Consider the following 57,671-nt stretch of genomic DNA (forward strand, 5'->3'; position numbering starts at 1 on the left):
ATGTATTGGGTTTTTATACCTAATTCACATAAAAAAGCTGAATCCTTTGATAGGATCCAGCTTTTGATGCTTATTTTAAAGTTTCAGTGACTGATGCTGAGCCATGATCGTTACATGCAGCGTCTTTCTTCTCAGGGATATAATGGAGTGAAAACCCGACAAGGCTAAAAAAGGCACTTAACACCAGTGTTGGGTTTTTAAATAGGTTCGTACTAGCAATGATCATATCTCCCTTTTGCAAGAGTATTCCTAGTATTTGACCGAATACCAACAACGTTCCTGACGTTAGGAATAGGACAAGCAGCACTTTAAATAAGAATTCCATCAATACTCTCATCTGTTTCTCCTTTCTATACGGGAAGTATCTCCATTCCAATGAGCCAGCCAATGCCAACGATCGGAAGCATATAATAGAGGATCAGTGGGATAAAGGTTTTTTCTGGTCTGGCCCCTGCAAGACCAGAAGCGATAAATATGGATCCTGATGCAGGCGGGGAAGCGCCTTCAGTTGATGAAAAAGCAAGAATGGCAACTACAGCCACAACTGGGTCCACTCCAACTGAGATTAAAGCTGAAAATGAGACAAGCCCAACTGCTGTTAATGTCGCTGTTGAAGATAGAGGGCCAGCCACCAGTGTGACAAGAACACCCACAATGAGCACCATGAGCCATTTCGGAATGGCAAGTACTGATGTGATTTGCGTCAAATCATCTGCGAGCCCTAATTCTGCAAGTACTTGACTAGCAGCCACTGCAAACAGCATCAAAGCGCCAATCGTTGTGAATTTAGGAATGGCTGATTTGAAAAATTGAGACCAATCTAAAGCAGACGCCTTGCTTCTTCCAATTGTTAGACTAATTAATATCATGAGAATCGGAATCCACGTAATTAAAGAAATTTGATCCATTGCCTCCGGTCCGATGTTTGGATTACTTTTTAAGTAGTTTGCCAACGGACCAATGGTGATCATGATAGGAATCAAGGCACCGAAAAAAATAAAGATCGACTTCCACCCTTGTTTTACCGCTTCCCAGAAAGGAAGAATATCATCTGGCGGCATGGCCTGAATTTTATTCTTTTTCACCAGGAGATACACCAAAATAAATCGGTATACGACTTGATACAGTCCTCCTATTAGAAGGGCAATATATAAATCTCCCTCAGATACAAGGGCGGCAACTGGGGCAAACCCAAGCATGATAAACATGGAAGAGTTCGGAGGCAGTGCCGCTCCAAGTCCGCCATTCCCTGCTAGAATCGTGGCCGTATGGGTCCGGCTCCACCCGGATTTAATCATCCAAGAGGCGGTGATAGAGCCAGTCGCAGCTGTGTTTGCAGAATTTGAACCTGAAAGAGCGCCTAACACTGCTGAACCTAACGTACTCATATAAGCTGCTCCACCAGGAAGTTTCCCTACAACAGAATTCAAGATTCGTAAGAGTGCATGAATTAATTCCAACTTTTCGATTAAATAGGCCATAAATACAAATGCGACAGCTGCATAAAGCACCTCATATGTGGATGCAAATATTAAACCATCCCAGAAAAGTCTTAACGCATCCATTCCGCCAAATAATGTGGTCGCAATAAATCCTAATAGCATGGCTTCTCCCATATTCCGCTTCACGACGACATTCCATATAATGATGACAGCTATGAACACAATCAACGCAATAAAACCCATATCGTTTCTTCGCCTCCCCTTCATTAAATAAAACGCTTACAAATTATTCCCCTTGCTGCATCACGTCAATGACTTCTTCCCAGCTAGCAGGTTTTACCCCGTCAAATCGTTCAGCAAAGTGAAAGTCTGCTAATCTCTCAAGCTTCTGTTGTGCTGCCCGAGACATACTGGCATCAATCTCTGCTTCATCCAGCATTTCAATAGAGCCAAGCAGCTCAACCGCCCGTCTTTTTGCATGCAATGCACTCCCTGTCACAAGACGGTTCATGGTCTCTTCAAAACTTTTACTATCGATTGTATCGCTTAGTGAAGAAATCACTTGATGTTCCATATTATATTTTTTGGAAATTTCCAAAAATTCAATCAATAGACCGACAATCCCCTTCATATAAATGCTTCTGATTAGCTTTAGTGCCGAAGCATCTCCTGGCTGGTCACTAATTTTTGTGATATTCATGCCATAAGCATTCATGACTTTCATGAATTGGTCAATTCCACTGCCGCTTGCCGTGATCGGAACCTTGTGTTTGTTGACTGGAAGAGACCCTAGCATGGCGGCATCGACAAATAGCGCTTCTTGCTTTTCAATTTCGTTTGCTACTTGTTTTTTGATGTCTGGTGTTGATGCCGATACATCTACATATAATTGATTCTTTTTCAAACTTCCCGCTACAGATTGTGCCACTTCTAAGGTTTTATTCGCTGGTACAGCTGCAATCACAAGATCAGATTTCTCAATGAGTTCGCTAATACTGCTCGTTAATTGAACGCCTGTTTGCGATGCTTTTTCTTTCAACGAGCCAGCTAATTTCTCATTTTGTAATAGGACATCATACGCATAAAATTGATTTAATCCTTCTGTTTTCAATCCCGTTGACAGCTCATATGCCGCTTCACCATATCCGATAAAGCCTATTTTCATCACCGATTCCCCTATTCCTGAATTTTTTTCATTCTGCTTTCCAGCCATGCCGGTGCTAAGAGACTGATGTCTTGCTTTCCTTCGTCCACATACTGTTGAATCGTTTTTAATCTCTGATGTTCATACGCTTGTTTCTCTTCCGCTAGTGTCAGCAGGTGTTCCGCCTTTTCCTTTGGAACGATGACGACTCCATCATCGTCAGCAATGACTAAATCGCCTGGGGCTACTTTGACACCGCCGCACGAGATGGTTTGATTCAATTCCCCAGGACCATCTTTATAAGGTCCGTTTGGCATAAATCCCTTACTGTAGATTGGCAAAGCCAGCTCCTCTAAAGCGAGTTTGTCGCGAACAAGCCCGTCAATCACGATTCCTTCTATTCCTACAGCCTTTGCTGAATGTGCCATCAATTCCCCTAAATAGGCATGACCCTTATGGTCTTTCCCGTCAACAATCAGTACATCTCCTTCTTTAGCAGAGTAGATCGCTTGATGAAGAAATAAATTATCCCCTGGCCGTAAGCTAACAGTAAAAGCTGTGCCGACTACATTCATGCCTTTCGCAACTGGTTTGATTTGATGATCCATCGCGCCAGTGCACCCCATTACGTCTGACAGCAAGGTCGAGTTAAGCTTTTTTGCCCTAGCGATAAGATCATTTGACACGAAATGAACAGTACTCATTGTTTCCATCATCCCCTTTGAGTTATATTCATTACACTTATTTTTATTAAAGTAATATTTATTACTTTTGTGATATGATCATACCACCTCGTTTTCAATTAGTAAAGCGCTTTCAAAAAATAAAAAATGAGTTCCACACGACTAATGTGTTGTGTGGTAACTCATTTTCGTTAACATATGATTGATTTGATCTAAACGTGGTTTTGTTCTTTCAGGATCATTCATCGCTAAGGCACTTAAAATGTAATCGACGATAAAGATAGCAGATACGACAGAGTTATGAGAGCCGACACTTGCTGAGGAACATGGTAATACATATTGTGCATATTTGGTTAGTGGAGAGCTGTAACTGTCTGTGATTAAAAGCACTTCCACCTCATAAGACTTCGCTGCTTCCATCAAATCTTTCATACGCTTTGCATAGCGCGGATAGCTGACAGCTATAATGAAATCACCCGAGTTGAAATGAACCAAATCATCCACCCAGTCACTTTGATCTGCATCAATGTATTGGCAATTCCCCAATAACCGATTGATTCCGAGTGACAGATACTCACCAACAGGTCTTCCACTTCGAACACTTGTACACAAAACGTGGCGTGCGCTGGCTATTTTCCCAACAATCTGCTGAAAGGTTTCTTCCGTGATATTGTCCAGTGCGTACTGGATATTTTGAAATTGCAGTTCTACATGGTCATGCAAGAGCTTATTCTTATTTGAATGCTTGAGATTCGCTTCAAGTCTCGTTTGAGGGTCGGCTTTATGCTTCATAGCTGATTGAAGCTCTTTTTGGAACTCAGAAAAACCGGAATACCCCACAGCAGCAGAGAATCGCATGATCGTTGCTGTACTCGTCCCGACTTTTGACGCCAATTTATCGACAGTTAAAAAAGCGACTTCCATTGGATTTTGTACGATATAATCTGCAATTCTCCTCTGCGCATCGGTTAAAAGTGCGACCTTATGCTGAAGTTTATATATTAAATCCTCCATTATAGCACCTGCCTATCCTATCGGCTTTATCTACGATTCGTGTTTTCTTTTCACTCTTTATTGTACACATTTGGACAAAATAAAAAAACAGCCAGCACGAATCTATCGTACTGACTGCTCTAGTCGAGATGCTATTTTATAGTGCTTGAGCTGCTGTGATAAGCGCAAGATTGTAAACGTCTTCGGCATTACAGCCTCTTGAAAGATCGTTTACTGGCTGATTTAGACCTTGTAGGATTGGACCTACAGCTTCAAAGTTACCTAAGCGCTGGGCAATTTTGTAGCCAATGTTTCCAGCCTCAAGGCTCGGGAAAACAAATACGCTAGCATCGCCTTTGATGACGGAATCTGGTGCTTTTTTCGCTGCCACTGAAGGAACGAAAGCTGCATCGAATTGGAACTCTCCATCAAGAACAAGCTCAGGTGCTTTTTCTTTTGCAATGCGAACCGCTTCAGATACTTTGTCTGTTTCGTCTGATTTTGCTGAACCTTTTGTAGAGAAGCTAAGCATTGCTACACGTGGTTCGATGTCAAACATTTTTGCTGTGTTTGCACTTTCGATCGCAATTTCAGCAAGATCTTGGCTGTCTGGTGCAATATTGATCGCACAATCAGCAAACACATATTGCTCTTCGCCGCGAGCCATAATGAAAACGCCAGAAGTTTTCTTTACGCCTTCTTTTGTTTTAATGATTTGAAGTGCTGGGCGCACTGTGTCAGCAGTTGAGTGTGCTGCTCCGCTTACAAGGCCGTCTGCAAGACCTTTATACACAAGCATTGTACCGAAGTAGTTTTCATCAAGTAATGCTTTTCTCGCTTGCTCTTCTGTCGCTTTGCCTTTACGTCTTTCGACGAAAGCTTGTACAAGATCTTCAAAACCTTCATATGTATGAGGATCATACACGTCAACACCATCAAGTGTAAGACCTAATTCTTTTGCTTTTGCTTCTACTTCTTCTTTCTTACCTACAACAATTGGCTGCAATACTTTGCCATCTGCTAGTTTTTGAACGGCTGTTAGAATGCGTTCGTCCATTCCCTCAGGAAAAACGATCTTAACTCCTTTACCTGCAACCTTTTCCTGAACTGTTGAAAAAATATCTGCCACTTCAATACCCTCCTTGATTTTACAAAAAAAGCGTTCTCTTTTAAGCATACTCTTCTTCTACATAAATTCAAACTACCAACTTACATTATAGCGCTTACAATTTAAATTCTTATTTTTCAAACTAATTAAATCAATTTCTAGAAAAGCGTTTTCGTCGTTCAAGTTTTGATCACATCTTCATTTGGACAAACTATGTTATAGTTGGAACAGATGGAAAACTGTTAATAGGAGTGAAAGAAATGAGCGAACAACATACAACAAATGAAGCAGCTCAAACACTAGATGGCTGGTATGCGCTGCATGATTTTAGAACGATCGACTGGACGGCTTGGAAGCTGCTGACAAGCGATGAGCGTCAAGCCATCATTCATGAGTTCACAGGTCTATTAGAAAAATGGAAAACAGCCGAGCACCATCAGGCTGGAAGCCAAACAATCTATAGTATTGTCGGCCAAAAAGCAGATATTATGCTCATGATTTTACGTCCGACCATGGAAGAACTGGGTGAAATTGAACTTGAATTCAACAAGACACGACTAGCAGAGTTTACGATTCCAGCTTATTCTTACGTGTCAGTGGTTGAACTCAGCAACTACTTGGCAGGAGGCGGAGATGGCGGAGACCCTTACGAGAACCCACATGTACGTGCGCGCCTCTATCCAGAGCTTCCTTCTTCTCAATATGTCTGTTTCTATCCAATGGATAAAAGACGTTCTGGCAATGACAACTGGTACATGCTTTCAATGGATGAGCGTAAATCCCTTATGAGAAGCCATGGCTTAATTGGCAGAAGCTATGCTGGGAAAGTAAAACAGATCATTACAGGTTCTGTTGGCTTTGATGATTATGAGTGGGGCGTCACTCTTTTCTCTGATGATGTGCTTCAATTTAAAAAATTGGTTTACGAAATGCGATTTGATGAAGTGAGTGCACGTTACGGCGAATTTGGTTCCTTCTTTGTTGGAAACCGATTAGCAAACGAGCAGCTAGCGTCTTATTTCCATGTATGATAAACTCTTAAGGCTTCGGATCTCTCCGGAGCCTTTTTATGTATTTGTTTAGAAAGGTGATCTCATCATGAAAAACTTCCCCATCGCTATTTTTGCGTTAACGCTCGGTGCGTTTTCAATTGGCATGACTGAATTTGTGATCATGGGACTTTTGCCAAATGTCGCAAATGATCTTCATGTATCTATTTCTGCTTCAGGTCAGCTGATTACCGGATATGCACTCGGTGTCGCAGTTGGCGGCCCTATTTTAACGTTATCAACTGGAAAAATGTCGAGAAAACGTCTCCTCATCCTATTAATGATTCTTTTCGTGGCGGGAAATGCTGTCGCCGCTGTATCGACTTCTTATGGTCTCTTGATGGCTGCACGTATTTTAACGTCATTTGCCCATGGTACCTTCTTTGGTGTCGGCGCCATTATGGCTGCACGGCTTGTTCCTAAGGAGCGAAGCGCAAGTGCGATCAGCTTCATGTTTACAGGACTGACAGTAGCCAATGTACTGGGTGTGCCATTTGGCACCTTTATCGGAAATCAATTCGGCTGGCGCATGTCATTTCTCGTTATTGCCGTCATTGGTCTCATTTCCTTAATCGGTATTATCAGTTTAGTACCAAATCAATCGAAAGAAGAAGTATTAGATATTCGAAATGAAATATCGGTGTTGAAAAAGCCGCAGGTCCTCGTCTCCTTTGCGATGACGATATTCGGTTTTGCGGGTGTGTTTACCGCCTTTACGTATATCAGCCCGATCCTGCTGCAAGTGACTGGCTTTCAGGAAAACGGGGTCACCCTCATTCTTGTCCTCTTTGGGCTTGGGGTCACCGTTGGGAATTTAGTCGGTGGAAAACTTGCGGACTGGAAGCTGATGCCGAGTATTATCGTCACATTGATCTTGCTGATGGCTGTCCTGTTGTTATTCACATATACATCTGCCTTTAAAGTGCCTGCCGTGCTGACGATTTTTGTTTGGGGAATTATTTCATTTATTCTCGTTCCTACCTTGCAATACCGCACGATGAACATGGCACATGAAGCCCCGACACTCGCATCAACGCTCAGTCATTCTGCCTTTAATATTGGAAATGCAGGCGGTGCAGCGCTAGGCGGTCTTGCTATCGAAATCACACATTTACAGCTTGTCCCGCTCTTTGCGGCAGGTGTGACATTCATTGGATTGATCATTACGATCATGAGCTATCAGTCAGATAAACGAATCAAAAGGACCTGAGGGCAGGTCCTTTTTCTATTTCACCACGGTCATTTCTGGCTCTTCTATTTGTTTCACACGTTCCTGAATGGGATGGGTAAAGGAATGCTCTGATAAGACAATATGGGAGACCGTTTTTGTAAAGCCAGACACATCTTGAATAAACGCTTCAATTTCTTCAAGAGAAGAAACAGACAGCTTAATGAAAAAACAGGACTGTCCTGCCACTCGATAAGCAAAGAACGCACGTGGATGCTGGTTCATAAATGTCACAAAACGCTGATACTCCCCATTTAATACGGTGACTTCCAGTAAACAGTCTATCATCAGACCCAGCTTTTTATAATTGACTTGAACAGAATACCCTTCGATAATCCCTGCATCCTCTAGTTTTCGCACTCTTTCTGCTACTGCAGGCGCCGATAAATTCACTCGTTTGGACAATTCCCTCATTGATAAGCGGGCATCTTCTCTCAATTCGTTTAAAATATGCACATCCACATCGGTGATTTTCATTCGTTACGCTCCTATCCCAAAATCGTTCCATTTGAAAAGTATTTTATGATGATACTTATGATACGAAATGTAAAATAAAACTAAATAATGGTAGAATTTATTTTAACGGAATTGAATGAAAAAGCAAGTATGGAGGGATCACTTGATGAAAGAATCTTTAGACAGCCAGGCTTCTAAAACATTTCCCATCACACTTGCCATTGCACTCACACTTGGCGTTTTTGCGGCGGGATCGGAGGAACTGGTGATTTCACCACTGCTGCCTGATTTATCAAACTCCTTTCAGCACTCTCTTGATGTTCTGGCTCTTTCCATCAGCATTTATGGGTTAGCTGTGCTGGTTGGAGCTCCACTGCTCGTTCCTTTAGGAGACCGATATTCAAGAGAGCTGTGTTTGATAATTGGGCTGTCCTTCTTTTTAATCGGAACAGTGATGTGTGCTGCTGCCCCAAATTTGGCCGTGTTTTTTGCAGGCCGTGCTATTTCTGGGCTGGCAACTGGTGTATTTGTGCCAACAGCCTATGCTCTTGTGGGCGACCGGGTTCCATACGAATATCGCGGCAAAGTGATGGGACTCATTGTATCGAGCTGGTCTCTTTCTCTTGTCCTTGGTGTGCCCATTGGCGCCTTTATCGGCCAGAGTTTAAACTGGCGCTGGACGTTTTGGATCTTCGCTATGATGAGTCTCATTGTCCTGCTACTCGTCATCCTTGAATCAAGAAAACAAGTCAGAGCAGCTGATCCGAAGGCACCTCAAGCTAGAGAGAAAACAGGCGCTTTATGGGGAGCTTTGAAAATCGATCGTGTGCCTGCCTATTTGACTGTGACGTTTTGCAATATGCTTGGATTTTACGGCATGTACTCGTTTTTAGGTGCTTATTTGCAAAGTCTGTTTGATGGCGGACAATCAACAGCTGGACTTCTTATTATGGCTTATGGCGTCGGCTTTTCTATGAGTATGTTTACTGGAAAATTAGCAGACTGGTTCGGTAAAACCCGTTCCCTTGTCTTTGTGCTGGGTGGAATTGCGCTTGTTCTAGCCTTGCTTCCTTATGCGCCATTCTCGTGGATGTTGCTGATTTTCGCCCTATTTATTTGGGGGGCTATGCAAAGCTTATCTGTCACGCTTCTAAGCACCGTTCTAAGCGACTGCTCTCAAACCCATCGCGGCAAAGTGATGGCTTTTTACAGCCTGGCCTCCAACCTTGCTGTTATGCTCGGTTCCGCACTGATGGGACCCGTTTATGTCCATTTCGGATATCATACGGTAGGTCTTGTCTGTGCATTAATCACACTCGTTGGTTTTATCATCAGCTTCGGCAGCTATAAAAGAGAACGCGCCTTACAGAAAAAACAGCCAACTACACTTGAAACGTAAGCACATTTCACTGCACATCTCGATATGTGCAGTTTTTTAGATCAATTTTTAATATAATCGCAAAATACATTTTTTATAAAATTTGTTGACAATTGCCAATTTTAAATTTTATAATCTAGTAAAAATTTGAAAAAGATTGGATGGTAAACATGATCCTAAAGAATGATGATGTGTTTCATTTCAAAGAAGAGCCTAGCCCTTCACCCAAGATGTTTACAGTCAACACACTAGGCCCTAAGGGGACAAGCAGTGAATACGCAGCAAAACATTTCATCTCTCAATCCACCACTACACTCGGCACTCATACGAAACTATCCCTTTATGACACATTCGAAACTTGCATTGAACATACTCTCTCTCAACCACTTCAATTTACTCTCGTTCCACACGCATATGAAGGCATCAAACACTTCTACATGAGACCAGATCTACAGCTTTTACAAATTTTCAGATGTGACACGCCCATGTATGGTTTGGCTGTCAGACCTGATTTCCCATTCAATGAACAAATGCTCCACCATTTAAAAATTGTCTCACATCCTGCACCTGTCAATTTAATTCAATATTTCATTCACCAAAATGCTGAATTTGAACTTGTTAATTCTACAAGTACTGCCGCGCAGAAAGTAAGGGACGGCGAATTTGATTTTGCTTTAACGAATGAGGTGGCAAGAGCCACATATGGCCTCATCTTCATTCGAACGTTTAAAAGTATACCCATGAGTTGGTCCATATTCGGAAAAGGAGAGATATAAGATGCAAACTGAACAAAAGACGCAAGAACGATATTTTCCTCAAGCGAAAAAATTAGAATGGGATAATGGCGTTATCCAATATTCCACTGTAAGAGGCGGTACGGAAGTGTTAATTTCATACGTCCCTCCCCACACAATCATTGAACCTCACGAACATCCCGAAGCACAAATCGGCATTGTATTAAAAGGCGAGCTTCAAATGACTGTCGGCCAATCGACTCAACTGCTCACCCCATTAGAATCAGCCTATATCGCACCACCGTTTGTCCCTCACGGCGCTTCAAATCTGACAGATGAAGAAGTGATCGCCATTGATATTAAGAGATTAAAGGATGACGAAGAATATACAGCTCCCCCCACTTATTTCTTAGACATTTTCAAAACACGGGATTTACTCCCTGGCATGGAAGTGACTTTTTTTGTGGAAGATTGGATGGAGCTGATGATTGCCAATATCCCTGGAAACGGCGGAGAAATGCCTTTTCATAAACATAGAAATGAACAAATCGGCATTTGCATCAGCGGAGGGTATGATATGACGATCGAAGGCTTTACAGAAAAGATGGAATTTGGCACCACCTATTTCTGTGACCCAAGGGAAGATCATGGGGCCATCAATCCAAAGCCAGAAGCATCAAAGTCTATTAATCTCTTCTTCCCTCCCCGCTATAATCGCTTGAAGCCAAAGGCATCTAAGGTGAAGAAATGAAGCTGGATGGAAAAGTTGTCCTCATTACAGGAGGTGCGTCGGGGATTGGGCTTGCTGCCGTCAAGCTCTTCCTCGAGAATGGAGCAAAAGTAGCTGTCGCTGACATCAATGCAAGCAGCGGCAACCAACTCATTGAATCATTGCCGCATGAGCACCTTGCATTTTTTAAAACAGATATTACGAAGGAGTCTGACTGTCACCAAACCGTTCAGAACGTGCTGAGCCGATTCGGTGCCATTGATGTCCTCATTAACAATGCAGGCATCGAAATTGTCTCACCTATTCATGAGATGGCACTGGAGGATTGGCATCGTATTCTTCAGGTCAACCTGACCGGCGTCTTTCTCATGAGTAAGCATACATTGCCGCATATGCTTGAAAAGAAGAGTGGAAGTATTATCAATACCGGATCTGTCGGAGGTCTTGTGGGCTGGCCTGACATTCCGGCATACAATGCAACAAAAGGCGGTGTCATTCAGCTCACCAAATCAATGGCCATCGACTATGCCGCTCATCAAATCAGGGTAAATTGTATTGCCCCTGGCATCATTGATACGCCACTAAATGAAAAGTCCTTTTTAGACAATCACACAGAAAGTCTCGAGATCGTCAAAAAAGAAAAAGCAAAGGTGAATCCTATGCTGCGGCTTGGAAAACCTGAAGAAATTGCTGGCGTGATGCTGTTTCTCGCCTCTGACCTATCCAGCTATATGACTGGAAGTGTCGTCACTGCAGATGGCGGTTACACCGCTAGATAAAAGGAGTGCTTTCATTGAGTAAAAAAACTGTACTTGTCATTGCTGACTTAGGAGGGTGCCCGCCTCATATGTTTTATGAAAGCGTGGCGGCATCATACCATATCGTTTCTTATATCCCAAGACCCTTTGCGATTACAAAGGGACATGCCGAGCTAATCGAAAAATACTCCATTGCGGTCATCAAAGACCGTGATTATTTTGAGACACACCCTTCTTTTGAACACCCTGATTCTATTTACTGGGCACATGATGATTATCCAAAATCAGAAGAAGAGGTTGTGGAAGACTTCATTCAAGTGGCTTCCTTTTTCAAAGCAGATGCAATCACGACCAATAATGAATTATTCATTGCACCGATGGCAAAGGCCGCTGAACGTCTTGGGCTACGAGGTGCCGGTGTCAAGGCAGCCGAAATGGCGCGTGATAAAAGCCAAATGAGGGCTGCATTCAATGCCTCTGGCGTCAAAGCGGTGAAAACTCAGCCTGTCACGACTTTATCTGATTTCCAACAAGCCATTGAGTCTATCGGAACACCGCTCATTTTAAAGCCTACATATTTAGCCAGTTCTATTGGCGTCACCTTGTTTCATGACAAAGCCGGAAGTGATGACTTGTTTTTACAAGTACAATCGTATTTGGAAACCATACCAGTCCCAGACGCTGTCACGTATGAAGCACCGTTTGTCGCTGAAACGTATTTAGAGGGTGCTTACGAAGATTGGTATCAAGATGAAGGTTATGCTGATTATGTCAGTGTAGAAGGGCTGGTCGTAGAGGGCGAATATCTCCCTTTTGTCATACATGATAAAACCCCTCAAATCGGTTTTACAGAAACGGCTCATATCACTCCGACGATCTTAGACAATGAAGCAAAGCAAATCATCATTGAAGCAGCAAGGAAGGCAAATGAAGGGCTAGGTCTTGAACATTGTGCAACCCATACAGAAATCAAACTCATGAAAAATCGAGAAACTGGACTGATCGAATCAGCGGCTCGATTCGCTGGCTGGAATATGATCCCGAATATTAAAAAGGTCTTTGGCGTCGATATGGCCAAGCTATTGATTGATGTATTAGTTGATGGAAAAAAGGCTGTACTGCCAAAACAGCTGCTTTCTGGACATACATTCTATGTAGCGGACTGCCACCTGTACCCTCAGCATTTTAAAGAGAGTGGGCACATACCACCTGAATCCACACATATCACCATTGATCATGTGTCTATTCCGCAGGAAGCATTCGTTGGAGATACTGCGATTGTCAGTCAATCATTCCCTGCCAAAGGGACTATGGTGGATCTTGCTTTATTTGAAGCTTTTAATGGAATCGTATCTCTTGAATTAAAAGGATCATCCTCACAAGACGTTGCCGCGTCCATCCGCAACATTCAGAAACAGGCAACGATTCAGTTAATGGATGAATTAGTGAAGGGATAGAAAGAGAGGCTGCTGTGGTGAAAATGTTAGCATCTAAAATGATTGAACGGCTGCCTGAACAGAAATTCGGCACCGTCTTTGAAAAAATTGCTCAAAAGACAAAAAACGGAGCAAACATCATGAATCTAGGTCAGGGAAACCCTGATCTACCAACTCCTCCCCATATCGTGAGTGCCCTAGAGGAGTCAGCGGGTGTTTTGCCATTTCAACAATATGCCCCTTTTAGAGGCTTTGACTTTTTCAAACAAGCCATTGCAGATTTTTATAGATCGGAATTCGGTGCTGAGATTGATCCGCAGAAGGAAATTGCTCTTTTCACTGGCGGAAAAACGGGGCTGTATGTCATGAGTCAGTGTCTGCTTGATCCAGGAGATATCGCACTCGTTCCCGATCCAGGATACCCTGAATATCATTCAGGCATTTTGATGGCGGACGCCAAGCCATACAGTATCAAACTTGAAGAGAAAAATGGCTATTTACCAGATCTCTCCTCAATTGATCCTGACATAGTCAAAAAAGCAAAAGTACTGTTCTTGAATTATCCGAATAACCCCACGGGTGCTGTTGCAAATGAGGCATTCTTTGAAGAGGCTGCTGCCTTTGCGGCCACTCACGAGCTGTATGTTATTCATGATTTCGCCTATGGTTCATTTCATTATGAACAAACACCCGTGAGCTTCATGAATACTCCTCTCGGGAAAAGTGTAGGAGTGGAATTATATTCTCTATCAAAGACTTTTAATATGGCAGGATGGAGAGTCGCTTTTGCTGTTGGAAATGAGGAGATCATCCAAGCCATCAACACCTTCCAAGACCACGTGTTTGTCAGTATGTATGGCGGATTTCAACATGCAGCGACTGCTGCCTTGCAAAGTGATGACCGTCATATTCAATCATTAAAGGCGATATACCTTGAACGAATCAATTTCTTCATCCGGCAAGCGGCGAGAAAGCTTGGCTGGACAATCGAACGTCCACCCGGCGCCTTTTATTTATGGGCTCCGATTCCTGATGACTTTGAACATTCTCATGCCTTTGCTGACTATTTACTCGAACATGCCGATGTTGTCGTCACGCCCGGAGGAGTATTTGGAGCCAATGGAAGCCGTCATGTACGCATTTCAATGGTTGCCCCGATTGAGGAGCTTGCTCTCTTTATCGATCGCCTGTCCATCCTCCCCATTCGATTTCATCAAAAAACCCGCCTATAGCGGGTTTTTTTCAGTTTATATACTTTTCATCGTTCCACCGTCTACGGAGATTTGTTGACCTGTGATATAAGAAGCTTCCTCTGATGCCATAAAAGCTGCCAATGACGCCATCTCACTCGCTGAGCCCACTCTTTGCATTGGGATACCTGATGCGACAGCTTGTACAGCCTGCTCTCGTGACACTCCCTGCTTCGTCATCATATTGCCGATAAATTGTTCATACCGATCGGTTGCAATAAAACCTGGATTTAAACAATTTACCGTAATTCTAGACGACGCAAGCTGTGTGGCTGCATTTTTACTGGCATTAATAATCGCTGCATTCATCATACTATTCGTAAACATTTGTTCACCAGGTTCCTTCCACAGATTCCCGACAATTTGAATGATCCGTCCATATTCATGTCTTTTCATCAATGCGGCTGCACGCTTCATTGTATCGACGTAGGCGATGGCTTTTTGGGAGAAAGCAGCCAGCATCTGGTCAGGTTCACACGAATCAAATGTATCTGGCTTTCCTCCTGGAATGTTATTGATCAGCACATCGAGTCTGCCAAACTCCTTTTCTATTTTCTCAAAGGCTTCCGATCTCACTGCTTCAAGCGACATATCTCCACAGAATAGAGACAGCGGTTCCTTTGTTTCTGTCATATCTTGAATGTGCTGTTTCGTCTGTTCAAGTGAGGCCATATTTCTAGAGTTGATGATCACCTTCATATCGCTCTGAGCGGCAAGTTTTATTGCGATTGCCTTTCCAATGCCTGTACTTGCCCCTGTTACAAATGCAATTCTTTTAGACAAACTCATCCACATCCCTTTTCATCAATATACATAAAATGACACATACAGAATGTATTTCAACAAAAAAAGACCTTTCTCCTGCGAAAGGCCTCTCTTCTCTATTTAAATGTCGTTTCCCAATTAAATCCGATCGCCTCATCATTCCACGCAATTCTCTTCTCATCTGGGTTTTTTGGGTCGTACGATTCTGTTGTAAAATACACAATCTGCAGCGGCGTCTCCCCTAATACGCGGTAGCCATGGGCAACTCCCTTTGGGATGAGGAGCAGCATCGGATTATCTTCTCCCATATAATACACATCGGTTTGATCCTTTGTCGGAGAATCTTCTCTCAAATCGTATAAAACGACCTGTGCATGACCTGCTGGGAAAAACCAAACATCGTCTTGTTTTTCATGATAATGAAAGGCTTTGATGACTCCTGGGAAACTTTTCGACCACGACGCCTGCCCAAAGCGCTTCAGCATCGGTTCGTCATCTCGAATAAGCTCTGCGAAAAAGCCGCGATCATCACAATGTTTCATGAGTTTTTTCGTTTGTACACCATCAATCATGCTGCTCGAATCTCCCTTCTTTCTGCAAGTATTCGTGAAGTGCATCCTTCCAATGTCTTGGCTTCCAGCCTGTCGCTTCAATCGCTTGAAGATCTAAAACAGAGTAGGCGGGCCGAGGTGTTTGGAAACCATACTCTTCAGTGGAAATGGGTTCAATTGTCGTAGACAGACCGCTTGCTGCCACAATTTCTGCCGCAAAGTCAAACCATGAACAGCTTGCTCGGTTACTGACATGATAAATACCTGCTTTCTGGTCAAACAAGTGAATCAAAGCTTCTGCGGCATCCTTTGTATAAGTAGGAGACCCTAACTGATCATTGACGATGCGCAAATGATCCTTCGTTTCAGCCAGTCGAAGAATGGTATTCACAAAATTATGTCCCTCATGTCCATAAAGCCACGATGTCCGAATGATCTTCACTTCATCTGACACAAGATGAATCAATTCTTCTCCAAGTTTTTTACTCTTTCCATAAATGGTTTGCGGATCTGCTTGTGCGTCGATTTGGTAAGGGGTATCCGCTTGCCCATCAAATACATAATCTGTGCTGACATGTAACACATCAGCCCCTACGTTCTTAGCCTCAAGCGCTGTATAGTAGGCGCCAATCCCATTCACAAGATAGGCTTTTTCCGTTTCTATTTCGCATTGATCCACAGACGTATAAGCAGCCGCACTGACAACAATATCCGGTCGGAAATGTCTCATTGCATGTCTGACTGCCTGTTGATCTGCGATATTCAGCATACTCCTTGTTAAAGCAATGACGGTGATGTCTTTTTCTTTCAGCTGTTTCGTCAATTCTTTCCCTAATTGGCCGCCTGCACCGGTGATTAAAACTTTCATCGGTCACCCTTCTTCACTTTGATCATATTTGGCACGATACCAATCGATCGTTTTTTCGATACCTTTTTCGAATGAAGTTGCCTGCACCCAGCCGAGCTCTTCTTTTAGCTTACTGGCATCAATGGCATACCGCCTGTCATGCCCTTTCCGGTCTTGAATAAACGCGATTTGATCATGAGAGATGCCTAGATGTGTGAGAATGGTTTTGGTTAAATCAAGATTTGTTTTCTCGTTGCCGCCGCCAATATTGTACACCTGACCGGCTGTTCCGTTTTCTACTACTTGCTTTACGGCTCTCGCATGATCCTCTACATACAGCCAATCGCGGATCTGCTGGCCGTCTCCGTATATCGGAATCTTTTCACCATTGACCGCTTTTCTAATAATGGTTGGGATTAATTTTTCTTCATGCTGATAAGGTCCGTAGTTGTTGCTGCATCTTGTGATCATAGCGGGTAGTTGGTGGGTGTGGATATAAGATTTCACAAGCAGGTCTGAACTTGCCTTGCTTGCTGAATAAGGATTATTCGGTGAAAGTGGTGTTTGTTCTGTGAAAGCAGGATCATTCGGCTCCAAATCTCCATATACTTCATCTGTGGAAATATGAATGAGTTTTTTCGCCTTTCCCTTTAAAACAGCTTCTAGCATACGATAGGTACCAAGGACATTTGTTTGAATAAAGGGTTCTGCTGACTCAATACTGCGATCGACATGTGATTCTGCTGCGAAATGAATGATGGCATCATACGCTTCATCAAATACTTGATCTAGTTCGTCTTGCAGCGTGATATCTCCTTGGACAAAACGGACATGAGGCAGCTTTGATAAATATTCCATCTCCTCTGGATGACTGGCATATGTTAATTTATCAAATACGGTCAGCCGGACATCGGATTCTTGAAGCAGCAGCTTCACAAAATTCAGTCCAATAAACCCTGCTCCACCTGTAATTAAATAAGACTTCGTCATTCGTATCCCTCTTTTTCCTTCATCGTTTCAAACATTTTTGTTGATGCTTCGTGGAGAGATTCATGAGTTCCTGCATCAATCCACCACCCTTTTAACATATCATAGGTCAGCTGGCTATTTGAGATGTAGAGATTATTCACATCAGTAATCTCTAGTTCACCTCGATCTGACGGCGAGATTTCCTCGATATATTGAAAGACGTCTTGATCATAAAAATAGATGCCCGTGACGCAGTAAGATGACGTCGGATGCTCTGGCTTTTCTTCAATTGATAAAATTCGGTGATGAGCAGGATCAATTTCTGCAATGCCAAACCGTTTTGGATCTGCCACCTCTTTCAATAAAACCTTGGCTCCGCTTTCTTGTTGCCTAAAGGCGTCGACAAAAGGGCGTAAAGAATCTTCAAATACATTATCACCAAGCATCAGCACAAATTTTTCCCCTTGAGCAAAGGACTTTGCATAGGATAAACCATCGGAAATACCAGACGCTTCTGGCTGTACTTGATACACAATGTTCATCCCAAGTTCACGATCATCTTCCAGTAACTTTTGAAACAACGGAATTTGTTCTTCCTGTGAAATCAGCATCACATCTACAATTCCTGCTTCTTTCAGTTTGAATAATGACCAATAAATCATCGGGTATGGACCAACCGGCAGCAAGTGTTTGTTGAAAATCTTCGTTAATGGTGCCAGCCGTGATCCCTTTCCTCCTGCTAAAATAACTCCCTTCACATCTACACATCCTTATGTTCTTTTTGGTGTGAATTCATGAGGTGTATAAGAATGTTTTTCACTCGTTCGATTCCTTTTCCATCAATGAGTGAACGTCCATTAAGATGAATGCTTCTGCGGAGAAAATAGCTGTCAGACAGTTTTTGAACAGCTTGCAACAGGTCTTTTTCTTCCACAAGGTCACCTAATCCAAGGTGAAAACAAGCGCCCTTTTGCGCAAACATGCTCGCTGTCACTGCTTGGTGGTCTACTTGCGATAGGACAATGCTGGGCACCCCGATACAAATTACCTCATATAACGTCATACCGCCTGCTACGATAGCCATATCAGCTTCTGATAAAAGAACCGGTAGTTGATCTGTATGTTGAATGAATTGGATATGTTCCGCCTCTACTTGCTCTTTGATGTGAGAGGCTTTTCCTGCGACCGCTAAAATGTCTAGGTGATTTGTTTGAAGAAGCGCCGATACAGCCTTTGATAACAGACCGCACGGATCACTACCGCCAAGACTGATGACCACCTTTTTACATTCTTTCCGAACCTCATATGTGTCTTTGAATCGATTAATCTCGTGATCTAACAATAAATAGGGCGTTCCATGATAATAAGCCGTGCCATTAACCTGCTCGTGCTTCCCGTCCAGACCGCCATAAATGCCGTTTATGACCGTGTCTGCAAGCTGACAGGCTTCCTCTCTTTTTTCCTCAAATAAGACCAGCCTCGCACTATCGCAGGAGTCTTTGATCGTTTGAAGAAACTGAAGATCACAATCAAGGACATCTATGACTAAAAGGTCAGGCTTTAGCTTTTTGATGTCTTGTTGGACCTGGAGAAGCGCATTCGACTCATGCACCATGTGAACGTGCCACTCTGGGTGCGAAAGCATTTCTACACAAATCTGATCATTTGTATAGAAATATAGGTCGTTCCCTTCTTGAAGCAGTTCTTTTGCCAAACGTTTCATTCTGACGACATGACCCATTCCTCTTAAAAAACCACCATAAACAACAATCATGATTTTTTTGTTCATTCAGCATCCTTCTGTCTCACAGATTGATTCAAACGAACAATGTCTGGATGTTGTTCACAGATGGAAATGAGCTCAGCTGTCGGCACAGCAATAGAACCACCAGCTTTCTCTAGTAAACGGGTAGCAAACACATAATCTTCTTCTGTATCAATCGTGAATCGATAAGCAGGATATGCAAGTTCTTTGGGCGGTGTGAATAATTGAAGGGAAAATTGCTCGGGATGCTTTCTGATATACAGCGTGACATGCTCACGTTCTGAATAAGTGAGAGGAAATTTGTCGATTTCACATAAAATAGATGCTTCAATCATTTCCCCGGAAATACCGAGTGGTGTTCCGTTCGTATATGTGTAATCAGCCTTTTCCTGTCTATGTTTTTCAAGCATTTTCGACAAAAGCGAAGGATCTATAAATGGATTGTCTCCCGTTAAACGTACAACCGTTTTAGGTTCAAATTGGCGGACAATCTGTGCAAACCGCTCAAGCACATCTGCCTCACTGCCTCGAAACACCTTATAGCCCTTTGACATACAATATTGAGCCAAATAGTCATCCTCTGGCTCGACCGTTGTGGCAATCATAAGGTTTTGCATTTTGTGATGGTAATTATCTGATTGCTTCACCCGCTCCACAATCAAATCAATCAGCGCCATGCCGCCGATCGGTTTCATCACTTTTTTGGGCAGTCTTGTTGACCCCATCCTAGCCTGAATGACAAAAAGCACATCATGCATCATCATGAGACTCCTGCGTGAGTACGTCTTTCCACGAAACGCCTGTATGAGCTGGGATGTCTCTCACAGCCTTTGTGCCAAGTAAAATCGGCATATATCGCGGATGCAATCCCTGATTTTTTTGTCCGGGGCGCAGCACGGCTACATTTTCTGACGTGAGGGTCTCGCCCTTTGCAATGCCTTTGGTCGTAAAAATCCCTCGATACGCAAATTCTCGAATCTGCCCTTCAATGGCTGTTGTCGTTTTATAAGAACTGCCAAGAAGCTCCTCTGGTAATGAATGAACGTCTATTTCTGCTTGATTCCGCTGCTTTTCTGCCGCTCGAATGTGGTGAACCATTTCCTTTAATTCTTCAGGATCAAGAGCAAAGGAATGATCCGCTCCGGGTAATGTTTTATCTATTGTAAAATGTTTTTCAATCATTGCTGCCCCGAGCTTCACAGCGGCTACTGGCGCTTCCGTCGGGTGTTCACTATGATCTGAAAAGCCAATGACTGCTTCAGGGAAAGCGGATCTTAAGGTTTTAATCACCCGCAGGTTCGTATATGCTCTAGGCGCTGGATACTTTGCCACACAATGCATGATGGCGACTTGCTTATTTTGCTGGCTCGTAATCGTTTCGTATGCTTCATGAACATCTGCAATGGTGGCCCCAGCTGTTGAAAAAATGATCGGCTTTTGAAAAGAAGCCGTATGACGCAAAAGAGGCAAATGGTTGATTTCATAGGATGCCAGTTTAAAAGCAGGCGGATTCGTTTGATTCAATAAATCAGCCGATTCTTCGTCACACACGGTGCTTAAAAACATCAGTCCTTTTTCCTTACAACGTGTCAATAAGACAGGCAGCCATTCTGGCGGAAGCTCCATTTGTTCCACTAAAGAAAAAATAGACACTTCTTCTCCTTTGGCCGTTTCGTATAACCCCGGTTCCTTTTGATACATCCGATCCGCTTGAAACATTTGAAACTTCACCGCATCAGCCCCTGCTTCTTTTGCCACATCAATTAAAGCAAGTGCCTGATCCAGCTTTCCATCATGGTTAATGCCTGCCTCTGCAATGATAAAGACAGGCGCATCATCTCCCACTTTGCGATCTCCGATATAGAAATGCGCCATCTTACCTCTCTCCTTTTTTCGGCCACACATGGTAATACAAAAAGGCATTTGTTGTCCTAAATCCCATCTTTTCGTACAGCTGGATGGCTGTCGTATTATGAAGCTGTGTCCCCGCAGAAATGAAGTGATGCCCTCTGTCATGAGAAACTTTCATCATCTCAATAAACAGCTTTTTTCCGATCCCTTTTCCTTGAACATCCGGTCTAATCGCAAAAAGCTCAAGCCCCATCTCATGCCCCTTTGTCATACCTTGAATCAAGCCAACCACTTCATCATTTACCTTGGCAACGAGGTTGATATCTGCGCGTCCGAGTAGGTTGTTTCTCATCCACTCCTGATAAAAATGCTGAACAACACGCTGGTCTAAATATGGATCAAGGGCATAACGGCTTTTCACAAAAGCCCGATCACCTAGTAAGACCGCCTCATCGTAATCCTTTTCATCTGGCACACCCATCACCACATCTTGATCTGATGATGGCATCTCCATGAGGGCAGGCGGTGCCTCAAGCCTAGTGAGACCACCGACATAATACACATGAGATAGTTTTTGAACAATGCGGTTTTTTTTAAGATCAGCCGCCTCAAGACGTAAAAAGAAAAAATCACATTTTTCTGTTCTCATCCAATTGATGAATCTCTCCATCAATTCTTTAAAGAGCGGCGCTGATTCAGCTTCCACAAACTTCACATGAAAAATATGCTTGTCAAAAATACCGCTCTCCCATTTGGACCATTCGTATAGCAGCACTGCTTTGAGCTTAGCGCCGCTGACAAGAGCAAACTGCTTGAATCCTGCCATGCGTTCCGCTTCAAGACCATATGTTTTCAGCCAAGCTGCGAGCACCTGATCGTCTATTGCATGAACGACTTTCATGAAGAGGCCTTCTTGTCTTTTAAAATTGACACGACTGCGGTGATGACATCCTGCACATCTTCATCTGTCATACTTGGATAGAGCGGGAGCGAAAGCGTTCGTTTGTAATAAGTGAGTGCCTCAGGGAAATCCTCTGGTGAATGGTTGTAGGTCTCTTGATAATATGGATGCAAGTGAACGGGAATAAAATGAACACTCGTGCCGATTTTATATTCCTTTTGCAGCTGATCAATCATGTCATCGCGTGTGATCAGTGCTTCTTTTGGATCAACTTGTAGCACATATAAATGCCACGCATGTCTTCCCTCATCATGTACAGGCGGCAAGATGAGACCAGCTTCATGTTGAAATGCATGATTGTATGTCTTCGCAATCTGTTCTCTGCGTGTCTGCATCTCCTTCAATCGGCTTAGCTGAACGAGCCCTAACGATGCTTGCACGTCAAACATGTTCATTTTATAGCCCGGTTCCTCGACCTCGTAATACCATGTTCCCTTTTCTCCATAACGATTCCACGCTCCCTTACTCATGCCATGGAGCGCCAGCCTTCTGATTCTAGCTGCAAGGGCATCATCATTTGTCGTCAGCATGCCGCCTTCACCAGTCGCTATGTTTTTCGTTGCATAGAAGCTAAAGGCGGTCGCATCACCAATTGATCCAATCGGTTGATCGTGATAGGTCGTATAAAGGGCATGAGCGGCATCCTCCAGCACGAACAAATCATACTTCTTGGCAATCGCTAAAATTTGGTCCATATCACACGATTGACCAGCAAAATGAACAGGCACAATGGCTTTTGTATGTGGTGTAATGGCCGCTTCTAATTTTTTCGCATCTAGATTGAGTGTCGCCGGATCAATATCGACGAAAATAGGGGCTGCCCCCGTATGGATGATCGTATTGGCTGTTGCGCAGAACGTCAGAGGCGTTGTGATGACCTCATCACCAGCTCCAATGCCTCTCGCCTTTAACGCTAAAAATAGAGCAGCTGTGCATGAATTCACTGCTATTGCGTGCTTTGCTCCAGTCAGCTGCTTAAACTCTTCTTCAAACTGTCTCACTTTTGGTCCGGTGGACAACCAGCCGGACTTTAATGTTCCAATGACTTCATCAATTTCTTCCTGTTCAATAAAAGGCAGTGCATAAGGAAGAAATTGTGCTCTCTTTTGTCCCATATCGCTTGCACACCCCTATCTTCATCTCTGAAAATCCACGCCTGTTTTTGTTTTGAGCAGAGAAAGCAGAACATCGGTCGATTGTGCATGCGGATAATGTTCTTGAATGAAACGAGCCCCTTGCTGTTTCGCCAGCTTCATTTCTTGTTCATCCGATAAAATACGGATCGCTTTCTCGGCCAGCTCAATAGGGTTTTCCATGTGGCAGCTGCCAAGCGACTCGTAATAAGGGTATCTTCTGCCTTCTGTCATTTTTCCAATCAGTACACTCTTTTTAAAGAGCATTGCTTCCAGACCAACTGTTGATGTGAGCGTAATGACCATATCCATATACGGCAGGAGGTCATACAAGTCGATCTCTTTTTTAATTAATCTCACATGGTTCCCCGCACGCTCAATCGCTGTGTAGTCATTTAATCGATTTCGAGCGATTTCCCACGGATGCGGCTTCATAATCAGCTGAATGTCTTTCCTTTTTGCAATTGTTTTAAGAACATCACCGTAAAAGGCTTCTGAAAACGGCTGTGTTGCCACAAGTACAGTCTTTTTGGCAGGGTTGAAGTTTAATTTACGAAAGACCATTTCCTGTTGAAGCGGTGTTCGCTCCTGCACCAAATCAAATCTCGGGTGACCTGTGATCTCCACCTGCTCAGGCTGACAGCCTTTGTTTACATACCAGTCCTTTTCATATTTTCCAAACACCCCGTGGCAGGTGGTGAAAATCGGCAAAAAGGCTTCGTCTCCCATGAGCGCACCGTGCTGAAGACAAATACTTGTGAGATGGCGCTTCACAGTTTGTAAGGCGAGCACACGGCTATATGCATCCTCCGTCGTCCCAACAACAACAGCTGCAATAGGCTGCATCTCAAATAGCGTTTCTATTTGGTCAATTACATCAATAAATTGCACAAGGTCCTTCCGAAGCTTTTCTCTAAAAAAGACATTGCCAAAGACAGGATGCTGGGCGTAAGGTTTCAATAGAGCATTTGCTTTTTCAATATATTCAACATGGGCTTCTTTATTAACCTCTCCGGCTAATTCCGGCTTGCTGATCACTGGTAATCCGAAATAATCAGCCTTCTTCCAGCGCGCGAGCACCACTGTTTGGTTCGGATGGAACCGCGTGTAATTTTGTTCAGTAAAACGCAGGTGTTCAAAGTGAAGCAGCACCTTTCCATGACTCGGGCGATAAGGGGTACGCTTGATCTGCTGTTTATGCTGATCAAAAAAGGGCTGAATGTCTTGCGGCTTTGGACAAGTCGTTGACAGCTCTTCACCAAACGCCTCATCTTCCATACGTTCCCTCACTTCAGGACTGATGTATTGATAAAAATTACTGATTAATCCAAGGGGTATGTGGCGATAGGATAAGTCTTTCATCAGATTCACATACTCAAAGTACACTTGCCAATAATGATGAATATAATGCGACACTTAAGGTCACCTCCCATGTCTTTGTTTTAATATATGGCGGAGCTCCCTGCAGGTAGACTGCGGAGGAAGTGCTTGAATAAAATCGCTTTTCTCATCTTCTGCCAACTGATAATGAATAGACTGTTCTGTGATGTAGTTTGTATCCAATACCTCATCAAAAGGGTAGAACGGATAAAAGTGATTTAATCTAAAAAAGAACCGGGCATCTCCTATTCGATAAAAATGCGGACTCTCGTCCCAGTAGGATCCAAACTCAGCACGAATCTTTGTTAAAATGGATGCACGATGTACAACCGAGCAGTGATCAATGGCACAAGGTGCATTCCACTGCACCGTTTGCGCAGGTCGAATCGTTTCCTTTACTGGCTCTTTTTCGCTATTTAAATAGATAACTTTTGAACTAGAATAGACAATTTCTTCATTCGGACGAGCATCTAAATATTTCGTGAGCTTCTCTAAACGGTCTGGTGCATAGACATTGTCATCTGTGGCATAGGAAATATACTCGCCCTTTGCCTGTTCTAATGCTTGATTAATGAGGACGGCATAGCGTGTTTTCGCCGTTCTTTCCTCCAGCGTTTTCACCCCGCTTTGGATAAAATGGACGCGTGGATCTTTACGGAAAGGCTCAATAGCAGCAAGGGTTTGTTCGTTTGATCCATCATCCATGATAAAAAGTTCAAGGTCTGACAAGGTCTGCTGCAGCACCGCTTCAATTGATCTGCCAACGTAGGCCGCTTTGTTGTAGCTCGTCATAATGACCGTTACTTTCGTCAATGTTTTCACCTCGGTCTCTTTTAAACTATGGTTATCATATGTGTCTCCTCTTAAAGAGACTGTAGAGTGACCTATTTTTTATAAAATTGGATTTTTTTCATGATCTATCTTTGAAAAACGTAAAAATTTTGGTAATATAAGTAATCATTTATGTGTATTAAAGGAGTAAAGAACATTGGAGTATATGAAGAGTGATCTCTCCCAAGAAGAGGAAGCAAAAGGTTTTTTTCGATTCTTTAAAATTTTTGTCGCGACAAAAACGATTATTCGCTCATATGAACATACCTCTATTCCCATGTGGCTGATGATACTCCTTGCAAGTATCGCTGGTACAAGCTGGATGTACGAAGGGTATTTTAGTGAGTATATGGGCAATCATATTCCATATCCTTTTATTCTGTTACACGGAGCAGGTTTTGGTATTTTAGTAGGCAATTTTCTTCTATTTTTTGGTTCATTCATTTTACAGTGGTTAGGACGACTGTTTTTTGGCAGTAAAGCGCCGTATCGAGATGTGCTCAAAGCTTGCACACTGACGGTCATTTTCCCTTCCACCTTATTTGCTCTTACTTGGATTATTACTGTGGGGTTGCTTGGTCCGTATACATTTGTGAAAATCTCACCCTATTTAGACCAGCACTATGAAGTATGGTATTATCTCAGCGTTTTACCACTGGTTGATGCGTATACCAAGGCATGGATATTTGGGATGGCTGTTTTAGGCCTTGTTGCTGTGATGAAGCTGAGAATATGGCAGGCCTTTATCATTGCCATCGCACCGATCGCCTTATTTTTTCTCACGATGACCCTTCTCTATGACGTCCAGCGGGCTATGAATTGGTTGATGTAAAGAGGCATTCCTTAAATTGTTGGAAACCTTTGCAATCTAGGCAGTACGAATACGGGGTTTGTCTGAACACTGAGGAACTGCACAAAGCAGTTCCTTTTTTTCGTTCAATGTACATATTCTCTCTTCCTGTCTCATAGTGTGAAAGAGAAAAAGAATGCTATGGAAACAACAGGCGCTTTTCCGCCTTCTGTTTAGAACACCATGAGGAAAGAGGAGGAACGTTATGAAATTGAAAAATCAATTTGGGCAAGGTTCGGGTTTCGAAGGTCAAGATTTTCGCCAGCAACAATATGGAGCAAATCCGTATCCTGCGCAGCAGATGGGTTATTCAGTCCCTCCCCAAACGCAGGGTCAAATGCAAGGTCAAATGCAGCAGGGGTATTCGCCAATGCCGTCTACTGGTACTTCACAAGGAGGCCAAGGTGGGCAAAGTGGCGGGCAGCCCTATCAAATTCCTTCTGGACCGATTTATCAGCAGAACGTCACCGGTCAGCTGCCGCTTGAGCAGTCCTATATTGAAAATATTTTACGATTAAACCGCGGCAAAGTAGCCACGATCTATATGACGTTTGAGGCAAGTAAAGAATGGAACTCTAAGATTTTTAGAGGAGTCATTGAGGCCGCAGGACGTGATCACATTATCATTAGTGATAACAAAACGGGGACACGATACTTATTATTAACAATCTACCTTGATTACATTACGTTTGATGGGGAAATTCAATATGACTATCCATACTCGATGTCTACGTATTCTCCGAGATAACCTCAAGGTCATATCAGCAGCAAGGTGCAGACGCCCTTGCTTTTTTCTTTTGTCTAGGTTTTTGACACACCTTCGGGGGAAGGCTCATAAGATGCCTAGTAGTTTTTATTAAACGCCTAGAGGTGACATCAATGACTGTTGAGCTGGATTATACATCGCCGAATGTCAAATATTCATTTGATTTGAATCAAAGCCCCCTTGTGAAATATGATCAACACAATCTGATTAATGTTTTAGGAAAAAAACAATTAAATTCGCTCGATCAAGTATCTCTGCTGGATATATATTTGAGTAAAAGCAAAGTAGTAGAGCCTCATTATCATCAAAATGCTGCCGAGCTTGTTTATTGTATCGCCGGCTCTGCTGCTGTATCCATGTTGAACCCCTTTACAAAAAAGCTGTCCACCTACACCATTACCCCCGGGCAGGTAGCCAATGTGCCACAAGGCTGGTGGCATTACGAAGTCGCCTTACAGGACAAAACCCATTTGTTAGCCATTTTTAACGCATCGACACCAGAAGTCATCTTAGGTTCAGACCTTCTAACCCTCACGCCTTCACACATCATGGCACATACTTATTGCATGAACGAAACGCAGTGGAAGCAGGCGACGCAGCCCGTGAAGCCTGGTGTGTTTATCGGACCGTTCTGCCACCGGGAGGAAGAGGCACAAACGCACCCTGTCCCCCCTTCTCACTATGTACCTTATTATCAAGCACCTCCGAACTATTCTCCTTATTGGAGTTAAGAAAAAAACCGATGCCCCTATGAGAGCGTCGGTTTTCCTAGCTTATAAATTTTTTGCTGCTGCAATCACTAGCATGATCCAAGAAGCGATAAACGCCACTCCGCCAATTGGCGTAATAGCACCTAAAATCTTCACCTGAGTCAAGGCAAGCACATAAAGGCTTCCTGAGAAGAAAAGAATGCCTGCCAGCATCACCCAGCCAGCGGTCGGCACTAGAGAAACACCTGACAGCTTATCTGCCAGAAAGGCGACAATAAATAGACCAATGGCATGGAACATCTGATATTGAACCCCTTTATTCCATATCTCAATATACTTTTCAGGAATTTTCCCTTCCAGTCCATGTGCACCGAAGGCTCCAAGACCAACCGCAAGCATGGCGTTAATGGCACCTAATATGAAAAATAGTTTCATTCGTCATTCTCCTTATCTCATCAATTATGTTTATCATAGCGTGGGTCTTATCCAACATTCAACTTTCCTATGATGCTGACACGAGATTGTCGGATTTCTTCTTCTTTCGCAGCAGCACTTGATCGACCACAATCGCAATCAGTGTGCCAAGAACAAGACCATTGCTCAATAAAGAAATCAGCACAGGATGCATGCCTTTCAATGCCCCTTGTGGCACAAACATTGCGCCCACGCCTGCTAAAACAGCGATGCCAAGCACAAATCGAATGCGCGGGATGTCTTCTTTTTCATACTGATCGAATTCAGACATAGCAATCCCAATCATAGAAGAGAACACCACAAAGTTCACAGCCAGCCCCACAGGTGAAGGCAATGCAGAGAAAAAGCTCATCAATAATGGAAATAAACTAATGAGGACAATGAGCAGACTGCCAAGGAAAAATGGCTTTCTCGATGGAATTTTGGTTGTTTGTATAAAACCCGCTGCCCCTGAAATAGGGACAGGCGCAATCGCACCAATCAGTCCGCTCAGCAAATGACCAAATGCGGCGACAAAACCAGCCGGTCTGGCTCGTTTCCGCTCACGCAGTTCACCAAATGCCTTGACGGAACTTTCCACAATTCGAATACTTGCCAGCATATTCACTATGAGTAAGATCGTAATAAAAAAGGACGTAACAAGCAGTCCACTGTCAAAGACCGGCATGCCAAATGGAAACAGTTTTGGAAACTCAATGATCTGCTCAGGAATGCGAACAGGCTTCGCTAGTCCGAGTAAAGCAAATAACAGCCAGCCGCCTGCAAGTGCAAATAACACAGAAAACTGCCTTAAATAATGCCATTTTGAGCGGCTGATCATGAAGGTGATGACAATAATCAAGATCGATAGACAAAAGACAAGCCCATCTACCTGATTTCCCCGATAACCGATCCCCATCAGCCCTTTCATGATTGGCTGACTTAACTGCACAACAAGCAGCAGCAAATAAATACCTGTGACAACCGGCGTAAATAAAGACGCAAGCCAATTAATGATTTTAAAAAGACTAAAAATAAAAAAGAACGCAGCACTAAAAATTAACGCCCCTTGTAATGCTTGCAAGGTTTCAGGATATGTGGCAAAAATCGTCCCTGTCATGCCTGCATAAAGGGTATATACCCCCCACCACAGCCCTGCTGGACTTTCATTGATCGGCAGCATATGACCGCATAAACACTGCACCATCGCCACAAGTCCAAGTGAAAAGAATGTACTCTGAATCAGTTCCGCCGACTGCACTTGATTTAATTCAAATGCTTGTGCAATCGCAATCGGCACAGCAATAGAAGCTGCGATAAAAAATGCCATCCACTGAATGGCGCCCAAAAATAGTTTCAACCCGATCACCTTCCCTTTGTCGTGACAAGACCATTAAAAATCAAAAATAGAGTCACCGTTGCCATCTTTCTCTTGTTGACCCTCTTCTTTATGCTGAAATTTCTTTGCACCGCTAGTGCCCATCAATTTCTCTAGCATGGCTTGATCCGTAGACACAGCCGGTGCAGATGGTGTCTGTATAGATGGAGGTGGTGAAATAACCGAAGACTGCGGCATTTGCACCTGTGATGATGTGTCGAGAATGACATCACATAGTGAAGAAATGACCGCCGCTTGACGTTTCACCTCTTCATCATTTCCACTTTGTTTTGCTTTTTGAATGGCTTCCTCCATTTTTTGAAGCAGACTTGATATATGAATATTCAAGGGTAGACCCTCCAATCTAAAAAATTCGTTTTCCAACATTATTTTACCAAATGAACAAACCGAATGGGCTCATTTTTTCAAAGCTGTGTGCTTCTGTTCCTCTTATTTGACCCTTACCCAAGATTCACACATAATAAAAAAGAAACAATATCGTCTTTGAAAGGACTGAAAGATGAGCAAACTCACTGAACTCATTCACAAACAAAAAAACGTGCAAACACCAGCGGTTCAAGATCGAATCCGTCTTCTTAACGATTTAAAAAAAGCCATTAAACATCATGAAAAGGACATATTACAAGCCTTAGTCCATGATTTACATAAATCCGAACAGGAAGCCTATACAACAGAAATTGGCATGGTATATGAAGAGATCAATCATATCGTCAAACATCTTCACAAATGGGCCAAACCATCTCGCGCGAAAACACCTCTGACCCATATCGGATCAAAAAGTATGATCATTAAGGAACCGTACGGAAGTGTTCTAATTATTGCCCCTTGGAACTATCCTTTCCAATTGGCCCTTTCGCCATTAGTTGGAGCCATTTCTGCGGGAAATGCCGTTACTTTAAAACCGTCAGAATTAACGCCGCACGTCTCAAACGTGATTGGCACGATTGTGGAAAGCGTGTTTCAAGAAGATCTTGCAGCGGTCGTTGAAGGCGGTGTGGATGTCAGCACAGAGCTTCTGAAACTGCCTTTTGATTATATTTTCTTTACTGGGAGTGTAGCCGTCGGCAAAGTCGTCATGGAAGCGGCCGCAAAACATCTCACACCTGTCACACTTGAGCTCGGCGGAAAAAGTCCATGCATTGTCATGCCTGATGCAGACATCAAACTCGCTGCAAAACGAATCACCTTTGGTAAATTCACGAATGCTGGTCAAACATGCATTGCACCAGACTATTTACTTGTTCATGAATCGATCAAAGAGGACCTATTACGTGAAATGACGACCTGTATCCGTGACTTTTACGGGGACCAGCCTGAAACAAATCCGCATTTCGGAAAAAATGTCAGCCAGCGTCATTTTGATCGACTTTCAAAATTTCTCTCAAATGGCACGATTGTGACAGGTGGACAGCGCAATGAACAAGAGCTCAAAATCGCACCGACCATTTTAGATCATATTACATGGGAAGATCCTGTTATGCAGGAGGAAATTTTCGGACCTATTTTGCCTGTCATCACATTTGACTCTCTTCAAGAGGCAGCTGACATGATTAAGGCAAGACCAAAGCCGCTCGCTCTTTACTTATTTACAACGAATAAAAAAACAGAAGCCTATATTCTAGACAACCTCTCATTTGGCGGGGGTTGCATCAATGATACGCTGATGCATGTCGCCACTCCATATTTACCATTTGGAGGCGTTGGTGAAAGCGGCATCGGACGATATCATGGAAAAGAAAGCTTTTTCACCTTTACACATGAAAAAAGCGTCCTACGCCAGACCAATCGCTTTGATTTTTCTTTCCGCTATCCAAATGCGAAAAACGGACTCGACATTGTCCGCAAATTTTTAAAATAAACAGGACGAAGGGATTTTCCCTCGTCCTATTTTGATTCAATATCCTTAATACACCAGTTGATTTCATCGATCCCCATTTGCTTTAAATAGGCGTTTACTTTTGAGAACGGACGGCTGCCAAAAAAGCCGTTTCTTGCAGAAAAAGGACTTGGATGGGGTGATTCAATGATGTAATGCTTGCTTTGATCAATTCGTTCTTTTTTATTTTGCGCATGTCTGCCCCAAAGCACAAAAACGACTGGCTGATCTCGGTCATTCAGGACGTCGATGACGCGGTCTGTCACACGTTCCCAGCCTTTGCCTTTATGCGAGTTCGCTTCTCCTTTTCTTACAGTGAGCACAGTGTTTAACAGCAAGACACCCTGCTCTGCCCAGCTGACAAGCGAGCCATGGTTAGGGACCGGACAGCCGAGGTCATCCTTTAGCTCCTGAAAAATATTTCTCAAAGATGGCGGATGCTTGACACCAGGCTGAACAGAAAAGCTTAATCCGTGTGCCTGTCCTGGGCCATGATAAGGGTCTTGTCCCAAAATCACGACCTTCACATCTTCATACGACGTCAAATGGAGGGCACGATAAATGTCATCTGGCTTTGGAAACACGATCTGCGTACGATATTCTTCCTTTACCCACTCACGTAATTCCTGATAATATGGCTGTTCAAATTCACTTTTCATCACAGCCCACCAGCTATCATTTAAAAATGGCTTCATTGCGGTTGTCCTCCTTCTGTCTGCTGTGCCAATCTTGAGATCATCGGTTTTCCATCCCATACAATCTCACTCTCTGATTCTCGATTTTTCATCGCTGGTTCTTCTAATAGGACAGCAAAATTCGCTGTCGGCAAATCACCGAGCCCATGCTTTTCACTCAGATCATCTAAATAGTTCTTCCTTGTTTCACCAAGATCACTCGACTGATTGCCCCCACCATCAAAGAACGCATAGATCACACTGGCAGCTGGCACTCGTTTGGCTCGTGCATGCTGCGTAACACGCAGGAAAAAGTCCCAGTCCCAGTAGTGATGCATCGCTGGATCAAAATAGCCGATCTCATCATGTATGCGGCGTTTGTACATACTGCCAGAAGGAACATATGTAGAAAAAACACGCATGTCCTCAATGTCCGCTGTATAAGCAAACAAACGTCTTGATACTGGAAAACGAGTCGCACCTCGTTCTTCAAACGAAACAATTTCCGCATCCGAAAAGACAAAATCAGCGTCTTCCAGCGCCTTGCTCATACGTTCAATATGACAAGGTGTAAAATAATCATCGTCATCACTCAGCATAATGACGTCACCTGTCAGCTCCCGCACGCCAACATTTCTTGCGTTCACATGCTGGACATTCTCATCTAAATGAATCAAGCGGATTGGCAGCTCGGGATAGAGTTCCTGAATCACGTCCACTCGCTCTCCTGCATCATTTACGACCACAATTTCAAAAGGCTGTACGCTTTGTCTCGAGATGGATTCAAGCAGTTCACACAATGCGCTCAGCCGGTTATGTGTCACAATTAGTAAAGAAATCTTCATATCGGCCTAACTCCTTTAATAGATTCGTCTTTTTCATTAAAACATAAATCGGCTTTCTTCTCATGATATAAAAGGCGGTTTGATTGATCGAGAAAATGGGAATTTTTGATGAAAAGGAGTGATGACGATGGAATTTTTCACAGTTGAGAATAGTAAAGAAGCCAAACAGACGATCGAACAGATACAATCAGCAAAGGACGATGTGTTTGTGTTTGCGTATGACCCCGAACGCTCTGATACCGTTACTGAGTACACGGAAGCAAAGAGCATGACAGCTGTCGATCAAGGGATTTTAGATCAAATCGCCAATATCATTCGCACCAGGGATGATGAACTGATGGCCAAAATCATGTCGACCGGCGCCGATCAAGAATTAGCCTTAACGCTTGTAGAGGAGCTGAAAAAAGGGAAATTGGTGATTTGTAAAAGATAAAGAATGAGGCGTTCCATGAAGAGTGGAACGCTTTTTTATGCCGTTTCATTGTGATAAATGGAAAAGCTGATTATAATAAGGGATAGAACAGTAACTGTTACACATCACATTGGAGGTTCAGCAACTATGTCTATGAATAAAGCACTCACCATCGCAGGTTCGGATTCAAGCGGCGGTGCAGGTATCCAAGCAGATTTAAAAACGTTTCAAGAAAAAAACGTCTACGGGATGACAGCTTTAACCGTTGTCGTTGCAATGGATCCTCATAACAACTGGGATCATCAAGTGTTTCCAATCGATACATCAACCATCCGCGCACAGCTCTCGACGATCGTTGAAGGCATCGGTGTAGATGCGTTAAAAACAGGTATGCTGCCAACAGTTGACGTCATTGAACTCGCAGCTGAAACGATCAAAACATATAAGCTGAAAAATGTCGTCATTGATCCTGTTATGGTATGTAAAGGTGCGAACGAAGTCCTTTACCCAGAGCACGCTGAAGCATTGCGCGAAAAGCTCACACCACTGGCAACAGTTATCACACCTAACCTTTTCGAAGCAGGTCAATTAAGCGGCATTGGCGAAATCAAAACGATGGAACAAATGGAAGAAGCCGCAAAACGCATCCATGAACTTGGTGCAAAATATGTGGTCATCACTGGCGGCGGTAAGCTAAGCCCAGATAAAGCAATTGACTTGCTTTATGATGGACAAACCTTCGAACGCCTTGAAACAGACAAGATCGACACAGAGTACACACACGGCGCAGGCTGCACATTCTCAGCCGCAGTCACAGCTGAACTAGCCAACGGCTCAGACGTGAAAGAAGCCATTTATGCAGCAAAAGAATTCATCACAGCTGCCATTAAAGGCTCTTTCCAACTAAACGAATACATCGGACCAACGAAACATTCCGCATATCGTTTGGACAAATAAGGGGAAAATTTAAAGGATACAGAAGCATCGCAATAAACCATATGTATAAATAAGTTTCAAAGTAATTTATAAAACTTACAGAGCGTATTGATGTGTAAAATAGTCATTCCTTTAATATTGCACAATTCATCAACAGTTGAACTCCCTTTTTATATTTGTTGCATTCTATATGTAATAAGTCAATTTTGGGGGTTCAACTTATATCAGTATTACAAGCCTTCCGCTCAGTCATTATAAGAGTTCTTCCACTTAGATATTTTCTGAAATCTCCTATTTTTATAAAAACTCCGAATGTTCCATTTCCATTCATTTGATTTAATCAATCTTAATTCGTTTTGATACTATCTTTTCCAAAGATACCTTTCCACATCTTCCGTGGAACATAGAGTTCTCATAAAGTTGCAACACGACAATTTTTGGTACTCTTTAAGTCGAACTTTTCCTGATTTATCATCTCAAAAGAAATTTTTTATTTCGGTACAACAACATCGACGATTACTTCTCTATTACCTAAGTATTCTTTAAAGTTTATAGAAGCAGTTATTAATATTAGCCGAGAAATCATCATCACGACAAATATTCTTATTTCAACCCGCAAAATAAACATTTTAATACTCAAATAAATATTAAACCAAGGTCAAGGAAAATAAGAAAAATAGTCGCCATTATGAATACATATGATGTTTTTCTATCTTCATTCCAAAAATAAAAAATTAAAATAAAAGATACTATTGTAGTGATTAAAGCCCAAATTATCATTTAGTCAACTCTCCTCTATATTTGTAATGCTGTTTATAAATAATTCTCTACGCTTTTTTCAATTTCCAGGATTTATTATATTATGGTGTGAACCATTCATAACATTTTAGTCAAATAAGACTGAAAGGGGACATTAAAGTTGCTTAACAATATAGGACAGACTATGCGATCAATTAGAAAGAACAAAGGATATACTCAGCATTATGTTTCTAGTGGTTTACTATCACAAAGTGCTTATTCAAAGTTTGAACTACATCGAATCGACATACTTGCGTCATCTTTTATGGCTTTACTGGAAAAAGTAGACGTTTCTTTAGATGAGTTTCACTATATTATGAACGATTTTCAATATACTCGAAGGCAAAAGTTTATTAACGATTTTTTTCGTACGACTTTCAATCATCCAAACAAATTAAGACAATTGATAACAGAATCTGAAAGGTTGCTATCAGATTCGGAGGACCAATTGGTCAGTGATATTCAATGTATTTGTACAGCTTTAATAGTGCTCCATGAAACGGGTAGTATTGAACAAGCACGCAATCACGTAGATACTGTTTGGGAACGTCTTTCTAAGCATGAAAATTGGTACCTGATTGATATTAGACTGATAAACTCTATACTTTTTATATTTCCTATAGAAACAGCTATACATATAGCAAAGAATGCATTGAAAAGACTTAATATATATAAGAATTTTCAAGATACTTATAAAATTGAAATTAATATTCGAGTTAATTTTTCGCTTCTTTTAATAAAATACAATAAATTTAAGTCGGCATTAGTTGTATTAGAAGAAGCAATCCCTCTCTGTAAAAGACATGGTGCATACAGGGAGATGGCAATCTGCTATGGTCGTAAAGGGATATGTCTAAAAAACTTAAACATGGATTCACCTGAAGAGTATACTGAAAAAGCTGTAACAGTCCTTAGTATACTAGAGGAAAAAAAACTAGAAGAAATGTTATATACGGAGTTCAAAAACTATTATTAAAGCCATAAAAATAAATTCCACAATTTAATAAGATACAAAATACAATAATTGATCTCACTTTACTGGATTGAAAGTGGGTTCAAGAAATACATAAAAGAATTTCAAAAAATAATCCTAAGACAGACCTTAGGATTATTTTTACTATCTACTCATATATTAAATAAAATTTGGATATCAGTTCTCTGTTTTGAGAAGAATGGTTATCCTTCCGCATTGTAATGTTTCTTGCACTTTTATAACTCATATACATTAAATATTCTATCTATAAATTTCTATTTATCTTCATACATTAAGATTTAGAATAAAACTGACATAGATAATCTTTAAATAAAAAAAGCATACCCGCTCCCAGGTACACTCTTTCACCATAATTTTTCACCTACTTTTGCTGATCAGATTCTTTCGCCATTTTTCGAATAAAGGCTTCAATGGATTCAACAAATAAGGCATATTCTTTCATTTGTTTATACGTATCTGACAGCTTCTCTTTTAATTCTTCCTGCTCTAGAGAAGGTTCACCGAGAATAGATTGGACTTGAATTAGCAATTCTTTATATTCTTCACGTTTATCTTCAACATGATCTGCCATTGTCTCCAAGCGTTTTCTAGTCGTCGGCTGCTGTTTTGAATTCAAGTAAACAACCCCTTTTTGTCCTACCGCATTTGGATAAACGTCAGCCTCAGCTGTATATATTTTAAAATGATACCATAATTGAACCTGTTATCATATATGTAAAACGTCATCAAACCGCTTTAGGCCAACCTTGTATATACATGATATAGGCTTTAAGATACAGGCTGATCTCACTAGAAAAAGCAGATCAATGATCTGCTTCTTTTTGCAAATGCCACGTCTTCAATTTAAGCTTCGTTTCATTTCTACCACTGATGGAGATTGATTTATTTCCCGGGGAAGGAAAGTAACGTGCAGTAAATACTTCCCGGCCTCCGTTGACAAAAATCTCAATCGATGATGCATCAATAAAGATATGCAGATCCTGTAATTCCTCAATTTCTACTTCACGAACTTCCTTTGTTCGATCTTCAAATCGATCTCGCTCTAACGTTAGTTTGCCTTCATCTTTATCATAAATGATACGAGCAGCAGCACGGATACAGCATTCAAATCCTTTTTGAGTTTCAATTTGATCAATGAATACCTCTGCGCTCGTCAAATCTTCAACAGGAATGGAGTGAACAGATCGTTTAACGTGAAAAACATGCTCCTGCTCATTTGTCCGCATAGATCGAAGTTCACTTACCGGCTTTTGAATAAGACGTCCCTCATCATCTAAACGAAGCTCTCTCGGAATCGTCAAACAATGGATCCATTGATAAGAGATGGTTGGATGATGCTCTTCCCCTTGATCTGGTACACCCATCCATCCCATTAAAATGCGTCTGCCCGATTCATCTTGGAAAGTCTGCTGTGCATAAAAGTCAAAGCCACGATCCAGCTCCTCAAACGCTCCATGCGTATATTGGTAGGTACGATCATCCAATGTACCAACAAAATAACCAGATTGATGTGTATTGTTGTATTTGAATCCATCAGGCTTCAGCCCCTGTGGTGACACGATCAATACATCCTGACCGTCTAATTCAAATAGATCTGGACATTCCCACATGTATCCGAAATGATCTAATCCATTCTTTCCACTGCCTGCAATAATGCCTTGAAACGTCCAATTGTCTAATGTATCAGATGTAAATAAGACAAGATGTCCTTTGAGATCTTCACTTTGTGCTCCAAGGACCATGTACCACTTTCCATTCCGCTTCCACACCTTCGGGTCACGAAAATGTGCAGTGAATCCCGCTGGCAAAGTCGCCACGACACCTTTTTTCTCAAAATGAACCCCATCCTCTGACACAGCTAAACATTGATATGTCTCACGATTCCCTTGCTCGTCACGGACATTTCCGGTATACATCACGTACATACGACCATCGTCAATGACTGCACTGCCAGAATAACAGCCATTTTGATCAAACCAATCACTTGGCGTGAGAGCAGCCTCTTCATGCTGCCAATTCACTAGATCGGTTGATGTGTAGTGACCCCAAAATTTTGCCCCATGTCCTGTTTTAAATGGCTGCCATTGATAAAACACATGGTAGACTCCCTTCCACTGAATCAATCCATTCGGGTCATTTAAAAGACCGACTGGCGGCATTAAATGGAAGTTCTGACGGTACACATCTTTTTTCACCAAATGCTCATAGTTTCGAATACGATCTGTTACCTTTTGACGAAGTGCTGCGTCCGTTGTTGTCATCACTGTGACCACTCCTTGATTATTTTTCGACTTCTTTGATTTTAAAGATGATGGTAAGAATAAATGAAACAGCAACAGCTATTAACATACCAATAACATAATTTACCACATTTTGTAAACCAAACGGAGCTGCAATTGCAATCATCGGAATCCCTGTTAAACCATAAGCGTTGGCGGCTACCTTCGTGAAGACGACAAACGCCCCGCCTAATGCACCTCCGATCATTGCAGCAATAAATGGCTTACGATAACGAAGATTCACACCGAATATGACCGGCTCTGTAATACCTAAGAAAGCAGAAAATGCTGCTGGTAATGCAATTTCTTTCGTTTTTGCACGCTTTGCTAAGAAAAAGACCGCTAGCCCAGCTCCGCCTTGAGCGACGTTTGACATGGCCCAGATCGGCAGCAAATAATTCCGTCCAATATCATTTAGAAGTCCTGCCTCAATCGCATGGAAGCTGTGATGAACACCTGTCAGTACAATTAAAGAATAAGCGCCTCCAAAAATAAGTCCGGCTAAGAATCCTGCATGGTCATAAACATAAGTGAGTGCATTTGAGATTCCTGTACCGAGCATTCTCCCTAGCGGTCCTACAGCAATAAACGTCACAAATCCAGTCACAATCACCGTCACAAACGGTGTCACAAGTAAATCAATACTGTTCGGCACAACTTTTCTTAAATTCTTTTCAATCACGCACATGATATACACAGTCAATAACACGGGAATGACCGTTCCTTGGTAACCAAGAAGCGCAATATCAAAGTTGAATAGATGCATATATTCTGGTTTTGCGTCTGTCAGTCCCCATGGATTCAGCAAGCTCGGGTGAATCATAATGCCCCCAATGACAGCTCCTAAATATGGATTTCCACCAAACTCTTTGGCTGCACTAACCCCAATTAAAATCGGTAAAATGATAAAGGCAGCACTTGAGAACATATCTAGCATTTGGAAGATGGCAGAGCTTGGATCAGCCCATTTGAAGGCTTTCATCATGCCTAATAGGCCCATTAATAAACCGCTTGCTACAATCGCTGGAATGATTGGTACAAAAATATTCGATAGCGTCTTAGCAAAACGTGCAAGTGGATTCATTTTTTGCTTCACGGCTTCATCATGGCTGGCAGGTTTTTGATTCTCGTCGTCTGCCTCAAGACCCGCCTCACGAGCAAAAGGCTCATATACTTTGTTGACAGAACCTGTTCCAAATATGATCTGGAATTGACCCGAGCTTGAGAAGGCACCCTTCACACCCTCAAGTTCTTCAATGGCATCTTTGTCAATTAACGCCTCATCTTTCATCACCAATCGGAGTCGTGTGGCACAATGTGTTGCGCTAATGACATTTTCTTTGCCGCCTAATAATGTTGTTAATTCTTTGGCTGTTTTTTGATAATCCATGTTGTCTCCCCCTTTTTTAAAACAAAAAAGACCTAAAATTCACCAACGATGAAAGGACATACACGTCCCCTCGTTACGCAAATTTTAGGTCTTGCCTGCCTGACAGTCACAATCCCACGATATTGGTTTTTGATTACGCTTTCATCATAGTATAAGAGCGTGACCTGCGTCAACCTATTTTTTCGAATCAAATGACCCATATACACTAATTAGAGTAGTGTGCATAAAAAAAAGCCTGCGGACAGGCACAACCTTTACACCAATTCGGCATCCTGCAGACGCTGGACATGCAGCGTGATGTAGCCGATCTCCGATTCAGGGAGATGAAGTCCATATTCTTTTTTCAGCAAATCAGCCAGTCCAAGTGCACACCGGTAAGCCGAATCATACTTTGTTTGGATAAAAGTCAGCATGTCATCGTCCATGATTTGAAATGCTTCATTTGATTCCAACCTGCCTAATGCATACCTCAAATGTGTCACAAGCCGCTGATATGAAATACTATCCTCATCAATCGAGCGCTCAAAAACGCTTTCGATATGCTCGATCATTTCTTTGATCATCGTTGTGTATTTGACCGTCTTCTTCATGGACTCCGTATTCATTTTGGCCGTATGAATATGAAGTGCCACATACCCTGCCTCATCGTCCGGCAGGTCAACCCCAAGCCGCTCCTTTACATAACGAATGGCATACTTTCCAATATCATATTCCTGCTTATATAAGACTTTGATTTCACCAAGCAATTTATTATATAGCACAATGCCTTTTTGAACGCGTTCAATGGCAAAGGATAAATGATCTGTCAGTGAAATGTGGATATGATCACTGAGCGGCATCATGAGTTCACCCTCTGCATAACTAATAATATGCTCTGCCACCTCAATATGCGCTTCTGGCAATGTCGCAAGAATTTGTTTAAACTTCTCATTTTCTTCACGCACAACAAAAATCTTCTCTATTTTTTGAACGGGAACGACGTCATTTTTCCCCTTCTGAAAAGCAATTCCGGGCCCCATCACAATTTTCTCCTGATCACCCTCCTTTACAACCACTGCATTGTTATTCAATATTTTATATATCTTCAAGGGGCATCCTCTCCCACAGATAACGTGTCTTATGTGGGATTTTACCCTGTTTCAACTTTTCTGTAAAGATAAGAACGGACCGGCACGAGCCTCTCTCGTTGTCTTTTCATAAAGCATCATCAGACTTTCTTGAAACGGCTTTTCTATCCTGCGCTTCTTCTTCTTTTCAACTGCCAGTTTCTCTAGCTTTCTCTCATTCACCGCAAGAAAGAATCCTCCATCCACTGCTGTCACTTTCACCCCTTGCTTCTTCAGCAGCTCACCAGGATTCACAAGCACATTCATCACAAAACCAAACCATACACTCAACCAGTTCTTCCATTTCTTCACTGAACATCCCTCCGATTTACTTAGAATCTAGCAGTTCTAGCAAATTAACTGTTCCTATCATATCCCGAGAAAAAAGAGAGGTTTGTCACAATCTGGGTGAAAAAACGAACTAGTTTTCAGAAGTTTTGTTGAAAAGTGCAGAAGATGATCATGTTCCACAATGTTTCTATGAAAATTTTATACACACACTATCCCAAAGATAAGCACATCTTATCAACAGGGTTTATCCACATATCAACACCCTCTTACTAGATTTTGTGTATGAGATTTTTTTATTTTCCATATATATATCTGAATAATCGAGTTATCAACAGATTATTGTGCATAAGTGTGACTTTATAAACAAAATAGTTCTTTATGACTATGTAAAATAAGACCATTTTAGTAAAGGAATTGGTTTCATCGTATGGAATACTTAATAACGGGCAGTGAATCTTTCCTATTTATCCACAAAAAGAAAGGCTATCTCCCTAAATACACAGCTAGAAAGGGGAAAATTAATTGAAAAAAGTAATCTCTCGTTCTTCTGTTCTATTGTTCTCCACTATTTTTACCTTATCCACATTCTTTTCAGGTCAGGCTGCTGCCGCTCCATCGAACAAACAGGTGGAACTGGAAAAAGCAGAAATCTTCGGCGAAATCAATGTTAAGTCTAGAAAACACACCACTGTCATTGTTGAATTAAAGGAAAAATCCTTAGTTGAAGCCAAGCAAGAAGGCGAAGCACAAACAAAGGCCTCCCTCAAAAAATCTCGAACGAAAGTAAAGAATGCAGCACTCAAAAAGCTAGATAAAGCGAGTGTTCATCAAGAATATGAAAAAGTCTTCTCTGGTTTCTCTATGAAACTTCCTGCAAACGAAATCCCGAAACTGCTCGCAGTTGACGGAGTAAAAGCCGTTTATCCGGATGTTACATATCAAACAGATGAAGTGAAAAAGAAAAGCGTCCAGCTTCCAAATGAGGATGTCTCTCCACTCATGGATAAAAGCGCCCCATTTATCGGTGCACCAAAAGCTTGGGATGCCGGCTACTCTGGAAAAGGAGTAAAAGTCGCTGTCATTGATACTGGAGTAGATTATACCCACCCTGATTTAAAAGGAAACTTCGGATTATACAAAGGCTATGACTTTGTTGATAATGACTATTCTCCACAAGAAACACCAAAAGGAGATCCTAGAGGCGAATCGACAGATCATGGTACACATGTCGCAGGAACAATTGCGGCAAATGGACAAATTAAAGGTGTCGCAAAAGATGCCACCCTTCTCGCCTACCGTGTCCTTGGACCAGGCGGATCAGGAACAACTGAAAATGTCCTTGCAGGCATCGATCGGGCTGTCACTGACGGAGCCGATGTCATGAACCTCTCTCTTGGAAACAGTGTGAATAACCCTGATTATGCAACAAGCATCGCACTGGATTGGGCCATGTCTGAAGGGGTTGTTGCTGTGACATCAAACGGAAACAGCGGGCCAAACAGCTGGACCGTTGGATCTCCTGGGACATCAAGAGATGCTATTTCTGTCGGAGCCACTCAGCTTCCGTACAGTTTATACAACGTGAAATTCCCGAACTATTCAACAGCAAAAGTGATGGGCTACTATCAAGAAAATGATTTAAAAGCACTTGACCAAAAACAAGTCACACTCGTCCAAGCAGGCATCGGTGACGAAAAAGATTTTGAAAACATCGATGTCAAAGGAAAGGTGGCAGTGATTGAACGTGGAGCCATTGCCTTTGTTGATAAAGTGGACAATGCGAAAGCTGCTGGTGCGATCGGCGTTGTCATGTACAACAATACCGATGGAGAAATCCCTGTGGATGTACCAGGTCTAGCCCTTCCGACGATTAAGCTGTCAAAAGCGGAAGGAACAGCACTTGTTAAAGCCATTGAGGCTGGTAACAATACAACAACTTTCTCGATTCAATTTGTGAAAGAGTTAAGTGAACAAGTCGCTGACTTCTCATCTCGCGGACCTGTTGTCGATACGTGGATGATCAAACCAGATCTTTCAGCACCTGGCGTGAGTATTGTCAGCACCATTCCGACACACGATCCTTCTCAGCCATACGGCTATGGATCGAAGCAAGGAACAAGCATGGCATCTCCTCATGTAGCCGGAGTAGCAGCGATTATTAAACAAGCAAAACCATCGTATTCTACAGAGCAAATTAAAGCGCTGATGATGAATACAGCAGAAACATTGTATGACCCAAATGGGAACCCGTTCCCTCACAATACGCAGGGCACAGGCAGCGTTCGAATCATCGAATCACTTCAAGCGTCTTCTATTGTGTCTGATGCAAGCTATTCGTACGGCACTTTCTTAAAAGAAAAGGGCGTTCAAATCAAAACGAAGAAGTTCAAGGTAGAAAACCTGTCAAAAGCACCGAAAACCTATACCATTGATTACAAGTTCGATGGCAACGGCATTAGCACAAACGGCACGAAAAAAATCACAGTAAAAGGGAATTCCACAGGGTCCTTTACTTCCGCAGTACAAGTGAATTATGGAAAAACGAAAAAAGGAACGTACCAAGGCAGTATCACCATTCGCGAAAATGGCAGAAAGGTCACTGAAATCCCTACTTTATTGATTGTAAAAGAGCCTGATTACCCGCGCGTCACTTCGGTTTCCGTAGAGCCGGATAACCGTGCTGGAAGCTATGTTATTAGTAGCTATCTCCCAGGCGGTGCTGAAAATCTTGCATTCCTCGTCTACTCGACAGATGGAGAGTATTTAGGTGAAGCAGGAGTTTATCAACATGTTGATAAAGGAGAGCATCGTGTGAAATGGAATGGCACGATCAATAAAGGACAGAAGTTAGAAGCAGGTGAGTATACAATGCTTGCGTATGCAAGCCTGAAAGGCAAATCAGATACGGTTCAAACAAAAGAACCATTCGATATTTATCCTGAATAAACAAGAATCACATAAAAAGCCTTGTATGAGCCCATCAGCTCAACAAGGCTTTTCTATCATGTATGGAGGAAAGAGCAATTCATGTTGATATGGCTATGGATCGTTTCTTTTATGACAGCTTTTTTTCTCACGATCACCTTGGTTTATTTTTTTACCTTTTTACATGCAAAACAGCCTCGTCCTTTTCATCAAGCATGTGAACTGACTGTCTATACCACCTGCATTTATCCGCTTAGCTTGGCGGTGACAGCTGCCTTTATTCTCACCATGATGCTCCTCTATCCCTTTTATTGGCTGCGCAGACGGTAAATTTACATAAGTTATGCGTCAAAAGCTTCTTTTAATAAACGATACGATGTAAGACGGTCTTGCATGTGATGTGTGATGGTCACAGCGATCACTTCATCTGTACGATACGCCTTTGCGAGTGCTGTCAGCTGCTGCTTCACAGAAGATGGTGTGCCAACAACCATTCTCTGTCGATTGGCTGCTACTCGTTTTTGTTCATATGGACTGTAGGAATAGGCCTTTGCCTGTTCAAATGAAGGAAAGCCTCCAAGGTTCTGTCCTTGTTCGTTAGCTAATAATGATAAATCTAAGCTAACAGCCAATTTTTCTGCCTGTTCCTCTGTTTCTGCACATAAAACGAAGACCGCAAGACTGACACGCGGCTCAGCACCAAATTCTGAAGGTTCAAATCGGTTGATATACTGCGACACAGAGTCTTCTCCGCCTTCTCCATTAATGAAAAGAGCAAACGTATAGCCTGCACCTGCTTTTGCGGCAAGCCGTGCACTTCCTCCAGAGGAACCTAGCATCCATACCTCTGGGGCAGTATCTACTTTCGGAGAAGCGGTCAGGTGAGGCAGCGGATAAAATTCATCGGCTAAATCATGTAAATACACCCTTAATTCTTCTACCTGCTCAGGGTATTGATCACCAAGTCGCTTCCGTTCTCCATGATGAAGGGCAATGGAGGAGATCGGCATACCTCCAGGAGCACGTCCAATGCCAAGATCAATTCTGCCCGGAGCCAAGGCTTCGAGCACTCTGAAGTTCTCTGCTACTTTATAGGCACTGTAGTGGGGCAGCATGACGCCGCCTGAACCAATACGGATATGTGACGTCACAGCTGATAAATGACCGAGAAGCACCTCTGGACTCGATCCTGCGAGCCGGTTTGAAAAGTGATGCTCTGATACCCAAAATCGATGATAACCCCATTTCTCTGCCTGCTTCGCCAGCTCGACTGTTTGCTTCAGCGCCTCAGCAGGCGTCGCATCTCCAATCAATGGAGATTGATCCAGTATACTTAATTTCATGATGTCGCACCTCTTACAGAAATCCCCCTCTCTCACTTGAAAGGGGGATTTCCTGATTTATTTTCGATTAAAGCCCTTCTCTTTCACAAAATCTCCGAGGAAAGCACGTTTTGGCTGGCTAAAGCCTCGAAGCATTTGCTCAGACCATGTATCTTTTCTCTCACCGTTTGTTCGTTCTTCATAATATGATGAAATACGATCATCGTATTCTTTTAAATAACGATCCACATGAGCTTCGTCTTGCTGATATGTGTTTTCATGGTAGATCAACTCAACGGGCAACCGTTCCTTTTGAGATGATGGATTGGCAGGATGTCCTATGGCCAGACCGAATAGCGGCAGCACATAGGAAGGTGTTTCAAGTAGTTCGGATACTTCCTTCAGCTGATTACGCAGTCCACCGATATAGCAGATGCCAAGTCCCATAGATTCTGCGGCGACACTGACATTTTGCGCAGCGAGCGCCGCATCAATCACACTGATCAGAAAGGCTTCAGTATTCTCAAGCGCTTCTTGATGGTTTTTCCCTGCTTTTTTTGCGATATAGTCGTGGCGTTTCAAGTCTGCACAGAAAACAAAAAAATGCCCATTCTTCTCAACGTATGGCTGATTTCCAGCCAGTTCAGCAAGCTTCGCCTTCTTCTCCTGATCTGTTACACCAATGATACTATACGCCTGTACATAGCTTGATGTCGAAGCAGCCTGTGCACTTTTGATAAGTGTCAGCACTTCTTCCTCTGTCAGACGCTCATCTGTAAACGAACGGATGGACCGATGATTTAAAATGGTTTCTATCGTTTTATTCAATTCGAAGACCTCCTTCACTCCTACTATCATAAGACAAATGAATATTGCTTTTCAAAAGTTAGAACTTACGCCAAAAAGGCAGCCTACGCTTAGACTGCCCTTTACCCGTTTTATTTAAATAAATAACTTTGATATTTCGTTAATTGAACACTTGCATTATAGGCGATACCGAATCCAATCAGAACAGATAAAACAGAGCTTCCCCCGAAGCTGATGAATAAGAGCGGTATCCCCGTTACAGGCATAACGCCTATGTTCATGCCAATGTTCTGGAATGTATGGATGACAATCAATGCTGTATATCCTACACAGAAAAATGACGCAAACCGGCTATAAGGATGGATACGGTCAATCAGCACAACAAGCCTGTAAATCAGGAAGAAGAACATGATGACCACAAATGCACAGCCGACAAAACCAAAGGCTTCCCCTATGATAGAGAAAATCATATCTGTCTGTGCTTCTGGAACATACACTTTTAAGTTTTTAACACCGTTCCCGAAAATTTGTCCTGCCCCAATTGCCATAATGGCTTGCTCGACTTGATATTTATCCGATCCAGATGCATCTTGTGTCTGGGCTTGGTTGGCTGTCGAAGAACTATCAGGCAGCCAAGCGGTAATCCGGTTGATCTGATACTGCTGAATCCCGATCTTTTGTGCGAAATCAGGGAATAGAATAATCACGGCTAACACAGCGGCAACTAAGAGCACAACCACTGAACCGATGAGAGAGATCAATTTCCAGTTGACCCCTGATAAAAAGACCATGACAACGACAATAAACATACATACCGCAGCCGTACCTGCATCTTGCAAAAAGATGAGTCCGACTGGTACAGCAGCCACGCCGGCAATTTTTAATAGTAGGAAAATATCATCTTCTAATGTTCGTTTTCCTCTTGGGGTTGCCTTCCCAATGACAGAGGCGAGCATCATAATCAAACCAATTTTCATGAACTCTGAAGGCTGAAATGTTCCAATTCCCGGTAACACAAACCAACTTTTTGCACCATTTTTAATTGGAGCAAAATCATGACCTGCAATTTGTGCAGGAGCAATTTTTAAAAGAATTAAGAGCATAATGCCGCCTATAAAAATATATAGGCTTAACTTTTCTAATTGTTCCAGATCGAAGTAATTAATAGCCACAATACAGATGACCCCGACCATGTAGTAAATGATCTGTCTGGTCCATGCATTAGATCCATATTGCCCAAACTGTCCCGCAGCATAAATAGCGATGACACTGATGGCAAAGAAGGCTAAAAATATAAAAATCAAATCTCCCTGATAGTAAGGAGATGTATTCTGCTTGTTCATGAACTAACCACCCTTATTACAAAACATAAAAGCCCTTATTTATATTAGATTGAAATTTTCACAAAAGCAACTCACCTTAAATATGACGGAAGTGACACCTGAAAGGTTCCATTCTATTTTCAAAAAATGAAATACTTTTCATCCTAACAATAGGAAAAAATTCCTTTCCACTCTATCATGACAACCGATCATAAGTCCTTTAAAAAGATTATTTTACAGATTTTAAGGGGAAAATTCAATGACTTATGTGGCGATATGAAAGGTGAACATCTTGCCAGCATAAGCTTAACTGAGGTATAAGAAAAAAAACAATTTCTGCGGAATAAGGCCCATTTTCCAATTATTGAGTTTACTTCAAAGTCAATTGTGGTATAATATTTGTAACAAAATGTTCACAATATCTCCTAAAAACAGACACAATTGCATCCTGACCTCTCATTTGAATTGAACATCAACTTACAAAGGAGTTGGATACGATGGATATGTTCTTTGCGTACCTATGTATTGCAACAGCTACACCCCTGTTTTTATGGTTGGAAAACAGAAAGATTGCATTAGCATCTATTCCACCCATCATGATTATGTGGATTTTCTTCGGTCTTTACATGACAAGCAGTTTATCTCCAGCAGGACATACCTTCATGATCGCATTCTTTGCCATTAACGTGATTCTGGCTCACATTGCAGCTTTCCTCATCTATGGACTTCCATTCATTCGTAAAAGATTCAGCAGCAGATAGATATCACATCATCAATTGGAAGCGTTATCACAATCAGCATAAAAACCACTCACCTATGAAAGATGAGTGGTTTTTTATTATTTCTCTGAATGCTCAGACTGCTTTGGCGCAGATGGTGAATAACCGTCTTTGCTGTTCTCTCCGTGGCTGTAGTGAGCCGCGAAGATCCAAACAGACCCGATGACGAAAATGATCGCACAGAACAGACCAAACAAAGTATTTCCGACTTGAACAGTTCCGTTCTCACTCTCTGTCATGTGCATGAACATGAACAGCTGCAAGAATGCTTGAATGAAGGCAAAACCAAAGATAATCCATAGTTTTGCGGAACTGCCAATTTCAGCTCCGATGGCAATCCAGAATGCTAAGATGGTTAGCACAATGGAGAGAATGAAGCCGACTACGTGTTTCCAAGGGAAGTGTTCGTGCTCTGCTGAGGAATGTGTTTTTCCAGCCATATCACAAAAGCCCCCCTAATCCGATCAAGTACACAGCTGTGAAGATGAAAATCCATACAACATCAAGGAAATGCCAGTATAGACTTGAGATAAAGATCTTCGCTGCTGTTTGTGGTGTTAATCCACGTTTTTTAATTTGGAACAAGACGCCCGTAATCCAGAAGATACCGATGGATACGTGTAATCCGTGAGTTCCTAAAAGAACAAAGAATGCAGACCAGTATGCACTTGTATGGATGCTCGCACCCTCATGTACATAATGGAAGAATTCGAAAATCTCAAAACCAACGAAGCCTGCACCTAGAAGCAGTGTCAGAATCGTCCAAATGACAACCCCTTTTGTACTTCCACGGCGCATTTCATGAACGGCAATCCCACATGTAAATGAACTCACCAATAGCAGGAATGTCATGATCAATACAAGCTTCATATCAAATAGCTCAGCTGGCAAAACGCCGCCAGCTGTTCTGCCATGAAGAACAAAGTAGGTCGCAAAAAGTGTTGAGAATAACACGATTTCCGCGCCAAGGAATATCCAGAAACCAAGGATGTTTAAACGTCCTGTTTCAGACTGATATTCAAGCGGTGCATTTGCATAGCTGCTATCATTATGTCCCATTACTTCTGCGCCTCCTTATTCTTTTTCTCTGTTTCAATCACTTCTTCAACAGGAATATAGTAGCCATCGTCATATTCAAATGAACGTAAAATCATTGTTGCGAATACACCGATTAAGCCGATAACGCCAATCCAGTACCATTCAAATACAAGACCGAATGCACCAAGTCCGAAGAATGCAGACATGATCAGCGGTCTGCCTGAATTGTGCGGCATGTGAATTTTCTTGAATTCTTTTTCAGGATGAACGTCTACATTGTTTTGCTTCCAATGATGGAATGCATCTGGTGACGTCACTTCTGGAAGTGCTGCAAAGTTATAATGCGGCGGAATTGCAGAAGATGTCGCCCAGTCAAGCGTACGTCCTTCTCCCCAGCTGTCTCCAGACACTTCACGTTTCGCGTGTCTCCAGCTGTAGTAAATGTTATAGCAAAGGATGATGAATCCGATACCCATCATGAATGCACCAATTGTTGAAATAAAGTTTAGTGCAGTCCAGCCATCTTCTGGTCCATACGTATAAATACGTCTTGGCATTCCTTGCAGTCCTAAGAAGTACTGCGGGAAGAAACAGATGTTAAATCCGATCATGAATACCCAGAAGAACCATTTGCCGATTCGTTCGTTTAACTTGTAACCAAACATTTTCGGATACCAGAAAACAAGACCTGCAAAACAAGCAAATACAGTACCTGCGATTAATACATAGTGGAAGTGGGATACAAGGAAGTACGTATTATGGTACTGGTAATCCGCAGCTGCCATCGCAAGCATAACTCCAGTCACACCACCGATTACGAAGTTCGGGATGAAACCAAGTGCCCAAAGCATTGGAGATGTAAAACTGATACGGCCTCGATACATTGTAAAGAGCCAGTTAAAGATTTTCACACCTGTTGGTACAGAAATCGCCATTGTTGTGATCGAGAAGAATGAGTTAACCGCTGCACTGTTCCCCATTGTAAAGAAGTGGTGAACCCACACAAGGAAACTAAGAACAGAGATTGCCACAATCGATACAACCATCGCTTTGTAACCAAACAACTGCTTTCTTGAGAACGTCGCAAAGATTTCTGAGAAAATACCGAAAGCCGGCAGGATAACGATATATACCTCAGGATGTCCCCAAATCCAGAAAAGGTTCGCCCAAAGCATTGGCATACCGCCCGCTTCGAGTGTAAAGAATGCTGAACCGAATAAACGATCGAATGTCATAAGTGCTAAAGCAACTGTTAAAACAGGGAATGCGAAAACGATAATGACAGACGTGATCAATGTTGTCCATGTAAACATCGGCATACGCATAAGCGTCATACCTTTTGTACGCATTTTTAAGATGGTCACCATGAAGTTAATACCTGTCATTAGTGTACCAATACCTGCAATTTGGAGCCCGAGCAAGTAGTAGTTCTGTCCAGGTCCTGGTGAGAAATCATTTCCGGCGAGCGGCATGTAACTCGTCCAGCCTGCACTTGGTGATCCTCCAATAACGAAGGAAATGTTGAACAGCATTGCTCCGACCATAAATGTCCAGAAGCTCAAGTTGTTCAAATAAGGGAATGCAACGTCACGTGCACCAATTTGAAGAGGAACCACGACGTTGATTAAACCAATTAAGAATGGCATCGCCATGAATAAAATCATGATCGTACCATGCGTTGTGAAAATTTCATTATAGTGGTTTGAATCTAAAAACGTATTATTAGGAAGCGCCAGCTGCGCGCGCATCATCAGTCCGTCTACCCCACCGCGGAAGAACATAATCACAGCAGCAAGGATATACATGATTCCAAGCTTTTTATGATCAACTGATGTCAGCCATTCTTTCCAGAGCCATTTCCACTTTTTGAAGTAGGTTAAAACAAACACAATGGCAATGGAAGTAAGAGCGATAGAAATTTGCGCACCAAGAATTAATGGGTCTCCAGTTACAAAAAACTCATCCCATTTTAAATGCATAACGGCCTCCTCCTTTCCTTAGTCAGTTTATTCGTTTTCTAGTTTTCTTTTATAGTTCTTCACATTCTCGAAAGGATCTGTCTTGGAATGCGGAGAAACTGATTGGTAACCTAAACGTTTGCGTGCTTGGAGTGCATATTCAGAATCCTCTCCGTGCTTCGCAAAAGATAAATGTGTTGATGAGAATGTCTGCACATCTGCAGCATCAGGAAGCATCAAGTAGTCATACGTTTTCTTCGTTAACTTTGGTGCTTCTTTTTTCGTTTTATTTACCCATTTATCATAGTCAGACTGCGTCATCGCATTGACTTTGAATTTTTGCTGAGCAAAGCCTTCGCCTGTGAAGTTGGCGTTTCTTCCTTCATATGTGCCTACTTCATCAGCTTGAAGATATTGTTCCATTTCCATTCCAGCCATCGCATACTTCTCCCCGCCTAGCTGAGGAATCCATAGTGATGCCATTGTATCAGCGGAAGTGATTTTGAATAAAACCGGCTGATCTTTTGGAATGTTTAAGTAGTTCACTGTTTCAATATTTTCCTCTGGATAGCTGAAGATCCATTTCCAATCAACTGCTGTAGCATAAACGACAAGTGGATCTTTATGACTTGTTGCTTGAGGCGCCTCTTCCAAAGAGTAAATGGTTTTTACAGTTGGAACTGAAAGGGCAGCAACGATTAATATTGGGATCACTGTCCAGACAACTTCTAGAAGCGTATTCCCGTGTAGTTCTGGGTTATAAGAGGCGTTTCCAACGTCCTTACGCTCACGGTATTTAACCAAAATGATGGTAAACAGTACAAATACCGCACCAACGATAAAGAGCATGAATCCAATAGATAAAAGGATTAAGTCTTTTTGTTGTGCTGCGACTGGTCCTTTAGGATCTAAAACAGCGATATTGCTGCAACCTCCTAATACAAAAACACTCACGAGCATCGCTAATAAAAGCATAGGTTTAATGGCTCTGAACAAGAAGATCACCATCCTTCCTTAAATAATGTATAAATTGCTGAATAATTGTGAAAAGCCATCTGCCTTCGAAAACTTTTCTTCCCTTTGTAATGCTATCAAAATCTGTTGGAGTTAGCTCCCCTTTTTTCAAAAGTTCATTTATTTTTCAACAGATTTCTATTGAAATGTCATAAATTCGCCATAAATTTATATTATTGCACACACAATAAATTTCTAGGAATTTGAAAAGTTGAGAGTTGAAGGCAAAGGACAAACAATCAAGAACTTTGTCAAATTTAGGTTTACCACAATAAAAAAGTTTGGTCAAATTTCAATTTAACTTAATGAAATTTTATCTAGGTAAACAATTCTAAAATAGGTATCCCCATATTTAACAAAAACCTTACTCATTTTAACGCAAGTCGACAAGAAAAGAAAGTATCGATCCTCCGCCTATGCGCTGTAATGATTGGTAATGGTGATAAATGAGTGGAAACTCGCTAAAGACTTCCAGCAAAAAACCGGCTTATCGCCGGTTTCTCATTTATTCATCTCTCACCAAAATGTCTGGTCGTCTATAGATGCTTCCTTCATGTTCTATGTCTATATACGTCCACTTGCCTGTATAGGTTAAAAAGCGATTTCCTTCTTTCTCGACGACCATCGTATCTTCTGATTTCAATCCTGGTAAGGAAGGATTCCAAGTGAATACTTGATGAAGCTGGATCTCTTCCACCGATGAAGGAACTGCAATGATCTCTCTAGACACAAATCCAGTCTTGCCTCCTTGGTGAAGCTTTTTCCAGCTATCAGGAAATCCTTCTTTTTCATATTGAGCAATGCCTGCCTTCAATACATCTCCAATGGTTTTCCCTGGACGAGTAGCCGCATTCATGACCGTGTCAATTCGCGCAAGCCTTTCCTTGTTTTCTTCAAGCTCCTTTGGTAGCTGTCCAAAGTAAACGGATCTTGTGACATTTGCCACGAGTCCATGCCGTTCAGCACAAAGGACAACCAGTGCATGCTTTTGAAGTGCTTTTTCTGTTGGGATCGGGTGGCGATATTGATGAATCCGGTCATCTGTCGCCACAAGCAGCACTTCTATCGTCATCCCCTGCCCGATCGCTCTTTGAGCAACAAGCGAAGCAATTTCATGCTCCGTCTGTCCTGGAACGATTTCTTGGCAGACACTTTCTACAATAACCGCTGTTTCATGACAAAGGGTTTCGTATTGGCTGAGCTGTGGCGCTGAAAGGATCGATCGAACACGAGACAAATCAGGTTCGATCCATTCCACTCCTTCCATGTGAATGTCCGCACCGATTCGTTTGTCTTTTATGAGTGTTTGAATGTAAGGAGTCTCATCCTCAAACCAATCCATTGTGACGACTTGAAAGGGATGGTCAAAATACGCCATTTCTTCTTCAATGATTCGTTTTTCTTCCATTTGATTCACAACTAGGACAATATCGTCTTTCAACACAAGTAGCTGACAAACGCCCTCTGGCGTGTTTAACACAATGTGGTTTCTTCTTCCTCCTGTAAGCCAAGAAAAGTTATTACGCTTTTGAATGAGAACTCCGTCGAGTTGTTTTTCTTCCATTAAAGTTCTTACCTGTTCAATCATCAACTCATCACCTGCCTGTATGGAGTGTTTGAATGAAACGTTTAAATGCTGTTTTCCCTTGCTCTGTTCTTTTAAACACACCCGCCTGCGCGAGTATACGAGAAAAAATGAGGCCGATTTCTTTTTGTAAGATGGTTTCTACGTTGTCCTTCGTAAAGGTATTCTCTTCGATCAGACGCTCTGCCCATGACTCGTGCTTCATGATAGACGGGCAGGCTTTGATTTCTTCAAGAGGTTTTTTGGATAGCAGCGACGCTTTTAGCTGGCTTAATTCCTCTGCTAATCTTCCAGGAAGGACGGCGAGACCCATGACCTCAATTAATCCGATATTCTCTTTTTTAATATGATGAACTTCTTTGTGCGGGTGGAAGATTCCGCCTGGGTGCTGCTTGTCTGTACGATTATTTCGTAGCACGAGATCTAATTCGTACTCATCCCCATGACGGCGTGCGATTGGTGTAATGGTATTGTGCGGGGTCTCTCCTGTATGTGAGAACAGCCCCGCTTCTGGATCTGAATACATTTTCCACTCATGTAATATAAAATCCGCTGCCTCCGCAAGTGTCTGCTGGTCGCTGCTTTGAAGCCTAATCACTGACATCGGCCATTTCACAATACCCGCCTTCACCCTCGGAAACTTTTCGAGAGAAATCACTTCTTCCATCTTTGCTTTCGCCATCGGAAATTCATGAGCACCACCTTGAAAGTGGTCATGACTTAATATGCTGCCTCCAACAATGGGAAGATCAGCATTTGATCCTATGAAATAGTGCGGATATATCGATATGAAGGAAAGCAGACGCTCGAAGGTCTTTTTAGATATCTGCATTGGTTCATGCTCGCCCTTGAACACAATACAATGTTCGTTGTAATACACATACGGCGAGAATTGCATAAACCACGACTCATTTGTAAGTGTCACCGGAATAATCCGGTGATTCTGTCTTGCTGGGTGATTGATGCGTCCCCCAAACCCAACGTTTTCTTTACAAAGGAGACAAAGAGGATATTGCTTTTGACTCAGCTTTTTGGCTTCAGCGATCGCTTTTGGGTCCTTTTCCGGTTTCGATAGATTAATCGTGATCTCAAGCTCACCATCTTCTGTCGGTGTAAACCACTGCACGTTTTTGGCGATTCTGCCTGTATGAATATAGTGGGCATGCTGCTGCATTTCATAAAACCAGCTTGTCGCTGCCTTTGGCCCGCAATGCTTGCGTTTCTCTTCAAACTTTGCATAGATGACACTCGGAGGCGCCACCAAGCAGCCCATGATTTTGGCATCTAATAAATCACGATACGTATCTGTCCCGTCAGGAATAAGACCTGTTTCAACTGCCCAATCGAGCATCGGCATTAAGATGTCTTCAAGGTCGCTGTCTCCTGAGACTGTTCTTGCCTCAGCATCATCGAGACCAAGCACCTCTAGCAGCCGGTTCCTTGTATAATCCATATCTAGTGGTGATATTAGCTCTTTATTGATCCCGTATTGAATCAGCTGTTCTAGCTTTTCAAAAATATCAATCGCCATTCCCTTTGTCTCCTCCCTTGCCTGCTACACGTTACTCACTTTGATAGCCATCTGGATGTTTCTGAAACCAATCCCATGCACTTTGAATGATGGTGTGGAGATCTGCATATTGCGGCTTCCATCCTAGTTCTTTCAGCGCTTTTTCTGATGAAGCAATCAGCTTAGCCGGATCACCCGCACGTCTTTCTGCCACCTGTGCTGGAATGGCATGCCCCGTCACTTCTCTTGCAGCTTCTACGACCTGCTTCACAGAGAAGCCTGTGCCGTTCCCTAAGTTGTACGTCGCGCTTCCTTTTCCTTCACGCAGACGCTCAACCGCTAGAATGTGTGCCTCTACTAAATCCATGACATGAATGTAGTCTCTAATGCATGTACCATCCTCTGTTTCATAATCATCACCGTAAATCATGATTTGATCACGCTTTCCTAAAGCCACTTGTAGAATAATCGGAATTAAATGCGTTTCTGGCTGATGATCTTCACCGACAATCCCTTCTGTATGAGCACCGGCTACATTAAAATAGCGAAGCACAACATATTCAATACCATATGCCTGCTCAGACCACTTCAGCATTTTCTCAATCGCGAGCTTCGTTTCCCCATAAGGATTTGTTGGGTTCGTCTCATCCGTTTCAACGATCGGTACACGCTTTGGTTCACCATATGTCGCAGCAGTTGAAGAGAATACAATGCGTTTCACATCAAATTCATTCATCACCTGAAGTAAAGCCGTTGCCCCTCCGACATTGTTGTCATAGTACTTCAGCGGGTCTGTTACACTTTCTCCAACAAGTGAATCTGCCGCAAAGTGCATGACCGCTTCTATGTCATGCGTTTGAAAAACCCGTCTTAAAAAAGCATGATCCCTTAAATCTCCCTCTTCTAATACGGCACCCTTTACGACTGCCTCTTTATGACCTGTCTGCAAATTATCCACAATTACTACTTGTTCTCCTTTAGCCAAAAGAGCCGCTACCGCATGACTGCCAATAAAACCTGCTCCCCCACATACTAAAATTGCCATCAAAATTCCTCCTTCGTTAATTCTCTAGCGCCGCCTCCAATTCCAGCTGTGTAAAAAGAGGCTTGAATGCCTGTTTTTTCTTGATAAATCGCACCTGTTTCTTCTATAAATGAGTCCAGAAGCTCTTCTTTCACAATGCTGACGGTACAGCCCCCAAAGCCAGCACCTGTCATACGGGAACCAATCGCCCCTGGATGTTGCCATGCGGCTTCAGCCAGTGCATCTAGCTCAAGCCCAGTGACTTCATAATCATTCTTTAAAGAAAGGTGAGATGCCTTCATGAGTGCACCTAGTTCTTCCATTTTATCATCTTTCAGAAAATTTACTGCTTTCATGGTCCTCTCGTTTTCCGTGATGGCATGTCTTGCACGTCTTCTACACGTTTCATCTTGTATCAAATGATCATGCTTAGCGAATTCATCCTCCGTGAGCTCACATAAATGACCGATATCTAATTCTTTTCTAAGATCGCTTAAAGCAGATTGACATTCCGAACGGCGCTCATTGTATTTGGAATCTGCAAGTGTTCGTTTTTTATTTGTATTGGCAATGACAAGTGCCAGACCCTCTTGCCGAAATGGGCTGTATTCAAAGGAAAGCGTGTCACAATTGAGCAAAATAGCGTGACCATCTTTTCCAAGACTAATTGAAAATTGATCCATAATGCCGCAGTTCACGCCAATAAACTCATTTTCAGCACGCTGCGCAAGAAGGGCTAGGTCGATTTGCGTTACACCGAATGACGACCATTCATTGATCAAGACAGCCGTGACGAGCTCAATAGAGGCAGAAGATGACAGACCTGCGCCATTTGGAATATTGCCAGCATACACAATATCAAAGCCTTCTTTCACATCCATGCCTGCTTCGATAAACTGTTGGAATACTCCCTTCGGATAATTCGCCCAGCCGTCCGATTTTGAGAAAGCGATTTCAAAAAGGTCGAACTCTTTCACACCTTCTTCTTCAAAATTCAAGGAATACATTCTGACGCGTCCATCTGATCGTCTTGCTCCCGCAGCATATGTACCAAGAGTGAGTGCACATGGAAAGACATGGCCCCCATTATAATCTGTGTGTTCACCAATCAGATTGACTCTGCCTGGGGCGAAAAAATAGCGGAGTTCTTCCTGATCTCCAAATTG

At 42.4% G+C, this 57,671-nt stretch carries 58 protein-coding genes (1 of these 58 cut by a window edge); 18 read left to right on the forward strand and 40 right to left on the reverse strand.

The features are described from left to right. Positions 1–70 precede the first annotated feature (70 nt). The 6 genes from BA79_RS09225 to pta all read right to left on the reverse strand — a co-directional run bounded on the left by BA79_RS09225 (position 71) and on the right by pta (position 5,391). Positions 71–337, reverse strand: coding sequence for a hypothetical protein (locus BA79_RS09225; protein WP_035702413.1), 267 nt, complete (start codon positions 335–337; stop codon positions 71–73). Positions 338–350: 13 nt separating this feature from the next. Beyond that, entirely contained in the window at positions 351–1,685 is a 1,335-nt protein-coding gene (locus tag BA79_RS09230; RefSeq protein WP_035702414.1) for a TRAP transporter large permease subunit, read from the reverse strand. A gap of 43 nt (positions 1,686–1,728) precedes the next feature. After that, a complete protein-coding gene (locus tag BA79_RS09235) occupies positions 1,729–2,607 on the reverse strand; it encodes a prephenate dehydrogenase/arogenate dehydrogenase family protein (protein WP_035702416.1) in 879 nt (292 codons plus the stop codon). Between the two features lie 11 nt (positions 2,608–2,618). Next, entirely contained in the window at positions 2,619–3,290 is a 672-nt protein-coding gene (locus BA79_RS09240) for an RraA family protein (protein ID WP_019743226.1), read from the reverse strand. Positions 3,291–3,431: 141 nt separating this feature from the next. Continuing rightward, positions 3,432–4,283: a MurR/RpiR family transcriptional regulator gene (locus tag BA79_RS09245; protein WP_035702419.1), complete on the reverse strand. Its 852-nt coding sequence runs from the start codon at positions 4,281–4,283 to the stop codon at positions 3,432–3,434. Between the two features lie 136 nt (positions 4,284–4,419). Next, positions 4,420–5,391: a phosphate acetyltransferase gene (pta, locus tag BA79_RS09250; RefSeq protein WP_008343597.1), complete on the reverse strand. Its 972-nt coding sequence runs from the start codon at positions 5,389–5,391 to the stop codon at positions 4,420–4,422. 239 nt (positions 5,392–5,630) lie between these two features. Between pta and hemQ the strand changes: the two genes are divergently transcribed. Together hemQ and BA79_RS09260 are read left to right on the forward strand one after the other, a co-directional pair. After that, positions 5,631–6,401, forward strand: a complete 771-nt coding sequence (gene hemQ / locus BA79_RS09255; protein WP_007497744.1) for a hydrogen peroxide-dependent heme synthase — start codon at positions 5,631–5,633, stop codon at positions 6,399–6,401. Between the two features lie 67 nt (positions 6,402–6,468). Beyond that, a complete protein-coding gene (locus BA79_RS09260; RefSeq protein ID WP_035702422.1) occupies positions 6,469–7,629 on the forward strand; it encodes an MFS transporter in 1,161 nt (386 codons plus the stop codon). Positions 7,630–7,644: 15 nt separating this feature from the next. Here the strand turns inward: BA79_RS09260 and BA79_RS09265 are convergent, their stop codons facing one another. Then, complete coding sequence (locus BA79_RS09265) at positions 7,645–8,124, reverse strand: Lrp/AsnC family transcriptional regulator (RefSeq protein WP_008343601.1); 480 nt, start codon at positions 8,122–8,124, stop codon at positions 7,645–7,647. 145 nt (positions 8,125–8,269) lie between these two features. On the opposite strand from BA79_RS09265, the gene BA79_RS09270 reads away from it, so the two are divergent. The 6 genes from BA79_RS09270 to BA79_RS09295 all read left to right on the forward strand — a co-directional run bounded on the left by BA79_RS09270 (position 8,270) and on the right by BA79_RS09295 (position 14,371). Next, positions 8,270–9,502: an MFS transporter gene (locus BA79_RS09270; protein ID WP_017360104.1), complete on the forward strand. Its 1,233-nt coding sequence runs from the start codon at positions 8,270–8,272 to the stop codon at positions 9,500–9,502. 149 nt (positions 9,503–9,651) lie between these two features. Continuing rightward, positions 9,652–10,257, forward strand: a complete 606-nt coding sequence (locus BA79_RS09275) for a bacilysin biosynthesis protein BacA (RefSeq protein WP_024719463.1) — start codon at positions 9,652–9,654, stop codon at positions 10,255–10,257. A gap of 1 nt (position 10,258) precedes the next feature. Then, positions 10,259–10,966: a 3-((4R)-4-hydroxycyclohexa-1,5-dien-1-yl)-2-oxopropanoate isomerase gene (gene bacB, locus BA79_RS09280; RefSeq protein ID WP_008343606.1), complete on the forward strand. Its 708-nt coding sequence runs from the start codon at positions 10,259–10,261 to the stop codon at positions 10,964–10,966. After that, on the forward strand, positions 10,963–11,724 hold the full coding sequence (locus BA79_RS09285) for an SDR family NAD(P)-dependent oxidoreductase (RefSeq protein WP_035702425.1): 762 nt from the start codon (positions 10,963–10,965) through the stop codon (positions 11,722–11,724). Before bacB ends, BA79_RS09285 begins: the two co-directional genes overlap by 4 nt. Positions 11,725–11,738: 14 nt before the next feature. Continuing rightward, positions 11,739–13,160, forward strand: coding sequence for an alanine--anticapsin ligase (gene bacD, locus BA79_RS09290; RefSeq protein ID WP_035702429.1), 1,422 nt, complete (start codon positions 11,739–11,741; stop codon positions 13,158–13,160). 17 nt (positions 13,161–13,177) lie between these two features. Then, positions 13,178–14,371 (forward strand): aminotransferase class I/II-fold pyridoxal phosphate-dependent enzyme, encoded by a 1,194-nt coding sequence (locus tag BA79_RS09295; RefSeq protein WP_035702637.1) that lies wholly within the window; start codon positions 13,178–13,180, stop codon positions 14,369–14,371. Positions 14,372–14,386: 15 nt separating this feature from the next. On the opposite strand, the gene BA79_RS09300 is transcribed toward BA79_RS09295, so the two are convergent. The 12 genes from BA79_RS09300 to BA79_RS09355 form a co-directional block, all read right to left on the reverse strand. Next, complete coding sequence (locus BA79_RS09300) at positions 14,387–15,178, reverse strand: SDR family oxidoreductase (RefSeq protein WP_269448182.1); 792 nt, start codon at positions 15,176–15,178, stop codon at positions 14,387–14,389. A 92-nt stretch (positions 15,179–15,270) separates the two neighbouring features. Continuing rightward, entirely contained in the window at positions 15,271–15,726 is a 456-nt protein-coding gene (locus tag BA79_RS09305; RefSeq protein ID WP_035702434.1) for a dTDP-4-dehydrorhamnose 3,5-epimerase family protein, read from the reverse strand. Then, entirely contained in the window at positions 15,719–16,573 is an 855-nt protein-coding gene (rfbD, locus tag BA79_RS09310; RefSeq protein WP_035702437.1) for a dTDP-4-dehydrorhamnose reductase, read from the reverse strand. Before rfbD ends, BA79_RS09305 begins: the two co-directional genes overlap by 8 nt. 3 nt (positions 16,574–16,576) lie before the next feature. After that, positions 16,577–17,542 (reverse strand): dTDP-glucose 4,6-dehydratase, encoded by a 966-nt coding sequence (gene rfbB, locus BA79_RS09315; protein WP_035702440.1) that lies wholly within the window; start codon positions 17,540–17,542, stop codon positions 16,577–16,579. Continuing rightward, on the reverse strand, positions 17,539–18,279 hold the full coding sequence (locus tag BA79_RS09320) for a sugar phosphate nucleotidyltransferase (protein WP_017360113.1): 741 nt from the start codon (positions 18,277–18,279) through the stop codon (positions 17,539–17,541). Before BA79_RS09320 ends, rfbB begins: the two co-directional genes overlap by 4 nt. Positions 18,280–18,281: 2 nt before the next feature. Next, positions 18,282–19,310, reverse strand: coding sequence for a glycosyltransferase (locus BA79_RS09325; RefSeq protein ID WP_035702441.1), 1,029 nt, complete (start codon positions 19,308–19,310; stop codon positions 18,282–18,284). Then, complete coding sequence (locus BA79_RS09330) at positions 19,307–20,047, reverse strand: cytidylyltransferase domain-containing protein (RefSeq protein ID WP_035702443.1); 741 nt, start codon at positions 20,045–20,047, stop codon at positions 19,307–19,309. The genes BA79_RS09325 and BA79_RS09330 overlap by 4 nt, the downstream gene beginning before the upstream one ends. Then, positions 20,037–21,161: an N-acetylneuraminate synthase family protein gene (locus BA79_RS09335; RefSeq protein ID WP_035702446.1), complete on the reverse strand. Its 1,125-nt coding sequence runs from the start codon at positions 21,159–21,161 to the stop codon at positions 20,037–20,039. Before BA79_RS09335 ends, BA79_RS09330 begins: the two co-directional genes overlap by 11 nt. A gap of 1 nt (position 21,162) precedes the next feature. Further along, on the reverse strand, positions 21,163–22,038 hold the full coding sequence (locus BA79_RS09340) for a GNAT family N-acetyltransferase (RefSeq protein WP_035702448.1): 876 nt from the start codon (positions 22,036–22,038) through the stop codon (positions 21,163–21,165). Then, entirely contained in the window at positions 22,035–23,213 is a 1,179-nt protein-coding gene (locus BA79_RS09345; protein WP_035702451.1) for a DegT/DnrJ/EryC1/StrS family aminotransferase, read from the reverse strand. The genes BA79_RS09340 and BA79_RS09345 overlap by 4 nt, the downstream gene beginning before the upstream one ends. A 21-nt stretch (positions 23,214–23,234) precedes the next feature. Further along, the gene (locus BA79_RS09350; RefSeq protein WP_035702453.1) at positions 23,235–24,647 is read right to left on the reverse strand and encodes a capsular polysaccharide export protein, LipB/KpsS family; all 1,413 of its coding nucleotides are present in this window, start codon (positions 24,645–24,647) and stop codon (positions 23,235–23,237) included. 6 nt (positions 24,648–24,653) lie between these two features. Beyond that, positions 24,654–25,424 carry a glycosyltransferase family 2 protein gene (locus BA79_RS09355; protein WP_035702641.1) on the reverse strand — a complete coding sequence of 257 codons (771 nt, stop codon included), beginning with the start codon at positions 25,422–25,424 and terminating at the stop codon, positions 24,654–24,656. A gap of 175 nt (positions 25,425–25,599) precedes the next feature. Here BA79_RS09355 and BA79_RS09360 point away from each other — a divergent pair, with 175 nt between their 5' ends. The 3 genes from BA79_RS09360 (at position 25,600) to BA79_RS09370 (ending at position 27,789) form a co-directional block, all read left to right on the forward strand. Beyond that, positions 25,600–26,274 carry a YIP1 family protein gene (locus BA79_RS09360; protein WP_008343625.1) on the forward strand — a complete coding sequence of 225 codons (675 nt, stop codon included), beginning with the start codon at positions 25,600–25,602 and terminating at the stop codon, positions 26,272–26,274. Between the two features lie 223 nt (positions 26,275–26,497). Next, positions 26,498–27,040: a spore coat protein GerQ gene (gerQ, locus tag BA79_RS09365; RefSeq protein ID WP_007497781.1), complete on the forward strand. Its 543-nt coding sequence runs from the start codon at positions 26,498–26,500 to the stop codon at positions 27,038–27,040. A 131-nt stretch (positions 27,041–27,171) separates the two neighbouring features. Further along, positions 27,172–27,789 carry a cupin domain-containing protein gene (locus tag BA79_RS09370; protein ID WP_007497783.1) on the forward strand — a complete coding sequence of 206 codons (618 nt, stop codon included), beginning with the start codon at positions 27,172–27,174 and terminating at the stop codon, positions 27,787–27,789. Positions 27,790–27,831: 42 nt separating this feature from the next. On the opposite strand, the gene BA79_RS09375 is transcribed toward BA79_RS09370, so the two are convergent. The 3 genes from BA79_RS09375 to BA79_RS09385 form a co-directional block, all read right to left on the reverse strand. Next, the gene (locus BA79_RS09375) at positions 27,832–28,203 is read right to left on the reverse strand and encodes a DUF423 domain-containing protein (protein ID WP_003215282.1); all 372 of its coding nucleotides are present in this window, start codon (positions 28,201–28,203) and stop codon (positions 27,832–27,834) included. 67 nt (positions 28,204–28,270) lie between these two features. Further along, on the reverse strand, positions 28,271–29,581 hold the full coding sequence (locus tag BA79_RS09380; protein ID WP_007497786.1) for a purine/pyrimidine permease: 1,311 nt from the start codon (positions 29,579–29,581) through the stop codon (positions 28,271–28,273). A 33-nt stretch (positions 29,582–29,614) separates the two neighbouring features. Further along, positions 29,615–29,947 carry a YwdI family protein gene (locus tag BA79_RS09385; protein ID WP_008343634.1) on the reverse strand — a complete coding sequence of 111 codons (333 nt, stop codon included), beginning with the start codon at positions 29,945–29,947 and terminating at the stop codon, positions 29,615–29,617. Between the two features lie 172 nt (positions 29,948–30,119). Between BA79_RS09385 and BA79_RS09390 the strand changes: the two genes are divergently transcribed. Next, positions 30,120–31,478 carry an aldehyde dehydrogenase gene (locus BA79_RS09390; RefSeq protein ID WP_035702455.1) on the forward strand — a complete coding sequence of 453 codons (1,359 nt, stop codon included), beginning with the start codon at positions 30,120–30,122 and terminating at the stop codon, positions 31,476–31,478. Between the two features lie 26 nt (positions 31,479–31,504). Here the strand turns inward: BA79_RS09390 and BA79_RS09395 are convergent, their stop codons facing one another. Beyond that, on the reverse strand, positions 31,505–32,191 hold the full coding sequence (locus BA79_RS09395) for a uracil-DNA glycosylase (protein WP_017360124.1): 687 nt from the start codon (positions 32,189–32,191) through the stop codon (positions 31,505–31,507). Further along, on the reverse strand, positions 32,188–33,015 hold the full coding sequence (locus BA79_RS09400; RefSeq protein WP_035702458.1) for a glycosyltransferase family 2 protein: 828 nt from the start codon (positions 33,013–33,015) through the stop codon (positions 32,188–32,190). Before BA79_RS09400 ends, BA79_RS09395 begins: the two co-directional genes overlap by 4 nt. Positions 33,016–33,142: 127 nt before the next feature. Here BA79_RS09400 and BA79_RS09405 point away from each other — a divergent pair, with 127 nt between their 5' ends. The 3 genes from BA79_RS09405 to BA79_RS09415 all read left to right on the forward strand — a co-directional run bounded on the left by BA79_RS09405 (position 33,143) and on the right by BA79_RS09415 (position 36,137). Next, positions 33,143–33,448, forward strand: a complete 306-nt coding sequence (locus tag BA79_RS09405; RefSeq protein WP_035702461.1) for a general stress protein — start codon at positions 33,143–33,145, stop codon at positions 33,446–33,448. Positions 33,449–33,574: 126 nt separating this feature from the next. Further along, complete coding sequence (locus tag BA79_RS09410; RefSeq protein WP_035702464.1) at positions 33,575–34,384, forward strand: bifunctional hydroxymethylpyrimidine kinase/phosphomethylpyrimidine kinase; 810 nt, start codon at positions 33,575–33,577, stop codon at positions 34,382–34,384. Positions 34,385–35,282: 898 nt separating this feature from the next. Then, positions 35,283–36,137: a helix-turn-helix domain-containing protein gene (locus BA79_RS09415; protein ID WP_035702466.1), complete on the forward strand. Its 855-nt coding sequence runs from the start codon at positions 35,283–35,285 to the stop codon at positions 36,135–36,137. 379 nt (positions 36,138–36,516) lie between these two features. On the opposite strand, the gene BA79_RS09420 is transcribed toward BA79_RS09415, so the two are convergent. From BA79_RS09420 to BA79_RS09440, 5 genes are all read right to left on the reverse strand, one after another. Continuing rightward, positions 36,517–36,771: a hypothetical protein gene (locus tag BA79_RS09420; protein ID WP_008359596.1), complete on the reverse strand. Its 255-nt coding sequence runs from the start codon at positions 36,769–36,771 to the stop codon at positions 36,517–36,519. A 187-nt stretch (positions 36,772–36,958) separates the two neighbouring features. After that, the gene (locus BA79_RS09425) at positions 36,959–38,416 is read right to left on the reverse strand and encodes a sucrose-6-phosphate hydrolase (RefSeq protein WP_035702468.1); all 1,458 of its coding nucleotides are present in this window, start codon (positions 38,414–38,416) and stop codon (positions 36,959–36,961) included. 19 nt (positions 38,417–38,435) lie between these two features. Beyond that, on the reverse strand, positions 38,436–39,824 hold the full coding sequence (locus BA79_RS09430) for a sucrose-specific PTS transporter subunit IIBC (RefSeq protein ID WP_035702471.1): 1,389 nt from the start codon (positions 39,822–39,824) through the stop codon (positions 38,436–38,438). 254 nt (positions 39,825–40,078) lie between these two features. After that, on the reverse strand, positions 40,079–40,912 hold the full coding sequence (locus tag BA79_RS09435; RefSeq protein WP_026050173.1) for a PRD domain-containing protein: 834 nt from the start codon (positions 40,910–40,912) through the stop codon (positions 40,079–40,081). Positions 40,913–40,963: 51 nt separating this feature from the next. Further along, complete coding sequence (locus BA79_RS09440; RefSeq protein WP_017368279.1) at positions 40,964–41,242, reverse strand: hypothetical protein; 279 nt, start codon at positions 41,240–41,242, stop codon at positions 40,964–40,966. 501 nt (positions 41,243–41,743) lie between these two features. On the opposite strand from BA79_RS09440, the gene BA79_RS09445 reads away from it, so the two are divergent. Both BA79_RS09445 and BA79_RS09450 read left to right on the forward strand, forming a co-directional pair. Beyond that, entirely contained in the window at positions 41,744–44,167 is a 2,424-nt protein-coding gene (locus tag BA79_RS09445; RefSeq protein ID WP_025208182.1) for a S8 family peptidase, read from the forward strand. 81 nt (positions 44,168–44,248) lie between these two features. Beyond that, complete coding sequence (locus tag BA79_RS09450) at positions 44,249–44,476, forward strand: hypothetical protein (protein ID WP_017360133.1); 228 nt, start codon at positions 44,249–44,251, stop codon at positions 44,474–44,476. 11 nt (positions 44,477–44,487) lie between these two features. Here the strand turns inward: BA79_RS09450 and BA79_RS09455 are convergent, their stop codons facing one another. From BA79_RS09455 to BA79_RS09465, 3 genes are all read right to left on the reverse strand, one after another. Then, entirely contained in the window at positions 44,488–45,492 is a 1,005-nt protein-coding gene (locus BA79_RS09455) for an LLM class flavin-dependent oxidoreductase (RefSeq protein ID WP_026050174.1), read from the reverse strand. A 54-nt stretch (positions 45,493–45,546) separates the two neighbouring features. Further along, positions 45,547–46,296 (reverse strand): oxygen-insensitive NADPH nitroreductase, encoded by a 750-nt coding sequence (nfsA, locus tag BA79_RS09460; protein WP_017368283.1) that lies wholly within the window; start codon positions 46,294–46,296, stop codon positions 45,547–45,549. Between the two features lie 110 nt (positions 46,297–46,406). Then, positions 46,407–47,618: an FtsW/RodA/SpoVE family cell cycle protein gene (locus BA79_RS09465; RefSeq protein WP_008345489.1), complete on the reverse strand. Its 1,212-nt coding sequence runs from the start codon at positions 47,616–47,618 to the stop codon at positions 46,407–46,409. A gap of 476 nt (positions 47,619–48,094) precedes the next feature. Between BA79_RS09465 and BA79_RS09470 the strand changes: the two genes are divergently transcribed. Then, positions 48,095–48,358, forward strand: a complete 264-nt coding sequence (locus tag BA79_RS09470) for a spore morphogenesis/germination protein YwcE (RefSeq protein WP_008345491.1) — start codon at positions 48,095–48,097, stop codon at positions 48,356–48,358. 77 nt (positions 48,359–48,435) lie between these two features. On the opposite strand, the gene qoxD is transcribed toward BA79_RS09470, so the two are convergent. The 8 genes from qoxD to BA79_RS09510 all read right to left on the reverse strand — a co-directional run. Beyond that, positions 48,436–48,816: a cytochrome aa3 quinol oxidase subunit IV gene (gene qoxD / locus BA79_RS09475; RefSeq protein WP_007497818.1), complete on the reverse strand. Its 381-nt coding sequence runs from the start codon at positions 48,814–48,816 to the stop codon at positions 48,436–48,438. 1 nt (position 48,817) lies between these two features. After that, positions 48,818–49,435, reverse strand: a complete 618-nt coding sequence (gene qoxC / locus BA79_RS09480; protein WP_007497820.1) for a cytochrome aa3 quinol oxidase subunit III — start codon at positions 49,433–49,435, stop codon at positions 48,818–48,820. Further along, positions 49,435–51,393 carry a cytochrome aa3 quinol oxidase subunit I gene (gene qoxB / locus BA79_RS09485; protein ID WP_008345496.1) on the reverse strand — a complete coding sequence of 653 codons (1,959 nt, stop codon included), beginning with the start codon at positions 51,391–51,393 and terminating at the stop codon, positions 49,435–49,437. The genes qoxC and qoxB overlap by 1 nt, the downstream gene beginning before the upstream one ends. A 27-nt stretch (positions 51,394–51,420) precedes the next feature. Further along, the gene (gene qoxA, locus BA79_RS09490; RefSeq protein ID WP_089374137.1) at positions 51,421–52,377 is read right to left on the reverse strand and encodes a cytochrome aa3 quinol oxidase subunit II; all 957 of its coding nucleotides are present in this window, start codon (positions 52,375–52,377) and stop codon (positions 51,421–51,423) included. 514 nt (positions 52,378–52,891) lie between these two features. Continuing rightward, positions 52,892–53,974 (reverse strand): M24 family metallopeptidase, encoded by a 1,083-nt coding sequence (locus BA79_RS09495; protein ID WP_035702476.1) that lies wholly within the window; start codon positions 53,972–53,974, stop codon positions 52,892–52,894. A gap of 7 nt (positions 53,975–53,981) precedes the next feature. After that, entirely contained in the window at positions 53,982–55,502 is a 1,521-nt protein-coding gene (gene galT / locus BA79_RS09500; RefSeq protein WP_035702479.1) for a UDP-glucose--hexose-1-phosphate uridylyltransferase, read from the reverse strand. A 31-nt stretch (positions 55,503–55,533) separates the two neighbouring features. Next, positions 55,534–56,526, reverse strand: coding sequence for a UDP-glucose 4-epimerase GalE (gene galE / locus BA79_RS09505; RefSeq protein ID WP_024719494.1), 993 nt, complete (start codon positions 56,524–56,526; stop codon positions 55,534–55,536). Continuing rightward, positions 56,526–57,671: the 3' portion of a galactokinase gene (locus BA79_RS09510; RefSeq protein WP_026050176.1), read on the reverse strand. The gene runs 33 nt beyond the window's last position; the window shows 1,146 of its 1,179 coding nt (coding positions 34–1,179); the start codon falls outside the window, past its right edge; it ends in the stop codon at positions 56,526–56,528. Before BA79_RS09510 ends, galE begins: the two co-directional genes overlap by 1 nt.

This window comes from Bacillus altitudinis 41KF2b, assembly GCF_000691145.1.
Lineage (GTDB): Bacteria > Bacillota > Bacilli > Bacillales > Bacillaceae > Bacillus > Bacillus altitudinis.

Bases quoted from the DNA above. Each gene is read 5' to 3' on its own strand.
- BA79_RS09225 (WP_035702413.1), bottom strand. From the start codon at position 337: ATGAGAGTATTGATGGAATTCTTATTTAAAGTGCTGCTTGTCCTATTC.
- BA79_RS09230 (WP_035702414.1), bottom strand. From the start codon at position 1,685: ATGGGTTTTATTGCGTTGATTGTGTTCATAGCTGTCATCATTATATGG.
- BA79_RS09235 (WP_035702416.1), bottom strand. From the start codon at position 2,607: ATGAAAATAGGCTTTATCGGATATGGTGAAGCGGCATATGAGCTGTCA.
- BA79_RS09240 (WP_019743226.1), bottom strand. From the start codon at position 3,290: ATGAGTACTGTTCATTTCGTGTCAAATGATCTTATCGCTAGGGCAAAA.
- BA79_RS09245 (WP_035702419.1), bottom strand. From the start codon at position 4,283: ATGGAGGATTTAATATATAAACTTCAGCATAAGGTCGCACTTTTAACC.
- hemQ (WP_007497744.1), top strand. From the start codon at position 5,631: ATGAGCGAACAACATACAACAAATGAAGCAGCTCAAACACTAGATGGC.
- BA79_RS09260 (WP_035702422.1), top strand. From the start codon at position 6,469: ATGAAAAACTTCCCCATCGCTATTTTTGCGTTAACGCTCGGTGCGTTT.
- BA79_RS09265 (WP_008343601.1), bottom strand. From the start codon at position 8,124: ATGAAAATCACCGATGTGGATGTGCATATTTTAAACGAATTGAGAGAA.
- BA79_RS09270 (WP_017360104.1), top strand. From the start codon at position 8,270: ATGAAAGAATCTTTAGACAGCCAGGCTTCTAAAACATTTCCCATCACA.
- BA79_RS09275 (WP_024719463.1), top strand. From the start codon at position 9,652: ATGATCCTAAAGAATGATGATGTGTTTCATTTCAAAGAAGAGCCTAGC.
- bacB (WP_008343606.1), top strand. From the start codon at position 10,259: ATGCAAACTGAACAAAAGACGCAAGAACGATATTTTCCTCAAGCGAAA.
- BA79_RS09285 (WP_035702425.1), top strand. From the start codon at position 10,963: ATGAAGCTGGATGGAAAAGTTGTCCTCATTACAGGAGGTGCGTCGGGG.
- BA79_RS09300 (WP_269448182.1), bottom strand. From the start codon at position 15,178: ATGAGTTTGTCTAAAAGAATTGCATTTGTAACAGGGGCAAGTACAGGC.
- BA79_RS09305 (WP_035702434.1), bottom strand. From the start codon at position 15,726: ATGATTGATGGTGTACAAACGAAAAAACTCATGAAACATTGTGATGAT.
- rfbD (WP_035702437.1), bottom strand. From the start codon at position 16,573: ATGAAAGTTTTAATCACCGGTGCAGGCGGCCAATTAGGGAAAGAATTG.
- rfbB (WP_035702440.1), bottom strand. From the start codon at position 17,542: ATGACGAAGTCTTATTTAATTACAGGTGGAGCAGGGTTTATTGGACTG.
- BA79_RS09325 (WP_035702441.1), bottom strand. From the start codon at position 19,310: ATGAACAAAAAAATCATGATTGTTGTTTATGGTGGTTTTTTAAGAGGA.
- BA79_RS09330 (WP_035702443.1), bottom strand. From the start codon at position 20,047: ATGATGCATGATGTGCTTTTTGTCATTCAGGCTAGGATGGGGTCAACA.
- BA79_RS09335 (WP_035702446.1), bottom strand. From the start codon at position 21,161: ATGGCGCATTTCTATATCGGAGATCGCAAAGTGGGAGATGATGCGCCT.
- BA79_RS09340 (WP_035702448.1), bottom strand. From the start codon at position 22,038: ATGAAAGTCGTTCATGCAATAGACGATCAGGTGCTCGCAGCTTGGCTG.
- BA79_RS09345 (WP_035702451.1), bottom strand. From the start codon at position 23,213: ATGGGACAAAAGAGAGCACAATTTCTTCCTTATGCACTGCCTTTTATT.
- gerQ (WP_007497781.1), top strand. From the start codon at position 26,498: ATGAAATTGAAAAATCAATTTGGGCAAGGTTCGGGTTTCGAAGGTCAA.
- BA79_RS09370 (WP_007497783.1), top strand. From the start codon at position 27,172: ATGACTGTTGAGCTGGATTATACATCGCCGAATGTCAAATATTCATTT.
- BA79_RS09375 (WP_003215282.1), bottom strand. From the start codon at position 28,203: ATGAAACTATTTTTCATATTAGGTGCCATTAACGCCATGCTTGCGGTT.
- BA79_RS09390 (WP_035702455.1), top strand. From the start codon at position 30,120: ATGAGCAAACTCACTGAACTCATTCACAAACAAAAAAACGTGCAAACA.
- BA79_RS09395 (WP_017360124.1), bottom strand. From the start codon at position 32,191: ATGAAGCCATTTTTAAATGATAGCTGGTGGGCTGTGATGAAAAGTGAA.
- BA79_RS09400 (WP_035702458.1), bottom strand. From the start codon at position 33,015: ATGAAGATTTCTTTACTAATTGTGACACATAACCGGCTGAGCGCATTG.
- BA79_RS09405 (WP_035702461.1), top strand. From the start codon at position 33,143: ATGGAATTTTTCACAGTTGAGAATAGTAAAGAAGCCAAACAGACGATC.
- BA79_RS09410 (WP_035702464.1), top strand. From the start codon at position 33,575: ATGTCTATGAATAAAGCACTCACCATCGCAGGTTCGGATTCAAGCGGC.
- BA79_RS09425 (WP_035702468.1), bottom strand. From the start codon at position 38,416: ATGACAACAACGGACGCAGCACTTCGTCAAAAGGTAACAGATCGTATT.
- BA79_RS09430 (WP_035702471.1), bottom strand. From the start codon at position 39,824: ATGGATTATCAAAAAACAGCCAAAGAATTAACAACATTATTAGGCGGC.
- BA79_RS09450 (WP_017360133.1), top strand. From the start codon at position 44,249: ATGTTGATATGGCTATGGATCGTTTCTTTTATGACAGCTTTTTTTCTC.
- BA79_RS09465 (WP_008345489.1), bottom strand. From the start codon at position 47,618: ATGAACAAGCAGAATACATCTCCTTACTATCAGGGAGATTTGATTTTT.
- BA79_RS09470 (WP_008345491.1), top strand. From the start codon at position 48,095: ATGGATATGTTCTTTGCGTACCTATGTATTGCAACAGCTACACCCCTG.
- qoxD (WP_007497818.1), bottom strand. From the start codon at position 48,816: ATGGCTGGAAAAACACATTCCTCAGCAGAGCACGAACACTTCCCTTGG.
- qoxC (WP_007497820.1), bottom strand. From the start codon at position 49,435: ATGGGACATAATGATAGCAGCTATGCAAATGCACCGCTTGAATATCAG.
- qoxB (WP_008345496.1), bottom strand. From the start codon at position 51,393: ATGCATTTAAAATGGGATGAGTTTTTTGTAACTGGAGACCCATTAATT.
- BA79_RS09495 (WP_035702476.1), bottom strand. From the start codon at position 53,974: ATGATTGAACAGGTAAGAACTTTAATGGAAGAAAAACAACTCGACGGA.
- galT (WP_035702479.1), bottom strand. From the start codon at position 55,502: ATGGCGATTGATATTTTTGAAAAGCTAGAACAGCTGATTCAATACGGG.
- galE (WP_024719494.1), bottom strand. From the start codon at position 56,526: ATGGCAATTTTAGTATGTGGGGGAGCAGGTTTTATTGGCAGTCATGCG.